At 68.7% G+C, this 56,073-nt stretch carries 54 protein-coding genes (1 of these 54 only partly in view); 32 read left to right on the top strand and 22 right to left on the bottom strand.

What is annotated here, in order from left to right; all coding sequences use genetic code 11:
- On the bottom strand, positions 1–292 hold the 5' end (the start) of the coding sequence (locus ACFWUU_RS37795) for an N-acetylglucosamine-6-phosphate deacetylase (RefSeq protein WP_380183106.1). It extends 854 nt beyond the left edge of the window; only the first 292 of its 1,146 coding nucleotides appear in the window; its start codon is at positions 290–292; its stop codon lies beyond the left edge, outside the window.
- Positions 293–365: 73 nt separating this feature from the next.
- Between ACFWUU_RS37795 and ACFWUU_RS37790 the strand changes: the two genes are divergently transcribed.
- Positions 366–752 carry a PASTA domain-containing protein gene (locus ACFWUU_RS37790; RefSeq protein WP_380183104.1) on the top strand — a complete coding sequence of 129 codons (387 nt, stop codon included), beginning with the start codon at positions 366–368 and terminating at the stop codon, positions 750–752.
- 34 nt (positions 753–786) lie between these two features.
- Here the strand turns inward: ACFWUU_RS37790 and ACFWUU_RS37785 are convergent, their stop codons facing one another.
- Positions 787–1,422, bottom strand: coding sequence for an HAD family hydrolase (locus ACFWUU_RS37785; protein WP_380183102.1), 636 nt, complete (start codon positions 1,420–1,422; stop codon positions 787–789).
- Between the two features lie 43 nt (positions 1,423–1,465).
- Here ACFWUU_RS37785 and ACFWUU_RS37780 point away from each other — a divergent pair, with 43 nt between their 5' ends.
- The 3 genes from ACFWUU_RS37780 to ACFWUU_RS37770 are packed head-to-tail and all read left to right on the top strand — an operon-like array spanning position 1,466 to position 4,176.
- Positions 1,466–2,119, top strand: a complete 654-nt coding sequence (locus ACFWUU_RS37780; RefSeq protein ID WP_380183100.1) for a class I SAM-dependent methyltransferase — start codon at positions 1,466–1,468, stop codon at positions 2,117–2,119.
- A complete protein-coding gene (locus tag ACFWUU_RS37775; RefSeq protein WP_380183097.1) occupies positions 2,116–3,138 on the top strand; it encodes a DUF4037 domain-containing protein in 1,023 nt (340 codons plus the stop codon). Before ACFWUU_RS37780 ends, ACFWUU_RS37775 begins: the two co-directional genes overlap by 4 nt.
- 3 nt (positions 3,139–3,141) lie before the next feature.
- The gene (locus tag ACFWUU_RS37770; RefSeq protein WP_380183093.1) at positions 3,142–4,176 is read left to right on the top strand and encodes an enolase C-terminal domain-like protein; all 1,035 of its coding nucleotides are present in this window, start codon (positions 3,142–3,144) and stop codon (positions 4,174–4,176) included.
- Here ACFWUU_RS37770 and ACFWUU_RS37765 read toward each other — a convergent pair whose 3' ends face one another.
- The gene (locus tag ACFWUU_RS37765) at positions 4,177–4,872 is read right to left on the bottom strand and encodes an SDR family oxidoreductase (RefSeq protein WP_380183091.1); all 696 of its coding nucleotides are present in this window, start codon (positions 4,870–4,872) and stop codon (positions 4,177–4,179) included.
- Positions 4,873–4,998: 126 nt separating this feature from the next.
- Between ACFWUU_RS37765 and ACFWUU_RS37760 the strand changes: the two genes are divergently transcribed.
- From ACFWUU_RS37760 to ACFWUU_RS37740, 5 genes are all read left to right on the top strand, one after another.
- On the top strand, positions 4,999–5,997 hold the full coding sequence (locus ACFWUU_RS37760; RefSeq protein ID WP_137257612.1) for an alpha/beta fold hydrolase: 999 nt from the start codon (positions 4,999–5,001) through the stop codon (positions 5,995–5,997).
- A gap of 100 nt (positions 5,998–6,097) precedes the next feature.
- Positions 6,098–6,511, top strand: a complete 414-nt coding sequence (locus ACFWUU_RS37755; protein WP_380183089.1) for a glyoxalase superfamily protein — start codon at positions 6,098–6,100, stop codon at positions 6,509–6,511.
- Positions 6,508–7,473: an RNA polymerase subunit sigma-70 gene (locus tag ACFWUU_RS37750; RefSeq protein ID WP_380183087.1), complete on the top strand. Its 966-nt coding sequence runs from the start codon at positions 6,508–6,510 to the stop codon at positions 7,471–7,473. The genes ACFWUU_RS37755 and ACFWUU_RS37750 overlap by 4 nt, the downstream gene beginning before the upstream one ends.
- 10 nt (positions 7,474–7,483) lie before the next feature.
- Positions 7,484–8,239, top strand: coding sequence for a beta-phosphoglucomutase family hydrolase (locus ACFWUU_RS37745; RefSeq protein WP_137257609.1), 756 nt, complete (start codon positions 7,484–7,486; stop codon positions 8,237–8,239).
- A complete protein-coding gene (locus ACFWUU_RS37740; protein WP_380183085.1) occupies positions 8,236–10,605 on the top strand; it encodes a glycoside hydrolase family 65 protein in 2,370 nt (789 codons plus the stop codon). The genes ACFWUU_RS37745 and ACFWUU_RS37740 overlap by 4 nt, the downstream gene beginning before the upstream one ends.
- Before the next feature lie 50 nt (positions 10,606–10,655).
- Here ACFWUU_RS37740 and ACFWUU_RS37735 read toward each other — a convergent pair whose 3' ends face one another.
- Together ACFWUU_RS37735 and ACFWUU_RS37730 are read right to left on the bottom strand one after the other, a co-directional pair.
- On the bottom strand, positions 10,656–10,925 hold the full coding sequence (locus tag ACFWUU_RS37735) for a GlsB/YeaQ/YmgE family stress response membrane protein (RefSeq protein WP_130449837.1): 270 nt from the start codon (positions 10,923–10,925) through the stop codon (positions 10,656–10,658).
- A gap of 106 nt (positions 10,926–11,031) precedes the next feature.
- Positions 11,032–11,859 (bottom strand): hypothetical protein, encoded by an 828-nt coding sequence (locus ACFWUU_RS37730; protein ID WP_380183083.1) that lies wholly within the window; start codon positions 11,857–11,859, stop codon positions 11,032–11,034.
- Between the two features lie 114 nt (positions 11,860–11,973).
- Between ACFWUU_RS37730 and ACFWUU_RS37725 the strand changes: the two genes are divergently transcribed.
- Positions 11,974–13,077, top strand: coding sequence for a DNA glycosylase AlkZ-like family protein (locus tag ACFWUU_RS37725; protein ID WP_380183081.1), 1,104 nt, complete (start codon positions 11,974–11,976; stop codon positions 13,075–13,077).
- Between the two features lie 31 nt (positions 13,078–13,108).
- Positions 13,109–14,491 carry a ricin-type beta-trefoil lectin domain protein gene (locus ACFWUU_RS37720; RefSeq protein ID WP_380183079.1) on the top strand — a complete coding sequence of 461 codons (1,383 nt, stop codon included), beginning with the start codon at positions 13,109–13,111 and terminating at the stop codon, positions 14,489–14,491.
- Here the strand turns inward: ACFWUU_RS37720 and ACFWUU_RS37715 are convergent.
- Positions 14,390–15,319, bottom strand: coding sequence for a DMT family transporter (locus ACFWUU_RS37715; protein ID WP_380183077.1), 930 nt, complete (start codon positions 15,317–15,319; stop codon positions 14,390–14,392). The two genes, ACFWUU_RS37720 and ACFWUU_RS37715, sit on opposite strands and share 102 nt — an antisense overlap.
- Before the next feature lie 81 nt (positions 15,320–15,400).
- On the opposite strand from ACFWUU_RS37715, the gene ACFWUU_RS37710 reads away from it, so the two are divergent.
- Both ACFWUU_RS37710 and ACFWUU_RS37705 read left to right on the top strand, forming a co-directional pair.
- Positions 15,401–16,297, top strand: a complete 897-nt coding sequence (locus ACFWUU_RS37710) for a LysR substrate-binding domain-containing protein (protein WP_380183075.1) — start codon at positions 15,401–15,403, stop codon at positions 16,295–16,297.
- An 88-nt stretch (positions 16,298–16,385) separates the two neighbouring features.
- A complete protein-coding gene (locus ACFWUU_RS37705; RefSeq protein ID WP_380183073.1) occupies positions 16,386–16,922 on the top strand; it encodes a hypothetical protein in 537 nt (178 codons plus the stop codon).
- Here the strand turns inward: ACFWUU_RS37705 and ACFWUU_RS37700 are convergent.
- The 4 genes from ACFWUU_RS37700 to ACFWUU_RS37685 form a co-directional block, all read right to left on the bottom strand.
- A complete protein-coding gene (locus ACFWUU_RS37700) occupies positions 16,919–17,683 on the bottom strand; it encodes an SDR family oxidoreductase (protein ID WP_380183071.1) in 765 nt (254 codons plus the stop codon). The genes ACFWUU_RS37705 and ACFWUU_RS37700 overlap by 4 nt on opposite strands.
- Before the next feature lie 47 nt (positions 17,684–17,730).
- Positions 17,731–17,922: a DUF1918 domain-containing protein gene (locus tag ACFWUU_RS37695; protein WP_380183069.1), complete on the bottom strand. Its 192-nt coding sequence runs from the start codon at positions 17,920–17,922 to the stop codon at positions 17,731–17,733.
- A gap of 52 nt (positions 17,923–17,974) precedes the next feature.
- Positions 17,975–18,799: a sensor histidine kinase gene (locus ACFWUU_RS37690; RefSeq protein ID WP_380183539.1), complete on the bottom strand. Its 825-nt coding sequence runs from the start codon at positions 18,797–18,799 to the stop codon at positions 17,975–17,977.
- A 615-nt stretch (positions 18,800–19,414) separates the two neighbouring features.
- Entirely contained in the window at positions 19,415–20,092 is a 678-nt protein-coding gene (locus ACFWUU_RS37685; protein ID WP_137257598.1) for a response regulator transcription factor, read from the bottom strand.
- 123 nt (positions 20,093–20,215) lie between these two features.
- Here ACFWUU_RS37685 and yicI point away from each other — a divergent pair, with 123 nt between their 5' ends.
- Positions 20,216–22,438, top strand: a complete 2,223-nt coding sequence (gene yicI, locus ACFWUU_RS37680) for an alpha-xylosidase (RefSeq protein ID WP_380183067.1) — start codon at positions 20,216–20,218, stop codon at positions 22,436–22,438.
- Entirely contained in the window at positions 22,435–24,336 is a 1,902-nt protein-coding gene (locus tag ACFWUU_RS37675; protein WP_380183065.1) for a beta-galactosidase, read from the top strand. The genes yicI and ACFWUU_RS37675 overlap by 4 nt, the downstream gene beginning before the upstream one ends.
- On the opposite strand, the gene ACFWUU_RS37670 is transcribed toward ACFWUU_RS37675, so the two are convergent.
- The 3 genes from ACFWUU_RS37670 to ACFWUU_RS37660 are packed head-to-tail and all read right to left on the bottom strand — an operon-like array spanning position 24,272 to position 28,209.
- Positions 24,272–25,306 carry a LacI family DNA-binding transcriptional regulator gene (locus tag ACFWUU_RS37670; protein WP_380183064.1) on the bottom strand — a complete coding sequence of 345 codons (1,035 nt, stop codon included), beginning with the start codon at positions 25,304–25,306 and terminating at the stop codon, positions 24,272–24,274. The two genes, ACFWUU_RS37675 and ACFWUU_RS37670, sit on opposite strands and share 65 nt — an antisense overlap.
- A 9-nt stretch (positions 25,307–25,315) precedes the next feature.
- Positions 25,316–27,319, bottom strand: coding sequence for a glycoside hydrolase family 36 protein (locus ACFWUU_RS37665; RefSeq protein ID WP_380183063.1), 2,004 nt, complete (start codon positions 27,317–27,319; stop codon positions 25,316–25,318).
- Entirely contained in the window at positions 27,316–28,209 is an 894-nt protein-coding gene (locus ACFWUU_RS37660; protein WP_380183062.1) for a DMT family transporter, read from the bottom strand. Before ACFWUU_RS37660 ends, ACFWUU_RS37665 begins: the two co-directional genes overlap by 4 nt.
- 40 nt (positions 28,210–28,249) lie before the next feature.
- Here ACFWUU_RS37660 and ACFWUU_RS37655 point away from each other — a divergent pair, with 40 nt between their 5' ends.
- From ACFWUU_RS37655 to ACFWUU_RS37645, 3 genes are all read left to right on the top strand, one after another.
- A complete protein-coding gene (locus ACFWUU_RS37655) occupies positions 28,250–28,744 on the top strand; it encodes a MarR family winged helix-turn-helix transcriptional regulator (RefSeq protein WP_380183060.1) in 495 nt (164 codons plus the stop codon).
- A 216-nt stretch (positions 28,745–28,960) separates the two neighbouring features.
- Positions 28,961–30,871 (top strand): glycosyltransferase family 4 protein, encoded by a 1,911-nt coding sequence (locus ACFWUU_RS37650; RefSeq protein ID WP_380183058.1) that lies wholly within the window; start codon positions 28,961–28,963, stop codon positions 30,869–30,871.
- Positions 30,872–30,964: 93 nt separating this feature from the next.
- Positions 30,965–32,428, top strand: a complete 1,464-nt coding sequence (locus tag ACFWUU_RS37645; RefSeq protein WP_137257910.1) for a glycosyltransferase family 87 protein — start codon at positions 30,965–30,967, stop codon at positions 32,426–32,428.
- Here ACFWUU_RS37645 and ACFWUU_RS37640 read toward each other — a convergent pair.
- The gene (locus ACFWUU_RS37640; RefSeq protein ID WP_380183056.1) at positions 32,425–33,354 is read right to left on the bottom strand and encodes a threonine/serine dehydratase; all 930 of its coding nucleotides are present in this window, start codon (positions 33,352–33,354) and stop codon (positions 32,425–32,427) included. The two genes, ACFWUU_RS37645 and ACFWUU_RS37640, sit on opposite strands and share 4 nt — an antisense overlap.
- An 84-nt stretch (positions 33,355–33,438) precedes the next feature.
- On the opposite strand from ACFWUU_RS37640, the gene ACFWUU_RS37635 reads away from it, so the two are divergent.
- A complete protein-coding gene (locus tag ACFWUU_RS37635) occupies positions 33,439–33,699 on the top strand; it encodes a WhiB family transcriptional regulator (RefSeq protein WP_137257589.1) in 261 nt (86 codons plus the stop codon).
- Here ACFWUU_RS37635 and ACFWUU_RS37630 read toward each other — a convergent pair.
- Genes ACFWUU_RS37630 through ACFWUU_RS37615 form a run of 4 tightly spaced genes read right to left on the bottom strand, consistent with a single transcriptional unit; the run spans position 33,696 to position 37,765 of the window.
- Positions 33,696–34,544, bottom strand: coding sequence for a RimK family alpha-L-glutamate ligase (locus ACFWUU_RS37630; RefSeq protein ID WP_380183054.1), 849 nt, complete (start codon positions 34,542–34,544; stop codon positions 33,696–33,698). The two genes, ACFWUU_RS37635 and ACFWUU_RS37630, sit on opposite strands and share 4 nt — an antisense overlap.
- Complete coding sequence (locus ACFWUU_RS37625) at positions 34,501–35,847, bottom strand: glycosyltransferase 87 family protein (protein WP_380183052.1); 1,347 nt, start codon at positions 35,845–35,847, stop codon at positions 34,501–34,503. The genes ACFWUU_RS37630 and ACFWUU_RS37625 overlap by 44 nt, the downstream gene beginning before the upstream one ends.
- Positions 35,847–37,118 carry a DUF2064 domain-containing protein gene (locus tag ACFWUU_RS37620; RefSeq protein ID WP_380183050.1) on the bottom strand — a complete coding sequence of 424 codons (1,272 nt, stop codon included), beginning with the start codon at positions 37,116–37,118 and terminating at the stop codon, positions 35,847–35,849. Before ACFWUU_RS37620 ends, ACFWUU_RS37625 begins: the two co-directional genes overlap by 1 nt.
- Complete coding sequence (locus ACFWUU_RS37615) at positions 37,115–37,765, bottom strand: glycosyltransferase family 2 protein (RefSeq protein ID WP_380183048.1); 651 nt, start codon at positions 37,763–37,765, stop codon at positions 37,115–37,117. The genes ACFWUU_RS37620 and ACFWUU_RS37615 overlap by 4 nt, the downstream gene beginning before the upstream one ends.
- Positions 37,766–37,887: 122 nt before the next feature.
- Between ACFWUU_RS37615 and ACFWUU_RS37610 the strand changes: the two genes are divergently transcribed.
- Together ACFWUU_RS37610 and ACFWUU_RS37605 are read left to right on the top strand one after the other, a co-directional pair.
- Positions 37,888–38,586 carry a response regulator transcription factor gene (locus ACFWUU_RS37610; protein ID WP_380183046.1) on the top strand — a complete coding sequence of 233 codons (699 nt, stop codon included), beginning with the start codon at positions 37,888–37,890 and terminating at the stop codon, positions 38,584–38,586.
- Positions 38,583–39,740 (top strand): sensor histidine kinase, encoded by a 1,158-nt coding sequence (locus tag ACFWUU_RS37605; RefSeq protein WP_380183044.1) that lies wholly within the window; start codon positions 38,583–38,585, stop codon positions 39,738–39,740. The genes ACFWUU_RS37610 and ACFWUU_RS37605 overlap by 4 nt, the downstream gene beginning before the upstream one ends.
- On the opposite strand, the gene ACFWUU_RS37600 is transcribed toward ACFWUU_RS37605, so the two are convergent.
- Together ACFWUU_RS37600 and ACFWUU_RS37595 are read right to left on the bottom strand one after the other, a co-directional pair.
- A complete protein-coding gene (locus ACFWUU_RS37600; protein WP_380183042.1) occupies positions 39,714–40,745 on the bottom strand; it encodes an NAD-dependent epimerase/dehydratase family protein in 1,032 nt (343 codons plus the stop codon). The two genes, ACFWUU_RS37605 and ACFWUU_RS37600, sit on opposite strands and share 27 nt — an antisense overlap.
- Positions 40,742–41,518 carry an S-methyl-5'-thioadenosine phosphorylase gene (locus ACFWUU_RS37595; protein WP_380183039.1) on the bottom strand — a complete coding sequence of 259 codons (777 nt, stop codon included), beginning with the start codon at positions 41,516–41,518 and terminating at the stop codon, positions 40,742–40,744. The genes ACFWUU_RS37600 and ACFWUU_RS37595 overlap by 4 nt, the downstream gene beginning before the upstream one ends.
- A 77-nt stretch (positions 41,519–41,595) precedes the next feature.
- Between ACFWUU_RS37595 and ACFWUU_RS37590 the strand changes: the two genes are divergently transcribed.
- Together ACFWUU_RS37590 and ACFWUU_RS37585 are read left to right on the top strand one after the other, a co-directional pair.
- Positions 41,596–42,090, top strand: coding sequence for a hypothetical protein (locus ACFWUU_RS37590; protein ID WP_380183037.1), 495 nt, complete (start codon positions 41,596–41,598; stop codon positions 42,088–42,090).
- Entirely contained in the window at positions 42,087–43,037 is a 951-nt protein-coding gene (locus tag ACFWUU_RS37585; RefSeq protein WP_380183035.1) for an RNA polymerase subunit sigma-70, read from the top strand. The genes ACFWUU_RS37590 and ACFWUU_RS37585 overlap by 4 nt, the downstream gene beginning before the upstream one ends.
- On the opposite strand, the gene ACFWUU_RS37580 is transcribed toward ACFWUU_RS37585, so the two are convergent.
- Complete coding sequence (locus ACFWUU_RS37580; RefSeq protein ID WP_137257579.1) at positions 43,038–43,229, bottom strand: hypothetical protein; 192 nt, start codon at positions 43,227–43,229, stop codon at positions 43,038–43,040.
- Between the two features lie 76 nt (positions 43,230–43,305).
- Complete coding sequence (locus ACFWUU_RS37575; RefSeq protein WP_380183033.1) at positions 43,306–44,961, bottom strand: bifunctional 3'-5' exonuclease/DNA polymerase; 1,656 nt, start codon at positions 44,959–44,961, stop codon at positions 43,306–43,308.
- A gap of 66 nt (positions 44,962–45,027) precedes the next feature.
- Between ACFWUU_RS37575 and ACFWUU_RS37570 the strand changes: the two genes are divergently transcribed.
- From ACFWUU_RS37570 to ACFWUU_RS37530, 9 genes are all read left to right on the top strand, one after another.
- A complete protein-coding gene (locus ACFWUU_RS37570) occupies positions 45,028–46,383 on the top strand; it encodes a PLP-dependent aminotransferase family protein (protein ID WP_137257577.1) in 1,356 nt (451 codons plus the stop codon).
- A gap of 72 nt (positions 46,384–46,455) precedes the next feature.
- Positions 46,456–47,349 (top strand): pyridoxal 5'-phosphate synthase lyase subunit PdxS, encoded by an 894-nt coding sequence (gene pdxS / locus ACFWUU_RS37565; RefSeq protein WP_137257576.1) that lies wholly within the window; start codon positions 46,456–46,458, stop codon positions 47,347–47,349.
- A 54-nt stretch (positions 47,350–47,403) separates the two neighbouring features.
- Positions 47,404–50,085: an ATP-dependent RNA helicase gene (locus ACFWUU_RS37560; RefSeq protein ID WP_380183031.1), complete on the top strand. Its 2,682-nt coding sequence runs from the start codon at positions 47,404–47,406 to the stop codon at positions 50,083–50,085.
- 414 nt (positions 50,086–50,499) lie between these two features.
- Positions 50,500–51,912 carry an N-acetylglucosamine/diacetylchitobiose ABC transporter substrate-binding protein gene (gene ngcE, locus ACFWUU_RS37555; protein ID WP_137257574.1) on the top strand — a complete coding sequence of 471 codons (1,413 nt, stop codon included), beginning with the start codon at positions 50,500–50,502 and terminating at the stop codon, positions 51,910–51,912.
- 2 nt (positions 51,913–51,914) lie between these two features.
- Positions 51,915–52,904, top strand: a complete 990-nt coding sequence (locus tag ACFWUU_RS37550; RefSeq protein ID WP_137257573.1) for a carbohydrate ABC transporter permease — start codon at positions 51,915–51,917, stop codon at positions 52,902–52,904.
- The gene (locus ACFWUU_RS37545; protein ID WP_137257572.1) at positions 52,901–53,794 is read left to right on the top strand and encodes a carbohydrate ABC transporter permease; all 894 of its coding nucleotides are present in this window, start codon (positions 52,901–52,903) and stop codon (positions 53,792–53,794) included. The genes ACFWUU_RS37550 and ACFWUU_RS37545 overlap by 4 nt, the downstream gene beginning before the upstream one ends.
- A 9-nt stretch (positions 53,795–53,803) precedes the next feature.
- Entirely contained in the window at positions 53,804–54,370 is a 567-nt protein-coding gene (locus tag ACFWUU_RS37540) for a DUF6891 domain-containing protein (RefSeq protein ID WP_380183029.1), read from the top strand.
- A complete protein-coding gene (gene pdxT, locus ACFWUU_RS37535; RefSeq protein WP_380183027.1) occupies positions 54,367–54,972 on the top strand; it encodes a pyridoxal 5'-phosphate synthase glutaminase subunit PdxT in 606 nt (201 codons plus the stop codon). The genes ACFWUU_RS37540 and pdxT overlap by 4 nt, the downstream gene beginning before the upstream one ends.
- A gap of 33 nt (positions 54,973–55,005) precedes the next feature.
- Positions 55,006–55,767, top strand: coding sequence for a YebC/PmpR family DNA-binding transcriptional regulator (locus ACFWUU_RS37530; RefSeq protein WP_137257570.1), 762 nt, complete (start codon positions 55,006–55,008; stop codon positions 55,765–55,767).
- The last annotated feature ends 306 nt before the right edge of the window (positions 55,768–56,073 follow it).

The following is a 56,073-nucleotide window of genomic DNA, read 5'->3' as shown; positions in this document are numbered from 1 at the left end:
GGGTGACGAGGGCGGTTGTGGTCGCGTCGTCGGCGGAGATGATCGTCGGGTAGACCGTCGTGACCCCCTGCTGCCACAGGATGCGCACGAGGTCGGACAGTTCGCTCGCCGGACGTGCAGGATCGTTGACATCCAACCCGGCATACCCGTTGAGCTGGATGTCGATCAGGCCCGGGAGCAGCAGGAGGTCGGGCGCACTCGGGTCGTCGGTGATCTCCTCGATGCCGGCGGCGGAGTACCGCACCCGCACACCGCGGCCGTCCGCCGTACGACCTTCCAGAACCTGAGTCATAGGTGAAACAACTACAGCTTGTTAGGTCGTTTGGCGAATGGGGTATTGGTACTCGGTGGCCCCGGGATGGTTCGTGATAGCTCTCGGCTCGCTGGTGTTGCTGACCGCGTGCGGAGGCGCCGGCGCGGCCGGAGCCCAGCCCACGGTGACCGCCACGACCACGGTGACCGCCACCCAGACGTCGACCGTCCCGCCAACCAGCGCGCCGCCACCTTCAGCTGCCCGCCCGTCCGCACAGGCGGGCGTCGTGCCGAACGTCGTCGGCCTCAACCATCAGCTGGCCCAGGACACAATGCAGGCCGCCGGCTTCTACTTCCTCACCGAAGAAGACGCGACCGGCCAGGGTCGCCTCCTGATCAACGACCGCAACTGGGTCGTCGTCTCCCAGCAACCCGCCGGCGGCACCCACGCGACCCCCGACACCAAGATCACCCTGCGCTCGAAGAAGATCGGCGAGTAAGACCCACGCCCGAAGGCAATCTGCTCGAGCTCGTTCAGCGGACCTGACGGAGCGCTTCCGCGATTGACGCGGTGACCGGTACGCCGGTGGCTTCCAGCGACTCGCGGGTCATGGCGCCGGTCGAGACGAGGACGCAGTGGGTGCCGGCGGCTCGGGCTGCGTCTGCGTCGTCGACGACGTCGCCGATCAGTACGACGTCCGCCGGGTCGAGCTGCTGTACTTCGAGGTGGCGGACGAGGCTGTCGGCCTTCGACCCACCGCCGACCTCACCGGGCAGCCCGTCGACGCGGGTGAAGTATGACGTCAGACCGTACTTCTCGATCGTGGGTGTCAGCCGCGCGTGGAACCACATCGACAGCAACGACTGGGTGCCGGTCCACTCCCGCAGTACGTCGATGGTGCCGGCGGCGAGCTCGCAGGTGTGCAGGAGCGCGTCGTACCGCTCGTGGTAGAGCTTGTCGACCCGCGCCCACTCCTCCTCGTCGAGCGTGCGCTGCAGGATCTGCTCGTACGACACCCGCATCGGTCGCGCGTACGCTGCCTGCCAGTCGCTCCAGGTCAGCTCCGGCCGGCCGAACCCGACACAAACCTCGTTGACCGCAGCCAGCACTGCGTGATTGTCATTGAGTAGCGTCCCGTTCCAGTCCCACACCACATGCGAAGCCTTCACCGGGGTAACTGTAGACGGGCCCTCAGACCGGAAAGGTGACGTAGTGGGTCAGATCACGGAGCTCCCACAGGTCGTACCGGCGGACCCCGGGAAGCCTGTCCGACCCGAAGCAGCGGCCAGTCAGCGGACCTCGCGGGAGCTCGCCGAGCACCCGAGCACGTGGTCGCAGGACCAGGCCGACGAGGTCGTACGGCGGTACACCGAGCTGGCTCCGCTCTGGGACGGTGACCGCGGTGGCTACCGCTCCGTCCCGCTGACCGACGCCCTGCAGCGTGGTGGGCCGTGGCCGGTCGGCTTGTGCTTGGAGGTCGGCTGCGGGACTGGACTCCTCTCCGCACTCATCCAGGAGGTGTGGCCGAAGGTGGTCAGCCTCGATCTGACCTGGGCGATGCTCAGCCGATCACCTGCTCCGTGGCGCGTTCTGGGCGATGCGTCGCAGCTGCCCGCCGGCGACGCATCAGTACAGGCGGTCGTGCTGGCCGACGTACCGCTGTTTGCTGACGAGGTTGTGCGGACGCTGACGCCGGATGGTGTGGTCGTGTGGTCCAACGCGCTCGGTGAGGACGCTCCGCACCACGTGCCGATCGAGACTGTGCTGGGCGCGCTGGAGAAGGCCTCGGGAGCGGACTGGTCTGCAGTGATGTCTCATGCGGGCTGGGGTTTGTGGGCGGTACTGCGTCGAGGGGAGTCGGAATGAGCGAGTTCCGGAGCGCGGCTGAGATCGGGGCCGGGTTTCACGCTGACGTGATCGCACCTCTGGTCGGGGACGTCGGGTATGCGGCCGGACTGCTCGGCTGGGGATCGGATGTGCTCGGCTACGACACCGAGCGCTCGACGGACCACGGGTGGGGTCCGCGGGTCGTCGTGCTGGTGGGTGCAGACGAGGTCGAGCGGGTGCGGAAGGCCGTCGACGACGGGCTGCCGGACGAGTACGCCGGGCACACGGTCCGCTTCGGCTGGGACACGCAGGAGCCGGTGCACCACGTCACGGTCGCGACGCTGGGGGACTGGTTGCGCGGGCACCTGGGGTTCGACGCGTCGGAGGGCATCGGGCTCACCGACTGGTTGACGACGCCGCAGCAGCAGTTGCTAGGTGTCGTGGCTGGTCAGGTGTACGCCGACGACGGGCGACTGGCCGCCGTACGTGATGCGCTCGCCTGGTACCCGGACCAGATCTGGCGGTGGATGCTCGCCTGCCAGTGGTCGCGGATCGCGCAGGAGGAGGCGTTCGTCCAGCGCACGTACGAGGTCGGAGACGAGCTCGGTTCGCGGGTGGTCACTGCTCGCCTGGTGCGCGACGTGATGCGCTTGGCGCTGCTGCAGTCGCGGACCTATGCGCCGTACACGAAGTGGCTGGGTACGGCGTTCGCGCGTCTCGACCACGCCGACGGTCTGGACCAGGCGCTCGCCGACGCGGTGGCAGCCGCTCGGTTCGAGGACCGCGAGCAGGCGCTCGTCACGGCGTACGAGCTGGTGGCGCGCCGCCATAACGCGCTCGGCATCACCGAGGAGATCGACCCGGCGCCGCGGCCGTACTTCACGCGGCCCGCCCAGGTGATCGATGCCGGTCGGTTCGTGCAGGCGTGTCTGGCGACCGTGACCGACGAGGCAGTGAGGCGCTGCGGGTTGATCGGGTCGATCGACCAGTTCGCGGACAACACCGACGTCCTCAGCAATCCGGAGGCGTTCCGGAAGTTCGTCGCTGTCTATCGTTGAACGATGACCCTCGCCAGGCACGTCATCCGCTCCGTCACGACCGCCGACCATCACTACGACTATCTCCGCACGATCGGCCGCAACTCGTTCCTCGGCAGCCACGGGAACGGCGGCAAGCAAACGGTGTACGTCGTGGAGACCGACCGCGGCGCCACCGGCTGGGGCCTGCCGCTGTCCGACGCGGACCCGCGCGCGCTCATCGGTCGCAACCTGGCCGAGCTGATCGACCCGGACCGCGGCGTGATCGACCCGGCGGCGGAGTTCCTCGACTACCCGCTTCACGACCTCGCGGCACGGATCCTCGACGTACCCGTCTATGCGATGCTCGGCGGCCACGGCTCGACGCGGGTGCGCTGTTACACCGGCGGCATCTACTTCGACGACCTCGATCACGGCCTGGAGGCGATCCGGACCAACCTCGCCCAGGACCACGCGTTCGGCTTCCGCGACTTCAAGCTGAAGATCGGCCGCGGCCACCGCTGGATGGATCCGCTGGCCGGAATGGCGCGCGACATCGAGGTCACCCGGCTGACCCGCGAGCTGTATCCGGACGCCGGGATCCTTGTCGACGGCAACGACGGCTTCACCCTCAACGGTCTGCTCGAGTACCTCGACGGCGTCGCCGACTGCGACCTGTACTGGATCGAGGAGCCGTTCCCGGAACGCCGGCCCGACCTGGAAGCACTCCGCGAACACCTGCAGACCATGACGAAGCGGCCCAAGGTCGCCGACGGCGAATACGACCCGAACGTTGACCACGTCCTCCGCCTCGCCCGCGAAGGCCTCGTCGACGTGGCTCTGATGGACGTCATCGGCCACGGCCTCACCGCCTGGCGTCGCACCATGCCGCAACTCGCCTCCGAGGCCTCACCGCATGCCTGGGGCGTCCCGCTCAAGACCCTGTACGCCGCCCACCTCGCAGCCGGCCTCGGCAACGTCCCGATCGTCGAAGGCGTGCCCGGCCCCGGCGCCTACACGCTCGAGGACGGGTACGTCGTGCTGTCCGAGGACTCGGGCTTCGGCCTCGCGGCGCCGTAGTCAGGTCAGCGGTTCGCCGCCGTCGACCCGGAGCGTCGTACCGGTCACGAAGGTGCTGCTCATCGCGAACAGGACGGTCTGCGCGACGTCGTCCACGGTGCCGATCCGCCGGGCCGGGTTGCGTGAGCTGATGTCGCGGAAGTAGTCGTCCTTGCCCGCGCCCAGTCCGTCCCACGCACCGGTGTCGATCACGCCGGGGGAGACCGCGTTCACCCGGATCGGCGCGAGCTCCAACGCGAGCGAGCGGGCGAGTACGTCGGCCGCGCCGTTGGTGATCGCGACCGCGAGCGTGCCGACGGCGATCTTCGCGGCCGCGACGCCGGAGAAGATCGTCAACGAGCCGCCCGTGTTGATCCGCGGCGCGAGGTGCTTGGCCAGCATCAGCGGACCGATGACCTTCGTGTCGAACGACGCCCGGACCGCGTCCCGGTCCAGGTCCGCGACCTTCCCGCGGGCCCGGGCCGACGCGGTCGAGACGATGTGGTCGACGGTCCCGAGCCGTTCGCCGAGCGCCGCGATCGAGGCCTCGTCGGTCAGGTCGACGTACTCGGTGGTGATGCCGGGCTCACCGTCGTACGCCGCCTTCAGCTTGTCCTGGCTGCGGCCCGCGGCGACGACCTGTGCGCCCGCGTCCCGGGCGGCCAGGGTCACCGCCCGGGCGATGCCGCCGCCGCGGCCGACGACCAGAACTGTCATGCCTTGAAGTGTCATAACGCTTACCGAACACGAGAGCCGGCCGGGTTCGCATCCGCCACTGGCTGGCCTCCGCGGTTTTGGACACCGTTTTCCGACGGCAGTCGGTTGGGCGTAAATTTGTCGCTCATGGCCATGTTCGACCTTTCCCTCGACAAGCTCCGCGAGTACCGGCCCGAGGTGGCCGCACCCGCCGACCTGGTCGATTTCTGGCGCCGTTCCATCGAGAAGGCGCGTACCGACGACCTGTCCGCCTCGTTCACCCTGATCGACAACAAGCTCGCGGTGATCGACACCTACGACGTCACCTACGCCGGCTTCGGCGGTACGCCGGTCAAGGGCTGGCTGCACGTCCCGGCCGGAGCCACCGGCCCGCTGCCGACCGTCGTGCAGTACCACGGGTACTCCGGCGGCCGCGGCTTCCCGCACGCGACCACGCTGTGGGCGCAGGCCGGCTACGCCCACTTCGTGATGGACACCCGCGGCCAGGGCTACGGCGCCGGCGGACTGGACAGCACGCCGGACGACACGCCGTACGCCGGTCTCAATCACACGCCGGGCTTCATGACCGCGGGGATCACCGACCCGGAGACCTACTACTACCGTCGCGTGTTCATCGACGCGGTCCGTGCGCTCGATGCGGTGAAGACGTCGCCGCTGGTCGACCCGGACAAGCTCATCGTCACCGGCGGCAGCCAGGGCGGCGGCATTTCGATCGCCGCGGCCGGACTCGCACCGATCGCCGGCATCGAGCTGCTCGGCTGCGCGCCCGACGTACCGTTCCTGTGTCACTTCGAGCGGGCGCTGCAGATCACCGACAAGGACCCGTACGGCGAGATCACCCGGTACCTGAAGGGGTTCCGGCAGGACGTCGACGCGACACTGCGGACGCTGAGCTACTTCGACGGCGTCAACCTCGGCCGGCTCGCGACGGCACCCGCGCTGTTCTCGGTCGCGCTGATGGACGCCACCTGCCCGCCGTCGACGGTCTTTGCCGCGTACAACCACTACGGCAGCGAGCAGAAGGACATCGAGGTCTACCAGTACAACAACCACGAGGGCGGCCAGACGTACCAGCAGCTGGCGCAGCTCGAGTGGTTCGCGCGGGTCTTCGAGGCGCGCGGCTGAAAAAGCTCATCGATCGACCGATGAGTTTTCGGGGCGGCCGTCGTTACACGGTCATCGATGTCGGTCAGACTGGACCGACCGTGACCGCGGGAGGCCGCAGATGGACTGGAAACTCGAGCTCGTGATCGTGCCGGTGACGGACGTGGATCGGGCCAAGAAGTTCTACACCGACCAGCTCGGTTTCGCCGTGGACGTCGACCACAAGGTCGGCGACTCGTTCCGGGTCGTGCAGCTGACCCCGCCCGGGTCGGCGTGCTCGATCACGATCGGGATCGGGGTGACCTCGGCGAAGCCGGGCAGCTACCAGGGCACGCACCTGGTGGTGACCGACATCGAGGCCGCGCGGGCCGAGCTGGTCGACCGTGGCGTGGAGGTCAGCAAGCCGTTCCATTTCGGCGACCAGGGCAAGCAGGACGGCGTGCACCCCGATCGCTCCGACTACAACACCTTCCTGTCCTTCGACGACCCGGACGGCAACAACTGGACCGTCCAGGAGGTCGGGCACCAGTCATGACGACGCTGGAAGAGGCGGCGTTCGCGGGCGATGAGGCCGCGTTCGCCGACCTCGCGGGGAGGCATCGGCGCGAGCTCCACGTGCACTGCTACCGGATGCTCGCGTCGTACGACGATGCCGAGGACGCCGTTCAGGAGACACTGCTCCGGGCCTGGCGCAGCCTCGATCAGTACGACGGGCGCACGTACTTCCGCGCCTGGCTGTACCGGATCGCGACCAACGTCTGCCTGGACGTCGCCCGTCGGCACACTCGGCGCAGTACGTCGCCCGGCGACATGGGCTGGCTGCAGCCGTATCCGGACCGGTTGCTCGACGAGATCGCACCACCGGCCGACCAGCCCGATGCGGTCGCGGTGGACCGGGAGACGATCGAGCTGACGTTCCTGATCGCGCTCCAAGCGTTGCCCGCTCGTCAGCGGGCTGCACTGATCGCGCGTGACGTCCTCGGCTGGTCGGCGTCGGAGACGGCCGGCCTGTTGGAGACCAGCGTGGCCGCGGCCAACAGTGCGCTCCAGCGCGCCCGCGTGACGATGCAGCAGCGGCTGCCCGCACGACGGTCCGACTGGAGTGCACCACGCCCGACAGCCGAGGAGCGCGAGGTGCTCGATCGGTTCATCGATGCCCACCAGCGGTGTGATGCGGAGGCGGCGATCGCGATCGCGGCCGAGGACCTGCGGATCTCGATGCCACCTGACCAGCTGACGTTCGACGGCCTGGCCGCGTGCCTGCCGTTGTTCGAGCGGGGCATGGGGCCGAACCGCGAGGGCGAGTGGCGGCTGGTGCCGACCTCGGCGAACCGGTTGCCCGCGGCAGCGTCGTACCTGATGCGTCCCGGGGACACGGTGTGGCGGGCGTTCAAGCTCGACGTGCTGTGGGTGCGCGACCACCAGATCGTCGAGATCACCACCTTCGGCTACTCCCGTTTCCCTGCCTTTGGCCTTCCGGACCGGTTGACCCCCTAATGTGGGTTCCATGCTGGGACTACCTGCGGGGATCCGGGCCTGTCTGTTCGACCTGGATGGTGTGTTGACCGACACCGCTGCCGTCCACGCCGCCGCGTGGAAAGAGATGTTCGACAAGTTCCTCCGCGAGTATTCGGCGCAGCACGGGATACCGTTCGTGCCGTTCGACGCGCGGGCGGAGTACGACGCGTATGTCGACGGCAAGCCGCGAGCGAACGGAGTCCGGGACTTCCTCGCCGCGCGCGGGATCACGCTGCCCGACGGTGCGGCCGACGATCCGCCGGACGCGATGACGGTGAACGGCCTCGGCAACCGGAAGAACGAGGCCGTCCAGCGCCGGATCCGGACCGAGGGCGTGCACGTCTTCGAAGGCTCGCGCCAGTACCTCCAGGCCGCCGAGCAGGCCGGACTCCGCCGCGCGGTGGTGTCGTCGAGCGCGAACACCCGTGAGGTGCTCGACGTCACCGGACTCGCGCAGTACGTCGAGCAGATCGTCGACGGCGTGACGATCCGGACCGAGGGCCTGAAGGGCAAGCCGGCGCCGGACACGTTCCTCGCCGCGGCCAAGGGCTTCGGCGTCGATCCGTCCGAGGCGGCCGTGTTCGAGGACGCGCTGGCCGGTGTGGCGGCCGGCCGCTCGGGTCGCTTCGGTCAGGTGATCGGAGTGGACCGCGTCGGCCAGGCGGCCGAGCTGAAGTCGCACGGCGCCGACGTGGTGGTCCGCGACCTGGCAGACCTGCTCGCCGATCACGGGGAGGGCAAATGATCGACCGAGGCCATCACCCGATCGAGCCCTGGCGGTTGCGGGAGACCCGACTCGCGCTGGACAAGCTGGCCCAGTCGGAGTCGCTGTTCGCCCAGTCGAACGGCCACATCGGCCTGCGCGGCAACCTGGACGAAGGCGAGCCGTACGCGATCCCCGGCACCTACCTGAACTCGTTCTACGAGCAGCGCCCGCTCCCGTACGCCGAGGCCGGCTACGGCTACCCGGAGTCCGGGCAGACGCTCGTCGACGTGACCAACGGCAAGCTGATCCGGCTGATGGTCGACGACTCGCCGTTCGACATCCGCTACGGCTACCTGACCAAGCACGAGCGCTCGCTCGACTTCCGGACCGGCATCCTCGAGCGCGACGTCGACTGGACCTCGCCGGGCGGCAAGCGGATCAAGGTCCGCAGCCGCCGGCTGGTGTCGCTGACCCAGCGGGCGGTCGCCGCGATCGAGTACGTCGTCGAGCCGGTCGACCAGCCGGCCCGGTTCGTGATCCAGTCCGAGCTGGTCGCCAACGAGGCGCAGCCGAAGCTGTCCGACGACCCGCGGGTCGCCGCAGTGCTCGACAACCCGTTGAAGCCTGTCAGCCACGACGGCGGCGAGCACGGCGTCGTCCTGATCCACCGGACCACGCGGAGCCAGCAGTTGATGGCTGCGGCGATGTCGCACGAGGTGGACACCACCGTCCGGTACGCGATGGACCAGGACGTGCGTGAGGACTGGGCGCGCACCACGGTGATCGCGCACCTGCAGCCGGGCGAGAGTCTGCGCGTGGTGAAGTACCTGGCGTACGGCTGGTCCAGTCTGCGTTCGGAGACAGCGATCCGGGACCAGGTCGCGGCAGCCATCGCCAGCGCGCAGTTCTCCGGCTGGGACGGGCTGACCAAGCAGCAGGTCGATTTCCTCGACGACTTCTGGGACGGCGCCGACGTCGAGGTGCAAGGGCATCCGGAGCTGCAGCAGGCCGTCCGGTTCGCGCTGTTCCACGTACTGCAGGCCGGAGCGCGCGCCGAGCGACGAGCGATCCCGTCGAAGGGTCTGACCGGTGCCGGGTACGACGGGCACACGTTCTGGGACACCGAGGGCTTCGTCCTGCCGGTGCTGACCTACACCATGCCTGACGCGGCCGCCGACGCGCTGCGCTGGCGACATTCGATCCTCGAGCTCGCCAAGGAGCGGGCCGAGGTTCTGGGCTTCAAAGGCGCGGCGTTCCCCTGGCGGACGATCCGCGGCCAGGAGTGCTCCGGCTACTGGCCGGCGGGTACGGCGGCGTTCCACCTGAACGCCGATATCGCCGAGGCAGTCATGCGGTACCACACCGCCACCGCCGACGACGGCTTCCTCGAAGAGGTCGGGCTCGAGCTGCTGGCGGAGACGGCCCGGCTGTGGATCTCGCTGGGACACCACGATCGCGACGGCAAGTGGCACCTGCCCGGCGTGACCGGCCCGGACGAGTACAGCGCCGTTGCCGACGACAACGTTTTCACCAACCTGATGGCGGCGCGGAATCTGCGGTTCGCGGCGGAGGTCTCGGTCAAGCTGCCGGCCAGGGCCCGCGAGCTGGGCATCGACGCCGAGGAAGAGGCCGCCTGGCGGGACGCGGCCGCTGCTGTGTACGTGCCGTACGACAAGGATCTCGGCGTACACCCGCAGTCCGAAGGCTTCACCGGGTACGCCGTGTGGGACTTCGATGCGTACAAGGACAAGTACCCGCTGCTGCTGCACGCGCCGTACTTCCAGCTCTATCGCACGCAGGTGGTCAAGCAGGCCGACCTGATCCTCGCGACCTTCTGGTGCGGTGACGCGTTCACCGATGAGGAGAAGGCGCGGAACTTCGACTACTACGAGCGGCTGACGGTGCGGGACTCGTCGTTGTCCGCGTGCGTGCAGGCGGTGATGGCGGCGGAGGTCGGGCATCTGGACCTTGCGTACGACTATGCGTACGAGGCTGCGCTGATCGACATGCGGAATCTGCATCACAACACCGGCGACGGCCTGCACATGGCGTCGCTGGGTGGTGCTTGGAGTGCGCTGGTCTGCGGCTTCGGCGGGTTGCGGGACCGCGACGGCCGGCTGTCGTTCGATCCGGCGCTGCCGATCGGGCTGGGCGGGCTGAGCTTCTCGATCCGGTGGCGCGGGGTCCGGCTGAAGGTCGAGATCGATCCGGTGGCGGTGAAGTACACCGTGCACAACGGGCCGGATGCCGAGATCACCTTCCGGCACGCCGGTGAGGAGATCACGGTCCGGGCCGACCAGCCGGTCATCCGGACGCTGGAGAAGCGCCGCCCGCTGCTGCCCCGGCCGCCGCAACCGCCGGGCCGCGAGCCGCGGCCGGCGATGGCGATCAACGAAGGCAGCTAGCTCGACCGCGCCGGCCTAGCTCGACTCGGCCGGCGGGGTCGACTTGGGTTTTAGCGGCTGATGGACGAGTTCTTGCGGCGGGCGGACAGGGACTCGGCCGTGCCGACCAGCAGCACCGACGAGATCACCGCGATGATGAAGCCGAACACGTTCAGCTCGAAGATGCTGCCGGTGCCGAGGATCGCGGCGATCGTGCCGCCGATCACCGAGCCGGCCAGGCCGAGCAGCAACGTGGCGAGCAGGCCGAGCTTCTGCTTGCCGGGCGTGAAGAGCCGGGCCAACGCTCCGATGACGAGTCCGGCGACGATGAAGCCGATCATGGCTGAAGACCTCCGAGGGGTCGAACGGTAGGACTCCAGTCTCCGGCCGCGGCGGGTCCGGCGGCAGTGGAGTTCTCCCTGACCCGACCCGGATCCGACCCTGGCTTCAGGTCCGTGCCGAGGTGACGACCAGGTCGCTGTTGATCTTCAGCCGGGGAGTCGCCTGGAGTTCGCTGAGCACTGCGGTCGCGAGTTGATCGGCAGCGTCCTGGTCGCTGTGCAACAGGGCCTGGTAGCTGTTCCGGCAGGGTGAACCGGGGCCGAGGATCTCGACGTACTGCTCGATGTCCGACAGCGTCGGCTTGCCCTTGACGACGTCCACGGTGCTCTTGGCGCACCTGATCAGCGTCGGCTGCGTCCTGGCGACGCTGTTCTTGGCGAGCAACTGGTCCGCGAGCGCCTTCGTCAGGAAGTACTCCGCGGTGGTCCCCTTGTCCTGCAGGTACCGCGCGGTGGCGAACTCCTTGAGACTGTCGCTGAGCACGCAGACCGCCCACTGCGGCGGCACCGTGATGACCTGGGACTTCGGCATGAACACGGGGATGTCCAGGACCCCGGCCAGGCCGCCGCTGTTGTTGACGGCGATCAGTGCGGCCCGCGACGCCAGGTCGGTCGGGTTCTCCTTCGGCGCGGCGATCAGCCGGCTGGTGAAGCCGGCGTCCGGCATGATGATGACCGTCAGCCCGCCGATGTTCTTGAGCAGCAACGACGTACGGGTCGGGTCGGTGGTGGCGGCCAGCGCGACGCCGTCCACCTGCGCCTCCGCCGGGAGCTCCTCGGTCGAATGCGAGCAGTCGGACGCGGGCTTGACCGGACCCGTGGTCCGGGGGAGGACGATCGAGGGGGTCTCGGTCACCGGGCTCGACCCACTCGAACCTTCTGCGCTCGTACAGCCGGCCAGCGCCGGCACCGCCAGCAGAACTGCACAGGACATGAGTGCCCAACCACGTAGCGCCACGATCAACCCCCTGAACCCCGAGCCCCAGGTCCCCACCTCGCTCGGCCTTCGTCCCAGAATACTGTCCGAAGCGTCGCTTAGTCTCTCTTTGTGACCGTTCATCAGTTGTCGAAGCGAGATGCCAGGCGGCTGGCGGTGCGCGCGCAGCTGCTGACGAGTGAGCGGCCGGACGATCTTTTCGACCTCGTGCGCGGGCTGAACGTGATCCAGCTCGACCAGACGGCGTACGTCGCGCCGAACGCGGACCTGGTCGCGTGGAGTCGGCTGGGCTCGTCGTACGACGCTGCCGAGCTCGCGGATGCGCTGGCCACGCAGGAGCTGCTCGAGCTGCGCGGGTTCGTGCGGCTGCCGGAGACCCTGGCGCTGTTCCGGGCCCAGATGGACGCGTGGCCGTCGGACGGCGAACCGCTCGACTGGCAGCAGTACCGCGGTGACTGGGTGAAGTCGAACGAGGGCTGCCGGCTCGACATCCTCGAGCGGCTGCGCCAGGACGGCCCGCTGGCAATGCGCGAGCTGCCGGACACCTGCGTGCGGCCGTGGAGGTCGAGCGGCTGGACCAACAACCGCAATGTCTCGCAAATGCTCGAGTTCATGATGCAGCGCGGCGAGGTGGCGATCGCGAGCCGGGACGGACGCGACCGGCTGTGGGACCTGGCGTCCCGTATCTACCCCGACGACCCGGTCGTGCCGCTGGAGAAGGCCGCCCGGATCCGCGACGAGCAGCGGTTGCGGTCGATGGGGATCCTGCGAGCCAAGGGTCCTGCCTGCCCGGGGGAGCCGCTCGACGCCGGCGAGGCGGGGGAGCGGGTCGTCGTCGAGGGCGTGCGCGGCGAATGGCGGATCGACCCGGAGCTCCTTGGTCAGCCGTTCACCGGGCGGACGGCGATCCTCTCGCCGCTGGACCGGCTGGTGTACGACCGGAAGCGGCTCGGCGAGATCTTCGACTTCGACTACCAGCTGGAGATGTACAAGCCGGTCGCGAAACGCAGATGGGGGTACTTCGCACTGCCGATCCTGCACAACGACCGCCTGGTCGGGAAGGTCGACGCGATGTCGGACCGCAAGGCCGGGATCTTCCGGGTCGACGCGATCCACGAGGACGAGCCGTTCTCGAAGACGCTGACCGCCGCCGTCCACCGCGAGATCCGCGATCTGGCGAAATGGCTCCGGCTGGAACTCGTGCTGAAGTCTTGACGAGAGCCGATGTTCACGTAAACATCGCCGGGTGAGATCTACCGCCCGCAGTCTCGCCACCGTCCTCCTCGCCCTCGTCACCCTGGCCTCCGGGATCGCCGTGCCGGCCGCGGCCGGTCCGCCGCGGACGAACGACTTCCGCGGCGTGAACTGGGCCGATCCGCGCGACAACTACGCCTACGACGAGGTGGTCCCGTCCGGCCTGAGTACGGCGGACGACTACCGGACGACGTACCGCAAGGCCACCGGGATCGTCGGCGAGTTCCGCAAGGAGCTCAAGGCGAACACGATCCGGCTGCCGATCAACCCGTCGAGCGTGGGTACGCCGTGGTGGAACTCGTACCGCGCCGCGATCGACGCGTCGGTCTCGAGCGGGTACAAGGTCATCCTCAGCTACTGGGAGGCCGACAACGCCAAGGACGGCCGGGTCGACGACCCGGCGAAGTACGCCGCGATGTGGGACACCGTCGTCAAGGCCTACAGCAAGAACCCGCACGTGTACTTCGAGCCGATGAACGAACCGTTCGGGTACTCGCTGACCGAGTGGGTGTCGCTGACGTCGGCGTGGATCGCCCGGCATCGCGACGTACCGCGGGGGCGGATCGTGATCTCGGGCACCGGCTACAACGACAACGTGACCGGGGTCGGCGCGGCGCCCGAGCTGAAGGGCACGCTGCTGTCGCTGCACTTCTACGGCTTCTGGGCGTCCGACACCACGGAGGCCGCCTGGCTGGCGAACCTCCGACCGCGGATCGGTTCGTACGGCTGGCGCACGATCATCGACGAGGCCGGCTCGCCGATGACGATCGGGCTGAACTACGGCAACCACGAGGGCAACGTCTACACGGCGTACCTCGGGGCGCTGACGCAGGTCGCCCATGAGCAGCAGATGGGTATCGTCTACTGGCCGGGCCTGCGTACCGGTGACTCGTACTCGATGACCACGCAGGTCGGCCCGAGAGACCTGCAGGTCAACAGCGAGAGTGGCCGCGACCAGCTGTGGTGGGGCTGGGGTCTGCTCAAGAAGGAGCCGACGAACACCCTGCCGCCTGCCCCGCCGGGTGAGCCTCTCCGTGGCGTCGCGAGCGGCCGGTGCGTCGACGTACCGGGCTTCTCGACCAGCCCTGGTACGGCGCTCGATCTGTGGGACTGCAACAACGGCGGCAACCAGTCGTGGAACCAGACCGCCACCGGCCAGCTCACTGCGTACGCCGACAAGTGCCTGACCGCCGGTGCCTCCGCAGCCACCATCGAGACCTGCACCGGCGCCGCCGACCAGACCTGGCAACTCAACGCCGACCAAACAGTCACGTCACCGGCCGGCTGTCTGACCGCGTCCGGCACGGACAACGGCGCCGCCGTCGTCGTTGCCTCCTGCAACGGATCCGACAGCCAGAAGTGGACCCGCTCCTAGCCTGGCCTTCCGTTCGATCGACTGACCCCAGGTGGTCCCGGCCAGGAGAAGGACGGCTCCGAGTGCGGCGGTGATCGTCAGGTGCTCGGAGCCGAGGCCGATGCCGATGGCAACGGCCCAGATGGGCTCGGTGCCGAGCAGAAGGCTGGCGCGGCTGGCCGAGGTGCGCTGGACCGCCCACGTCTGCACCAGGAACGCGAAAACACTGCAGAACAAGGCCAGATAGGCAAGCTGGAGCCAGCCCACGGCGGGGATCGCGGGAAGGTGCTGTACGGCGGGTGCCGCGAAGAGCGCCGTGCCGACAAGGGTCTGGACTGTCGTCAGTTGCAACGGCCGCACGCCAATGGCAAGACGACCGACCAGCGCGACATGACCGGCTCGGACGACCGCGGCCGCGAGCATGAGCAGGTCGCCGATGCCGGGGGCGTGGAGTCCGTGGCTCGACATCAGCAAGCCGACTGCGCCGACACAAAGAGCGGCCGCGAGGTAGAACCGCGGCGGGAGCCGGCGACGATCCAGCATCGGGGTCAGGACGAGCGTGAGGCTGATGATCAGCCCGGCGTTGGCGGCGCTCGTGTGCGTGACGCCGTACGTCTCGAGGATCAGTACGGCGGCCTGCGTGAGGCCGAGGACGCCGCCGATGCGGAGTTCCTTGCGGCTGATCCGCCGTACGAAGATGAGCAAGGCGACCGCGGAGATGGCATAGCGAACGAAGAGGACGGTCAGCACCGGCGTGGATGCGGTCGCGGTCTTGGCGGCGAGGTAGCTCGAACCCCAGACGATGGCGACCAGCAACAGGAGGAGATCGGTACGGCGGGAAGCGGGCACGACTCCAACGGTGACCGGTCACGATGTTGAAGCCAAGTACCACCTTCTTAAGCAACCCTGTAGCACGCCTACAGTATTGGAATGGACGAACGACAGCTCCGAGTGCTGCGCGAAGTCGGCGAGCTGGGGAGCGTGACGGCCGCCGCCGACGCATTGCTGGTGACTCCCTCGGCGATCTCGCAGCAGCTCAGGCTGTTGCAACGATCGATCCCGGTCCCGTTGACCGAGCGCGACGGCCGGCGGGTAGTTCTCACCGCGGCCGGTCGTGCATTGGCCGGGGCGGCAGCGGACGTGGGGTCGGCGTTGGCGCGGGCCCGGCAGGTGGTGGACGACTTTGCCGAGCAGCCGGACGCGGTTGTATCGGTTGCCGCTTTCCACAGCGCGGCTGCAGCATTCTTTCCGGCGCTGTTGCTGGCGGGTGACGGGCCGCGGGTCAGCCTGCATGACGAGGATGTGCCGCAGGACGAGTTCCCACCGCTGACCCGCGAGTACGACGTCGTACTGGCGCATCGGCTGGATCATGCCGCCCCTTGGCCGCGCACGGTCGCGGTGACGCCGCTGCTGCACGAGCCGCTGGACGTCGCCGTACCGGTGGATCATCCGTTGGCGTCGAAGCGGTCGCTGTCACCGCGCGATGTAGCGGGCGAACCGTGGATCACCGTGCACGACGGGTTTCCGTTGATGGCGACGATCGAGGCGATCGGGGCAGCGGCCAACCAGCGGCTCGACCTGGTCCATCGTGTCAACGAATTCACCGTCGTCGCCGAGTTGGTTGCCGCCGGCGCCGGGTTGGCGCTGATCCCGCGCTGGACCGCACGGCCGCATCCGGGAATCGCGTTGCGTCCGATGCGGGGCGTGCACACGCGGCGGCACATCGACGCGCTGCATCGGCCGGAGCGGACAGCTCGGCGGGCGGTGCGGACGACACTCGCCAACCTCGAGACCGCGGCGGCGACGATTCGCAGGGCGAGCGCTTGATAACCTCCTGACAGTTCGCTGTCACCCCGCCCGGGGCAGTGGTTCCGGGTCGTGAGAGGGAGACATGTCGAGAGCTATACGCGGCGTTATGGCTGCGGTCGGAGTGCTGGGAGTGGTCGGCGTGATCGCCGGACCGATGGCGGCGGCACAGAACAGGCCACCCGGCGTACCGCGGGGCGAGATCGCCATCCCGGTGGCGCCGGAGTCGAACGTTGCATCAAGCAACGGACCGTTGCGGGAGCTGGCAACGGGCGGACCGTTCCACACAGCCCATGCGGTCGTCGTGATGGTGTCGCATGGCGCGCGGACCACCGTTCGGCTGAAGGTGACCGGCGTCGAGCACTCGGCGGGTCGCAGCTTCGGCGCACACCTGCACATGGGGCCTTGCGTGGCAGGTGACGGCGCGGCTGCGGGTCCGCACTACAACGCCGACGTGGTCAACGGCCGCAAACCCGTGCGAGTCGACGCCGAGCACGAGGTGTGGCTCGACTTCACCGTCAGCCCGAGTGGCGCGGGTACGGCGTCAACCGTCGTACCGTTCGCGCCGAAGCCCGGCAACCGCTCGATCGTCATCCATGGCACCTCGGGCGCCCGGCTCGCCTGCCTCCCGCTCAGCTGGGACTAGGCCGAGCCGCCGTTGCTCTTCAGCAGTTGGCCGTTGACCCATTGGCCGTTGGTCGAGCAGAGGAAGTCGACGAGGTGTGCGGTGTCCTGAGGAGTGCCCAGTCGGCCGAGCGGGGTCTGTTCGAGGCAGGCATCGCGGACCTCGTCGGTCATCCAGCCGGTGTCGATCGGGCCGGGGTTGACGACGTTCGCGGTCACGCCGAGCTCGGACAGTTCCTGTGCCGCCGCGAGCGTGATGCGGTCGAGCGCGCCCTTGCTGGCGCCGTACGGAAGGTTGTGGACGGTGTGGTCGCTGGTCAACGCAACGATGCGGCCGGTGCCGTACGCCCCGGTGAAGCGCTGGGCGAACTCGCGGATCAGTAGCCAGGTCGCGCGGGCGTTGACGGCGAAGTGCCGGTCGAAGCTCTCGACGGTCGTGTCGAGGATGCCGGAATCGACTGACTCGCAATGGCACATCACCAACGCGGTGACGTTGCCCAGCTGCTCTTCGGCGGCGGCAAAGATCCGCTCCGGCGCTGCGGGATCGACGAGGTCAGCCTCGATCGGCACCACGGTCGCGCCGAGCTCACTCAGCTCCTTGACGATCTCGTCGGTGGCCCCGGTCTGGACGCCCCACTGCATGCGGTCGTCGTACGCCGTCCAGTAGCTGAACGCGATATCCCAGCCCGAGGCGGCCAGCTGACGGGCGATGCCGGCGCCGATACCGACAGTACGGCCGACTCCGGTAACAAGGACGACGGGCCGGGCTCCTGGCTCACTCATGCCGGCGATCCTGCTCGAACCTCCGCCCGGCCGGCAACTCGATTCTTCTAGCTGTTGTGCACGATGTGTGCGTCTGGACCCGGGAAGAACAGTGACTCGGTGTCGGTGTCGCTCCAGTGCACGAGGTACGGCGGTGCGCCGTCCGGATCGTGTACCTCGACGATCTTCCCCTCGCGCCGGTGTGCCATCAGATGGCTGGTCTCGACCACAACCTGGTCGCCTGCTGCCGCTTTCACCACACCCACCTCCTTCACCCTCAGCTTCGTCCTGCCGAGCGCCCGGCACCACCCCTCACCCGATGTTCGGCAGCGTGACGATGGCCGTCGTACCTCCGGTGCTCGATGAAGTCAGCGTGATCGTGCCGTTGTGTGCCCGGGTGATCTCGCGAGCGATGGACAGTCCCAGTCCGGAGCCGCCACTCGCGCGGGAGCGGCTGGTGTCGAGCCGGACGAAGCGTTCGAAGACCCGCAGGCGATCCGCCTCGGGGATCCCGTCGCCGTCGTCCTCGACCGTGATGATCGCCGACCCGTCCTTCTCGGCCGTCGTCAGGTGGACGCTGGTGTGGGCGGCACGGGCAGCGTTGTCGACGAGGTTCCGCAGTACCTGACTCAAGCGGGCCGGATCGCCGACCACGCGGACAGGGTGGACGTCCCCGGTCACCTTCAGTTCGGGCATCGAGCTTCGCAACCGCTGGATCTCGGCCGCGACCAGATCGTCCAGGTCCACGTCGGTCTGCCGCATCCGGATCCCGGTGTCGTCCGCTTTGGCGAGCAGCAGCAGGTCCTCGACGAGCTGCCGCATCCGGTCGGTCTCGGTCCCCATCACCGCACGCAGTTCGCGCCACGCCTCGCCGGTGGTGTCCGCCTCGATGACCTCCAGCGCCGCGGTCAGCGTGGCCAACGGCGACCGCAGTTCGTGACTGGCATCCGCCACGAACGCCCGCTGCGTCGCCTGTCCGGTCTCGAGTCGGTCGAGCATCTCGTTCATCGTCACCGCGAGCCGGGCGATCTCGTCCCGGGTCGGCGGCACCGGGACCCGCTCGGTCAGGTCCCGGGTGCCGATGCCCTGCACCCGGGACCGGATCCGTTCCACCGGCCGCAGCGCCTGCCCGACCATCAGCCACCCGGCCACGCCGACCACGATCAACAACGCGGGAATCCCGATCACGAGGTACTTCGCAACCGTGGTGACCGTCTGCCGTTGCGTCTCCACCGACGACGCGACCACGACCGTGTACGTCTGCCCGTCGTACGACGCACCCTGAGCGACGATCAAGTAGTTGTGGTCGTCGTCGATCAGCGGCATCTCGCCGACCTCGGCCCGCATCAGCGCCCCCGACGGCGGGCGGAGATCAGTCATCGGGGTGTTGCCGACCCGGCTCGACGAGGCGGCGATGACCCGCCCGGCCGGATCCAGGACCTGGACCAGCTGGGTCGCGCGGGTCGTTTCGACGAGATCGCGCGCGAGGCCCGCCGTACCCTCCGTGCTGACCTGGCCGGCCACGTCGGCGACCCGGCCCTCAGCGGCGTCGGAGACCTCGGTGATCAGGGCCCGCTGCAGGAGCAGCAGCAACGCCGCGGCCCCCAGCATCATCGCGAGCGCGACCACGATCACGGCCGCAGCCGTCGAGCGGCTCCGCACGCTCGCCTGCCGTAGCCCACCCGCGGTCCGGTACCACCCGTCGACCCGTCGTCGCACGACCGTGCTCACCCGGCAATCTTCGCAGGGAGGTCAGCCGCCCTCAGGATTGAGCCGGTATCCCATGCCCCGGATGGTCTCGATCGCGTGCCGGGCGAACGGGGTGTCGATCTTCTTCCGCAGGTACCGCACGTAGACCTCGACCACGTTCGGGTCGCCGTCGAACGCCGGGTCCCAGACCGCGGCCAGGATCTCGGTCTTGCTGACGGTGTCGCCGCGGTGCCGCATCAGGAACTCGAGCAGGCCGTACTCGCGGGGCGTGAGGGTGATCTCCCGCCCGTCCCGCTCGACCCGTCGCCGCGCCACGTCCAGCGTGAGGTCGCCGGCCATCAGCACCACCGGCCGCTCCGGCCCGCCGCGCCGGATCAGGGCCCGCAACCGGGCGACCAGGACCAGGAAGCTGAACGGTTTGGTCAGGTAGTCGTCCGCACCGAGGTCGAACGCGTCGGTCTGGTCGTACTCGCCGTCCTTCGCGGTCAGCATCAGCACCGGCGTCCAGATCCCGCGCGCCCGCAGCAGCTCGAGTACGCGGTACCCGTTGAGCTTCGGCAGCATGATGTCCAGCACGATCACGTCGTAGCTGTGCTCGGTCGCCGCCCACACCGCGTTCTCGCCGTCGTGCACCATCTCCACGACGAACCCGGAGTCGGTCAGTCCGCGGTGGACCGTGTCCGCCAGCCGCAGCTCATCCTCGACCATCAGCACTCGCATTCACCCAGTGTCGCCGGTGTGCGCTGAGAATCCGCTGAGAGCCGGACAAACTTGACGCGATGAAGACGGGCCACCTAGCGTTGTCGAAGCGCTTCGACGACCCTCCGGGAGAGGCTGGCCACGATGAAGTTCAGCGACGGGTACTGGCAGCTCCGGGACGGATTGACCCGGCTGCGGCCGGCCGAGGTCGAGAGCGTGCAGGCCGCGGAGCGGGAGCTGACCGTGTTCGCGCCGGCCAAGCGGATCGAGCGGCGTGGTGACACGCTCAACCAGCCGATGTTCACGGTGACGTTCTCGTCGCCGTCGCGCGGGGTGATCGGGGTCCGGATCGCACATCACCTCGGTGGCTTGCCCGCGCGGCCGACGTACCGGCTGAACGTCGATGACGATCACCCGGTGAAGGTCGAGGTCGATGCTGCCGAGGCGCGGCTGACGTCGGGTGAGTTGAGCGTGGTGGTCGCGCTCGAGGGGCCGTGGGACGTGCGGTTCGAGCAGGACGGTCGGCCGCTGACGAACTCAGGCGCGCGGAGCGTCGGCCTGGTAACCGATGCCGAGGGCAAGCATTACGTCCATGAGCAGTTGGCGCTCGGTGTCGGCGAGACGATCTATGGCCTGGGCGAACGCTTCGGCGCGTTCGTGAAGAACGGTCAGGTCGTCGACAGCTGGAACGCCGACGGCGGAACTTCGAGCGAGCAGGCGTACAAGAACGTGCCGTTCTACCTGAGCAGCAAGGGGTACGGCGTACTCGTCGACAGCCCGGCCCGGGTGTCGTTCGAGGTCGGCTCCGAGGTCACGTCGCGCAACCAGTTCAGCGTCGAGGGCCAGGAGCTGGGGTACTACGTCTTCGCCGGTCCGACCCCGAAGGACGTCCTGCGTCGGTACACCGCACTGACCGGCCGGCCCGCGCGCGTGCCGGCGTGGTCGATGGGGCTGTGGCTGTCGACGTCCTTCACCACGGACTACACCGAGGAGACGACGAGCGGCTTCGTCGACGGGATGGCCGAACGTGACCTGCCGCTGAGCGTCTTCCATTTCGACTGCTTCTGGATGCGGCAGTTCCACTGGTGCGACTTCCTGTGGGACCCGGTCGCGTTCCCGGATCCGGCCGGCATGGTCCGGCGGCTGAAGGATCGTGGTCTGCGCGTCAGCCTGTGGATCAACCCGTACATCGCGCAGCGCTCGGTGTTGTTCGAGGAGGGCCGCCGGCTCGGCTATCTGGTCAAGCGACCGGACGGCTCGGTCTGGCAGTGGGACATGTGGCAGGCCGGTATGGCGATCGTCGACTTCACCAACCCGGACGCGACCGCGTGGTTCCGCTCGAAGCTGCAAGCCCTGGTAGATATGGGCGTCGACTGCTTCAAGACCGACTTCGGTGAGCGCATCCCCACCGACGTCGTCTGGTACGACGGTTCCGATCCGGAGCGGATGCACAACTACTACGCGCAGCTCTACAACGCGGCCGTGTTCGGCCTGCTGGAGGAGAACCGGCGCGAGGGTGACGCCGTACTGTTCGCGCGGTCCGCGACGGCCGGCGGTCAGCAGTTCCCGGTGCACTGGGGTGGCGACTGCGAGTCGACGTTCGAGGCGATGGCGGAGTCGTTGCGGGGTGGGCTGTCGCTGGCCGCGTCGGGTTTCGGGTACTGGAGTCACGACATCGGCGGATTCGAGGGCTTGCCCGATCCGGCGATCTTCAAGCGCTGGGTGGCTTTCGGGCTGCTGTCTTCGCATTCGCGGTTGCACGGCTCGTCGTCGTACCGGGTGCCGTGGGCGTTCGACGAGGAGGCGGTCGACGTACTGCGGAAGTTCACCAAGCTGAAGCTGTCGTTGATGCCGTATCTGATGACGGCTGCGGCCGAGGCGCATCAGGACGGGGTACCGATGATGCGGCCGATGGTGGTGGAGTTCCCCGACGATCCGGCGGTCGCCTATCTGGATCGTCAGTACATGCTCGGTCCCGATCTGCTGGTTGCGCCGGTGATGAGCTTCGACGGCGAGGTCTCGTTCTACCTGCCGCGTGGACTATGGACGTCCTTGCTGACCGAAGAGGTGTTGTCGGGTCCGGGATGGGTGCAGCAGACGCATGGCTTCGACAGCTTGCCGTTGTTCGTGCGCGAGGGCGCCGTGGTCCCGATCGGCGCGGTCGACGATCGGCCCGAGTACGACTGGGCCGACGGGGTCGAGTTGCGCTGGTTCGCGCCGAGCGAGGGCCGGACGACCGTGGTCGAGTTGCCCGACGCGGACGGGGGAGTGGCTGCGGTGATCGAGCTGACCTTGCGCGATGGTGAGGTCGAGTCGCGCGTGGTCCAGGGTGTGTGCGAGCGCTACACCGTCAGGACGATCTCGTGACTCTTTGGTACGGCGGCGACTACAACCCCGAGCAGTGGGATCCGGTCGTCTGGCAGGAAGACCTCGAGCTGATGCAGCGGGCCGGCGTGAATCTGGTGACTGTCGGGGTGTTCTCGTGGTCGTCGCTCGAACCGGCGCCGGGCGAGTACGACTTCGGCTGGCTCGACCAGGTGTTGGATCTGCTGCATTCGGGCGGCATCCGGGTCGACCTGGCCACTCCGACGGCATCGCCGCCGCCCTGGTTCAGCCGGCTGCATCCCGAGGCGTTGCCGGTCACCGCGGACGGCGTACGGCTCACGCATGGCAGCCGCGACACGTACTGCGCTTGCGCACCGGCCTACCGCGAGGCCGCGCAGGGGATCGCTCGCGCGCTGGCGGAGCGGTACCACGATCACCCGGCGTTGGCGATGTGGCACGTGCACAACGAGTACGGCACCACGTGTTACTGCTCGTTGGCCGCCGAACGGTTCCGCGAGTGGTTGCAGGAGCGGTACGGCACGCTCGATCGGCTGAACCAGGCCTGGACGACCGCGTTCTGGAGCCAGGGGTACGCCGATTGGGTGGACATCGAGCCGCCGCGCAAGACGCAGTACCTCGTGAATCCCACGCAATACCTGGACTTCCGGCGCTTCTGGTCGGACGAATTGCTGGCGGCTTACCGGGAGCAGAAGGCCGAACTGCGGAAGTTGTCGGCGTTGCCGATCACAACGAACTTCGTGTTCGGCGGTTGGGTCCCGGTGAACCATGCGCAGTGGGCGACGGAGGTCGATGTCGTTGCCATCGACCACTATCCGGATCGGGCCGACATCGGCGCCGAGGAGCAGACCGCGTTCGGTGCGGACCTGGCGCGGGGCTGGGCCGGCGGGAAGCCGTGGCTGCTGATGGAGCAGTCGGCCGGAGCCCTGAACCTGGGCCGCCGGCAGCACACGAAGGAGCCGGGGCGGATGGCACGGCACAGCCTGTCCCATGTCGCGCGTGGCTCGCAGGGTGCTCTGTTCTTCCAGTGGCGGGCGTCGCGGGGTGGCGCGGAGATGTTCCACTCGGCGATGGTGCCGCACGCTGGTCCGGACAGCCGGATGTTCCGCGAGATCGAGGCGCTCGGATCCGAGCTGCCGAAGCTGGCTGACGTTGCCGAGAGCAACGTTGAGGCCGAGGTCGCGATCCTGTGGGACGTCGAGTGCTGGTGGGCGATGCAAGGCACCCACCTTCCCTCGTCATCGCTGGACTACCTGGAGGCGGTCCGGTCAGCGCATCGGCACTTCTGGCGCGCGGGCCGAACGGTCGACTTCGTAGCTCCGGACGCCGACCTCTCGTCCTATCGCCAAGTAGTTGCCCCATCGCTCTACCTGAGCTCGGACGAGGCAGCCGCGAATCTCGCCGGATATGTGGAGAACGGCGGTCAGCTGGTGGTCGGATACTTCAGCGGGATCGTCGACCCCGACCTGAGGGTTCGGTATCCCGGCGCGTTCACGGAGCTGCTCGGCGTACAAGTCGAGGAGTTCCATCCGCTGCCGGACTACGGCGAGATCGTGCTGGAGTCCGGCGGCCGCGGACGTCTGTGGAGCGAGGACGTCCAGGCGGTGTCGGCCGAGGTCGTCGATCGGTACGTCGGGGGAGTGCTCGACGGCAGGCCCGCGATCACCCGCCGCCAGGTCGGAGCGGGTACGGCGTTCTACGTATCGACCGAGCTGGACGACGCGACCGCGGCACGGCTGTTCGGCCTGCAGCCGTCACCGCTGGAGACGGTACGAAGGCAGTCCGGCGACACCACGTGGACGTTCCTGTTCAACCACGGTGACGCGGAGGTCGCCGTACCGGATGAGGGCGAGCTGGTTATCGGTCAGCTGCCGGTTCAGCCGGGCGGTTATGCAGTGGTGCGGAGCTCCCGCGGGCGGTGAGCGTCGGCGGGAGGAGAGTCAGGTCGGGCGCTTCGCCGCCCTCGAGTTTGGTGATCAGCGACTCGACCGCCTGAGCGCCGATCTGCTCGGCCGGGATGGTCACCGACGTCAGCTGCGGGACCTGGCGTTCGGCGACGTCGTCCGCGCAGATCGCCACCAGCGACATGTCCTCGGGCACGCGGCGGCCGAGCCGGCGCAGTACGTCGAGGAGCGGTCCGATGATCGGCTCGTTCTGTACGACGAGGCCGGTGATGTCCGGGTGGTCCTCGAGCAGCTGCTCGACCGTCTGCAGGACCGCGTCGAACGTGTGCTCACAGGGCGTCTCGACTCCTAGAACGCCCCGTCGTTCGGCCGCCTCGGTGAAACCGGTCAGCGTCCGCTGGGCGAACCCCGTTTGGCGCTCGTACACGGCCGACGGCGTACCGAGCAGAGCGAGCGATCGATGGCCGAGGTCGGCGAGCTCATCGACGCATTGAGCGCCCGCGGCAACGAAGTCGAGGTCGATGCAGGTCAGCCCGTCGGCGTCGTCCGGGTAGCCGATCAGCACCGACGGCATCGGCAGCTCGCGCAGTACCGGCACCCGCTCGTCCTGCAGTTCGACATCCATCACGATCAGCGCATCGACCAGCGAGCTCTGCGCGACGCGCTCCAGCCCGTCGGGTCCTTCGTCAGCGGTCACCAGCAGTACGTCGTGATCGAACCGGCGGGCCGTGGTCACGACCGCCGCCGCGAACTGCATCATCACCGGGACGTGCATGCCGGTGCGGAGCGGGATGACCAGGGCGAGCACGTTCGACCGGTGACTGGCCAGCGCGCGGGCGCTCGCATTCGGCCGGTACCCGAGCTCTTGGACGCTGCGCTGCACCCGCTCGCGGGTGTCGGTCGAGATCGTCCGCTTCCCGCTGAGCACATAGGACACAGTGCTGACCGCGACCCCGGCGTGCCGGGCGACGTCCGCGATCGTGACCATCCCCCAGTTCTACCCTAGATCGAAGCGCTTCGACAGAATGACCCGCGCCGACGGCTCGGCGACGTCGGTCCTGACGGTGAGCTTGTCGCCCTCCCAGGTGTAGGACCAGCCGTCGGCCTCGGCCGGAAAGACAGGGCGGATGTCCCCGTGCGGCCCCGCGATCGTCACCTCGGCAGGCCCGGCCGACCGATGCCACAACGCCAGGTAGGTCGACTCCGGACCGGTCAGACCGAGTACCACCCACTCGTCGTCCCACTCGGGGAGACCGAGCGGCCAGATCGGCACGAGCGAGTCGAGTTCACGCAGTAGGTCGCGGTGCGCGGCCAGCGCCGAGCGAACCAGTTCCAGTTCGGCGGCGGTCATCTGGTTGAGGTGACCGGACAGATAAAGCCGGCCGAGTACGCCGTTCACCAGCGCGAGCGTGAACTCCTCGCGCGTGGTCCCGCTGATCGGGTACGCCCAGTGCCCGGCTTGCTCAGGCAGTACGGCGGCCGGCGCCGCGGCGCTGATTGTTGCGTAGAGCAACGGGTGCTGCTGGTCCGAGGTGGATTGCAGATGCAGACGGGACAGCATCGCGTAGTCCATCCGCATCGCCCCGGACGCGCAGTTCTCGATCAGCAGTTCCGGATGCCGCGCCTGCAGTGCGTCGAGCCAGTCGAGCAAGGCCCGCTGGTGTTCGAGCAGTCCGTGGCCGAGCGAGGTACCGCCCTTGTCGGTGCCCGGACCGGTCATCGTGTTGTTGTCGAACTTGAAGAACCCGATGCCGAAGTCGGCGACGAGTCGGTCGACGGTGTCGTCGAGGTGCTGGCGCGCCAGCGGGTTCCGTAGGTCGAGCAGGTAGCGGCCGTGCTCGGCGACCCGGATGCCTTGGCGGGTGAGGAAGGCGTCGTCGGGCAGTTCGCGGGCGATCGGTGCGTCGACGCCGATCACCTCGGGTTCGAGCCAGAGGCCGGGGACCATTCCGCTCTGGTGAATCCGATCGATCACCTCGCCGAATCCGCCGGGGAAGCGGGTGGTCGAGGGCTGCCAGGCGCCGACGGTGCTCCACCAGTCGCCCTCGGCGTACCAGCCGGCGTCGATGCAGAAGTAGTCCGCGCCGACCTCGGCGGCGGCGTCGATGAGCGGGAGTAGCTTCTCGGTCGTTGGGTCGCCCATCAACGTGTTCATGTAGTCGTTGAAGATCACCGGCATCCGGTCGTCGACCGGCCGGCGCTTCCGCACCGCTCGCCGCTGGCGGGTGAGCGCCGCGAAGACGCTGTCCCGATCAGTTCCTGTGACCAGCGAGACCGGCACCGTCGCAAATGACTCGTCCGCGGTCAGCCGCACGGTCCACTGGTGCTCCTGGGACGTCGGCCCGCTGAGCAGGAGATAGCCGCCGCGACGGTTCTCGCCGAGCTCGTAGTGCCAGGGTCCGTTGTGTTCGATCTGCCATCCGATGGCGTACGACGTACCGACGAGGACCCCGACCGGCAGTCGCTCACCGGTCGACCACGGGCCGGTGCTGGTGACGGCGTGACGGCTCTTCGACACCGGGTAGTGCGGATCGCGGACGATCTGCGGTACGCCGCCCGCGCGCAGCGACTGCACCGACCAGCGGTTCTCGGCCATCCAGTCGTTGACGGCGGAGTACAGGTCGGCGTCGACGGAATCCAGGCCGACGACCAGAGACGAGAGGAAGTCCAGCACGAGTTCGCCGGGCCGGGTGAGCGATGCCTCGGACCAGGCCCGTACGCCGGCTCCGGCCTCGAAGACGCTCGTCACCCGGAGACCGGTGTCGGCGTCCTCCTGGACGATCCGCAGTGTGGAGCCGGCGTCCTCGTGGGTGATGTAGCGCAAGCGCCGGCCGAGGATCGTGTCGACATGGCGGTTGGTGCCGGGGGAGCGGCCGTACCCCAGCGCGGAGACCTCGACCAGCGGTTGGCTCCCGGGTTCCGTACCGGTGGTCAGCCGCACCGGGCCGTCGTCGAGCGCGAAGGTCAGGGTCAGCTCAGGCGTCCGCCACACGAGGTTCATCGATAAACCTTAGAAGCCTCCGCCCTTCCGGCCTCAACTCGCGATCCGCGACGTGGACGGCTCAGCGTGATGCCGAAGAGCACCAGAGCAAGACCGAGAACCTGCTGGAGCGTGAGCACCTCGCCGGACACCAGGACACCGAGCAGTACGCCGGTCACCGGGTTGAGCAGCCCGATCAGTCCGACGGTCGCCGCGCTGAGATGGCGCAGGCCGGTGAACCACGCTGTGAACGCGAGCGCGGTCGCGACCAGGCCGACGTACGCGAAACCGCCGATGGCCTGCACGTCGAGGTGAGGCGGGGCGCCTTCGAAGATGACCGCGAACGGGATCAGCACCAGGCCGCCGGCGATCAGTTGCCAGGACGTGGTCGCGATCGGACGATCTGCGCGTCCCCACTTCTTGGCGAGGATGTAGCCGAAGGACGACATGGTCAGGGCGGCCACCGAGGCGGCGACGCCGCGCAGATTCACGGCGGTCGTGCCGGTGCCGAGTAGGAGACAGACGCCGGCGATTCCGGCCGCGGCGCCGGTGAGGACCGGGATCGTCGGGCGTTCGGCGAGCAGAGCCCAGGCGAAGAGCGCCATCGTGAGCGGCGAGGCGGACATGATCGTCGACGCGAGGCTGACCGGGAGTAGCTGGGACGCGAGGTAGATCAGGGCGAAGAACGCGCCCATGTTGCAGACGCCGAGCAGCAGTGATCGCCACCACCAGACGCCGCGGGGGAGGCGCCGGGCCACGCAGAGCAGGAGGAGACCTGCGGGCAGTGCACGGAACACCGCGCCGTACAAGGGATGTCCGGTCGGGAGGTACTCGTGCGTGACGAAGTAGTTGGTGCCCCACGCGATCGGCGCGATCGCGGTGACCAGGGTCCAGCGGAAGGTATCTTCCATGGAAGATACTATATCTTCCCAGGAAGATATAGTGGAAGGCGTGACCGATCACGTGGCCAGGATCCAGGCGGAGTGGCAGGCGGAACGGCCGGACGTCGACACCAGCCCCCAGGGGGTGATCGGTCGGCTGCACCGGATCGCGAATCAGCTCACCGGCGAACTGACGCTGCTGTACGCGAAGTACGGCTTGTCGGAGGGGGAGTTCGACGTACTCGCGGCGCTCCGGCGCGCGGGTTCGCCGTACGAGCGGGCGCCGGGGGAGATCGCGCTGCACACGATGGTGACGACCGGCGCGGTGACCAAGCGCGTCGACCGGCTCGAGGCGGCCGGTCTGGTCCGACGCCGGCGCAGCGACGACGACGGGCGCGGTCGCGTGGTCCGCCTGACCCCGGCCGGGCGCCGGTTGATCGACAAGGCCTTCGCCGCACATATGGCGAACGAGAAGCGGTTGCTCGAGCCGCTCACCGCGACCCAGCGGGCTCAACTGGAGAGCCTTCTCACAGCCTGGCTGGCGCATTTGGAGCCGCCGGATTGAATTGAACGCTTGACAGTGGCGCGGCAAAGTGTGGACCGTTACCTTGCTGACGGCGCAACTTCCTTGAAAGTTTCGGCATCATGGAGGTAGCCCGGGACAAGGCGAAAGTCCCCGCGGTGCTAACGACCCGGCCTCCCCGTCGTTGAACCGTGCAATCACCGCTGTGAGCTCCAGCACCTCCCCGCCTGCCGCTCACGAAGGCTCAGGAGAGTGTGCGTGCACGTCCCTCGCATTGTGATGATCGTCGCGAACGACATCACCAACGACACCAGGGTCCTCAAGGAGGCCGTCGCCCTGGGCAAGGCCGGCTACCAGGTCACGTTGCTCGGCGTGTCCGCGTCCGGCCGGCTGGCCATCGACACGATCGAGTCCGGCGTCGTGATGATCCGGGTGCCCGGCCACTTCGTCCTCCGGGACGAGCGCAACCGCAGGCATCGGCTCCGCCGCGGTCGCCGGTTGTTCGACATCCGGCCCGAGGGAGTCGAGGCGGCCCGGGTCGCCTCCCGGCTGGCGGACCTCAAGGCGGAGCGCGGACGAGCCGCCGCGAGGCGTCGGGCGGGGCAGATCGGCCGTGCTGCCCAGCTGACTGGCGTCGTGAGCCGTTCGTTCAGGCACCGACGGCTGCGGCTGTCCCAGGCAGCGGTGTCGGTTCGCACCTGGTTCGGCGAGACCGAGGCCCGGCTGGCCACGAACTTCTGGCAGTGGTGGGACACCTGGCTGCCCAGGCGGAGCGGGCTGGTCAAGTGGCGCTCGGTCATTCCCGAGGCCGACGACTACGAGGCGATCCTCGCCGACCTGATCGACCAGTTGCGCCCGGACGCCCTGCACGCCCATGACATGCACGTGATCGGGGTCGGATCACGCGCCGCGGGCCGGGCGGACCTGCGGGGCCGCAGCCTGAAGGTGGTGTACGACGCCCACGAGTACGTCCCCGGCCTCTCGCAGTACGGCGGACGCACGCCGCGGATGATCGCGGCCTGGGCGCAGCACGAGGCCGAGTACATCCGGACCGTCGACCGCGTGGTCACGGTCAGCCCGGCCATCGCCCGCACCCTGCACACCCGGCACAAGCTGGATCGCGAGCCGACCGTCGTGATCAACAGCCCGGAGCTGTGTGAGCGCGACAACGGGATCACCGACATCCGCGCCGCGATCGGGCTGGCCGACGACGTACCGCTGCTCGTCTACAGCGGCGGGGTCACGCGGGCCCGCGGCGTCGAGACCGCGATGGAGGCCCTGCCGCTTCTCCCCGGCGTCCACCTGGCCGTCGTCTGCGTGCCGCACGCGCGGACGCGTCCCGTCGACGAGCTGCGGGCACTCGGCAAGTCGCTCCAGATCGAGGACCGCGTCCACTACCTCGACCCGGTCGCGCCGAACGACGTGATCCACTTCCTCGGGACCGCGGACATCGGGCTGATCCCGATCCTGAGGTACCCGAGCCACGAGATGGCCCTGCCGAACAAGGTCTTCGAGTACACCTTCGCCGGACTGCCGGTGGTGACCAGCGACATGCCGACGCTCGAGGAGTTCGTCGGCAAGACCGGTATCGGCGAGGTCTTCCAGGCCGAGAACCCGGACTCCCTGGCCGAGGCCGTGAAGACCGTCCTCAAGGACCCGGAGCAGTACCGCGAGCGCGCCGCCGACCCGGGGCTGCGAGCCGAGATGTCCTGGGAGACGCAAGCCGGTCACCTCCGCGACCTGTACGCCGAGCTGGTCGGTGCACCGCCCGCGCCGGAGGACGTCGTACCCCGGCTGGTCCTGGGGCCGAACGGTTCCAAGGCGGCGAAGGCGTGGCTGCAGGACATCGACGGCGCGGAGATCCTGCGGCGTCCGCTGACCTTGCCGGACCTGGACCGCGTGACGCATGTCCTGATGGAGGACTGGCAGTCCGTGCTGGGCAGCGAAGACTTGATCGCCGACCTGCCGCTGCTGACCGCGGCCCGGATCAAGCACGCCGTCGTCGTCTACGGCCGGGTCGACCGTCAGGAAGTCCGGCGCCGGATGCGGGCGTACACCGGCACTGTGTTCGTCACCGACCCGGTGATCGCGGACGCCGTCGAGGGCACCATCTGGCTGCCGCCGGCCGACGAGGGCGCGAAGGTGCTCCGCGACTTCCTGACCGAGTAACTGCCGCCGCGGACGGCGCGCGGGGACCCTGCGCGACCCGCTGGGGACGGGTGGGTAACCTCTGGTGGTCGCAAGGTGAGCCGATAGGAGATGATGCCCACCGTGACCGGACCACAACGCGAGCTCGCGCAGGCGGCGTCGGAGACTGATCCGGCTGTCGCCGGCCTGACCGTTGGGCTCGGCGGGCCGTCCGGACGGTTCGCCCGGCTCGGTTCCTCGTGGTGGACGCCGCTGCGGATCGCGCTCGCGGTGTGCACGATCACCTTCGGGCTCGGCGTGCTGCAGAAGGCGCCCTGCATGGAGGCCGGCTGGGACCGGCAGAGCTGGCGCCCGTTCAAGGCGCTGTGCTACTCCGACATCGGCTTCCTGTACCAGGAGCGCGGTTTCGCGGAGGGCAACCGGCCGTTCCTCGACACCGGCAACTATCCGGTGCTCGAGTACCCGGTGCTGACCGGCGGGTTCATGGAGGTCGCGGCCCGGATCACCTGGCTGTTCACCGGCGACCCGAAGAAGGACATCACCGCCGAGCAGAAGCGCGACACGGCCGGCGTGTTCTTCGTGGTCAACCTGGTGATGCTGTTCATCTGCGCGCTGCTGCTCGTCGGCTTCACGGTCGCGACGGCCCGCGGGGCCGAAACCCGTCCGGGCGCGGCCCGCGGACAGCCGCTGGACGCCCTGTACGTCGCTGCGGCGCCTGTGCTCGCCCTGACATCGACGATCAACTGGGACTTGTTCGCGGTCGCGCTGACAGCGGGCGCGATGTTCGCCTGGTCGCGCGGTAAACCGGTCTGGTTCGGCATCTTGCTCGGGCTCGGGACGGCGGCGAAGTTCTATCCGTTCCTGCTGCTCGGGCCGCTGCTGATCGTCTGCATCCGCGGCCGGAAGCTGTGGCCGTGGTTCCAGGCGGTGATCGCGGCCGGGGTCGCCTGGGGTCTGGTGAACGCGCCGATCTACCTGCTCGCGAAGAACGAGTGGCTGTCGTTCTGGCAGTTCAACGATCAGCGCGAGAGCGACTACGGCTCGATCTGGTACGTCCTCAAGCTCGCCAACCACGAGGTCGCGGACGTCAACCAGCTGAACATCGTGATCTTCGCCGGGCTGTGTCTGTCGATCGCGATCCTCGGGTTGATGGCGCCACGACCGCCGCGGTTCGCGCAGCTGGCGTTCCTCGTCGTGGCGGCGTTCCTGCTGATCAACAAGGTCTACTCACCGCAGTACGTGCTGTGGCTGTTGCCGCTGGTCGCGCTGGCCCGGCCGCGGTTGCGTGACTGGTTGATCTGGCAGGCCTGCGAGTGCTTCTACTGGATGCTGGTGTGGATGCATCTCGCCCAGTTCCTGGCGCCTGGGGATCCGCAGGTGCCGGACCGGATCTACTGGTTCTCCGTGATCCTGCGGATGGCCGGCACGCTGTGGCTGATGCTGGTGGTCGCGCGCGACATCCTGCTGCCGGAGAAGGATCCGGTACGGCGAGGTGACCTGGTCGACGATCCGAGTGACGGCGTACCGTCACGGGCTCAGACGCGGCTGGCAACTGCGTCTGCTTCGGCATCCGCTTAGAGCATCAGCTTCGACACGTCGAGGTTGCCGCCACTGATGACGGTGGCGGTGACGTCGTCGAGCTGGATGCTGCCCTCGAGCAGCGCGGCGAAGGGTGCGGCCGCTGCGGGTTCGAGGGCGAGCTTGGTGCGGGACATGACCAGGCGGGTTGCCTCGAGCAGGGCCTCCTCGCTCACGCGGACGACCTGATCGACGTACTGCTGGATGAGCGGGAAGTTGCGGGTGCCGCAGACCGGTGCGGCGAGGCCGTCGGCGATCGAGCGGGCGGTCGGGAGCTTCTGCGGTTCGCCGGCCTCGAGGCTGCGGCTGACCACGTCGGCCTGCTCGGGCTCGATCCCGATCACCCGGATCTCCGGCTTGACCAGCTTGAGCGCCGTCGCCACGCCCGAGATCAACCCGCCGCCACCGACCGGTACCAGGACGGTGCCGAGGTCGGGCCGGTCCTGCAGCAGTTCCAGCCCGAGGCTCCCGTGTCCGGTGATCACGTCCTCGTCGTCGAACGGGTGGACGCCGGTCAGCTTCCGCTCGTCCTTGATCCGCTCGTACTGCGCCATCAGGTCGCCCTCGACGAGCTCGACGGTCGCGCCGTATCCGCGGGCCGCGTCGACCTTCGCCTGTACGGCGGTCTTCGCCATCACGACCGTCGCCGGAACGCCGGCGTCCCGCGCGGCCCAGGCGAGCGCGCCGGCCGCGTTCCCCGCCGAGACGGTGATCACGCCGCGCTCCCGCTCCGCACCGCTCAGCCGGAGCAGCTTGGTCAGCAGGCCGCGGACCTTGAAGCTGCCGGTCTTCTGGAACAGCTCGGCCTTGAGCACCAGGTCGGCACCGAAGCGCTCGTTCAGCGCGGACGAGGTCAGCATCGGCGTGCGGTGGATCCGTCCCTCGAGCTCCCGGGCGGCCTGGCGGATGTCGTCGAGTGTCGGCATACCTCAGACCTTAAAAGTCTAGTAAGCCGATCATATTTCGAGACATAGGCTGGAGCTGGTCCCGGGCGCTCTACCGTCGGGGTCATGAGGCCGACGCTGACCGTGATCGTGGATCCCGCCGACCGCTGGATGAGCCGGGCCGCGTGTATCGGGCAGGCGCCGGCGTACGACGAGAGCGCGTCCCGCTGGGAGCAGCGCAAGGCCCGTGAGCTGTGCCTGAAGTCGTGCCCGGTGCTGGAGGAGTGCCGCGAGTGGGCCCGGCGGACGAAGTACACCGGGACGGCCGCGGGCGAGACCCTGCTGTACGGGCGCCGCCGCGGCCATCCGGAGTCGGCTGCGAGCTAGATGCGGCCGACGACCGTCGCGGCCAGCTTGTGCGCGGCTTCCGGGTGCTGGGTGAAGAACAGCTCCGGCTCGATCAGTTCGAGTTCCATCAGGAGGAAGCGGCCGTTGACGACGACACCGTCGACGCGGGCGTACGCCGGTGTCCGCCCGGCGGCCTGCAATGCGGCCCGAGCGCCCTCGAGTACGTCGGCAGTCGGCTCGGTCGGCGTCACGGTACCGCCGAAGTCGTCCTGGACGCGGTAGTCGCCCGCGGCCGGGCGCTTGACCACCGCATGGGTGAACTCGCCGTCGACGAAGATCAGCGACCACTCGCCGTCGGCGACGATCTCGGGCTGGAACGGCTGCACGAGGTACACGAGCTCGGGCAGCTCGGTCAGGATCTGGTCGAACTCGGCGGAGCCGGCGACGCCGCGGACGGTGTGCAGGGCGGTCGCGCTGACGGTCGGCTTGACGACGATCTCCTGCCCGTCGAGCCCGCCCACCACCTCGCGGAGGCACGCGCCGGCTGCGACCTGGGACGGCACGATCGCGACGCCGCGCTCGCGGAGCTCGAGCAGGTAGCGCTTGTCGCCGTTCCAGCGGACCAGACCGGAGTCGTTCAGCAGCGGTACGCCGGCCTTGTCGAGCTGTGCGAGCCACTCGGTGAACTCGTCGTACCGCCGGTGGTAGTCCCAGACGGAGCGGAGCAGGACCGCGTCGTACGCCGACCAGTCGACGGACGGGTCGGTCCAGACCTCGGCCACCGGGTCGAGGCCGGCGGTGCGGAGGGCTTCGACGAGCGGGAGGTCGTTCGGGTGCAACTCAGCGTGTTCGGCCGAGGTCGCGAGGGCGATGCGTTTGGTCACGCTCGCCAGTGTTGGCAGGCGACCGGGCGTCAGTCAAACGTGATTCCGCAACGAATCGGCGACGGATCGTGATCGCGCTGACAACGATGACAGCGGCGGCGAGGTAGCTCAGGCCCTGGCGGGTGTCGTGGCCGAAGCTCGCGTACGCGAGGTACGACGCGATCGGTACGGCGATCCATTCGGGGCGGTGGGCGAGGGCGGCCAGCGCGATCAGCGGGAGGCCGTACCACGGGTACGTCGGCGTGGCGATGAGCAGCGCGGCGCCGTACAGCCAGCAGCAGGTGAGGGCCGGCGGGTCGCGTTTGGTTCGGTAGAAGGCGAGTACGGCGAGGGTCAGCGCGAGGAGCGCGGCGACGAGTTGGCGGGCCTCAGGAGGCAGCAGGAGCGCGAGAATCGCCGATCTGGAGCTGCCGTCGTCGAACCCTTCCTGGTTGAGGTAACCGGGCAGGAAGCCGAGTACCAAGGTGCCGACGGCAAGGATGTGCGGGACGTACGAGGCGATGAAGGTGCTGACGGCAACGATCGGACGTCGGGTGCGGAATGCCGGGAGCAGCAGGAGGGGGAGGAGTTTGACGCTGCCGGCCGCGCCGAGGAGGACCGCGGCCAGCTTCGGGCGTCTGGCGGTGGTGATGACGGCGGCCGTGATGAGGAGGGCGGCGAGTACGTCGACGTGGGCGGCGTTGGCTGCTTCGAGGGCCACGATCGGTGACCAACCCCACAAGGCCGCCCAGCGTGGGTTTTGCACGGCGAGTAGCCAGGTGAGTGCGATTGCGAGCAATGCGGCGGCTATCTGCAGGCCGAGGGTGCCGGCTGACCAGGGTGTGACCAGCGCGACGACGGTGAAGTAGGCCTGTGCCACTGGGGGATAGATCGTGGGGACAAGCGGCCGATTGATGCGTGTACGTGGGTCGTCGGTGGGATCCTGCGGAGTCTGTTGTGTCACCCCGGACTTCTCGGTCGGCGACAGGCCCGGGAAGAGGATGGGGTCCCGCAGTTGCGCCAGAGTGTCGTCCAAAGGCACCCGCGCGTACGGCGAGTGTCCGGCCAACTGCACGCGCCCGTCCCACACGTAGCGGTAGGCATCCGTGCTGGTGATCGGCGCGTGAGTCAGCCCTGGCAGCTGGCACAGTCCGGCGACGATCACCACTGCGGCAACCGTCAACCCACGCCCGAACCGCCAGACAACCAAGGCAACCGCGAGGGTGCCGATTGTCAGCACCACGTTCGGCCACCAGCCGGCCTGTGCCGAATAGATGACGGCTACAGAACCTGCGATGGCGACTACTCCTGCGAGCGTGCGCATCAGGCGGCGTCGCGGGGGACTGGGTTCCGGCGCAGGGTGAGGAAGGCGCGGCGGCCGGCTCGCCAGTCTTCGGTCGGGTGGAGGTTCGCGGTCTGGGCGTGCTTGATCAGCGCACGGGTGCCGACTCTTGCCCAGGGCAACGGAGTGGAGCGGCGGCCGGTGGAGCTGCGGAGGACGATCGGGGCGGTGTCGTCGACGTCGTCGTTCGGGTCGACCTCGACCAGAACGAGCCCGTCGGGTCGGACGAGTTCCGCGCAGCGGCGGAGCAGGTCGACGGGATCGCCACCGATTCCGATGTTCCCGTCCATCAGCAGCACACTGCCCCAACGCCCCTCGCCCGGCAGCCGATCCTGCACCGGACGATGCAGCGCGGCCGCACCTCGCGACGTCGTGAGAGAGACCGCGCGCGGTGAGACATCCACGCCGAGTGCGGGGATCCCACGTTCGGCCAGCGCGGTCACGATCCGCCCGGGTCCGCAGCCGATGTCGAGCACCGGCCCTTCGCAGCGGCTCAGCGCGAGCCGGTCGACCTCGTCGGCGGGTGCCGTCCAGCGATCGAGCTCGGACAGCGTCGGCACGGTCCGTCCATCGATGCCAGTAGCAACGACTCTCGCAGTACCGCCGAGGGCTTGCTCGAACAGCAGGCCGGGATGCGCCGCGTGCTGCAGCCGTCGATACAGCCTCGACACCCGCAACGCAGGGAACTCGGCAGCGAGGTACGCCGCGTCGCGGGGCGTGTCCATGTCGCGCAACGTCGGCAGCATCCGCACCCGGAGGCCGAGATCCTGCAACCGCTGCAGCTGATCGCGTCCGGTGTGATCGGTCGACATCGGTACGCCGAGCAGCGCGCGGCGGTCCGGCGTTCGTAGCCCGAGGCACCAATACCCGCCGTCCTCGGTCAGCCCTAGTACCGCGTCGTACCCGGACCAGTGGAACCCGAGCAGCTCGGGCCGCAACTGCGGCGTATCCATCCCCACCAGCAGCATCGGCGAACCGTCGTACGCATCTTCGAAGGCCGCCGCGATCCGCTCGTCCAGCCCGTCGCCACGCTGCCCGACAACCGTGAACCCGGCCGGCAACCACGGCCCCGGATCACCCTCCAGCGCCAGAACCCGCCGCGACGCACGGGCCGCCCGTACTGCGCCCAGCGTGTCGACCAGCGATGCCCGAGCCAACGCCGCCGCCTCCTGTGCGGTGAACTCGCTCTGCAGCCGCGTCTTGACCCGCCCCGGCACCGGCTCCTTCGCGATGACGATCAACGTCCCCTTCACCGCGCAAGGACCTTCGACATGTCGAGTACGGCGCGGGCGGCGCCAAGCGGCGTACCCGTCACCTTCGAACGGCCCGAACGCGGCAGGTAGTCCACGTCCACCTCGGCGATCCGCCAGCCCGCATCGGCCGCCCGCACCACCGTCTCCAACGGATACCCGGACCGTCGATCCGTCAGCCCCAGCCCGAGCAGCGCCGTACGACGGCCCGCCCGCATCGGACCGAGATCGTGCAGAGCGACGCCCGTACGGCGCCTGATCCGCCGGGACAGCTCGACGTTGGCGAGGCGGAGATGCCACGCCCAGGTGCCCCGTGTCACCGGGCGCCGGCGACCGACGACGAGGTCGGCGCGATCGGCAAGGACGGGCGCGGTCACCCGGTTCAACTGCTGCGGATCGAGCGAGGCGTCGGCGTCCATCACGGCGACCACATCGGCCTCGGCCGCTTCCAGGCCGGCGTGACACGCAGCGCCGTACCCCTTGATCTCGCAGTGCACGACCGTGGCGCCGAGCCGGGCGGCGACCTCGGGGGAACCGTCGGTGGAGCCGTTGTCGACGACGATGGCGTGGATGCCGCCTGGGAGCCGTTCGAGGATCCAGGGCAGGGCAGCCGCCTCGTTCAGACACGGCAGGACGAGATCGACGGACATGCTTCGACGGTAAGGACGAACGCGTCGGCGCGGTGGCAGAACGCGGCTACGGATCGCTTACGTCGTACTGCGTTCCGGCGCTGGTGCCGCCTCGCGCCGACCGGACGATCTACGCTCTGAGCGTGGCTACTCGTGTTCTCGTCGTCGATGACGACCCGACCGTGTCCAACGTCGTCTCCGCGTACCTGACCAAGGCCGGGTACGACGCTCGCGTGGTGGCGGACGGGGTGTCGGCGGTCGAGGTCTGGCAGCAGTGGAAACCGTCCGTCGTCGTACTGGACGTGATGCTGCCCGGGCTGTCCGGCCTCGAGGTACTGCGCCGGATGCGTGCGGCCGACGACGGTGCCGCGGTGATCATGCTGTCGGCGCGCGGCGAGGAGGAGGACCGGCTGGTCGGACTCGAGGTCGGCGCGGACGACTACGTCGTCAAGCCGTTCAGTCCGCGTGAGCTGACGCTGCGGGTCCAGGCGATGGTGCGGCGCGAGGAGCGGCTGGCCGGGCTCGACCTGACGCCGACCAAGCTGAGCGCCGGGCCGGTGATGGTCGACACCGCGGCGCGACGCGCGTACCTGAACGGCGAGGAGTTGTCGCTGACGCACCGCGAGTTCGACCTGCTCGCGTACCTCGTGTCGCATGCGGGCAAGGCGTACACGAAGGCCGAGCTGCTGCGGCGGGTGTGGGGCTGGGACTTCGGTGACTCGTCGACGGTCACCGTGCACGTACGGCGGTTGCGGGAGAAGATCGAAGCCGATCCGTCGGATCCGAAGCTCGTCCTGACCGTGCCGCGGACCGGGTATCTGTTTGCGGGCGACGCAGCATGAACAAGGACATGTTCACGATCTTCGCGCTCACCACGCTGTGGACGTTGGTGGTGGCGGCGGTCGGTGCGGCGGTTCTGTGGCAGTTCCGGCGGCGCTCGTTGCGGGTCACGCTGATCGTCGCAGGGCTCGCGCCGATGGCGGCCGCGCTGGCCGCAGTACTGCAGAGCGTGCGGGCGATGTTCATCTCCGAGCACGACTCGTGGGTGGTGCTGTGGACGCTCGCGTTCGCGGCGCTGCTCGGGCTGGCTATGACGGTGATTCTCGGGCATTGGATCACCACGGGATCGCGTAACGTCGGGCGGCGGTTGCGGCAGCTCGGTACGTCGTACGACGCGCCGGAAGCTCTGACCGGGGCGGTGCCCGCCGAGTTGGCCGACCTGACGAACGAGCTGGAGATGACGCGGAAGAAGCTGGCCGCGTCGCATGAGCGTGAGCGGGCGTTGGAGGCGAGCCGGCGGGAGCTGGTCGCGTTCATGTCGCATGATCTGCGGACGCCGCTGGCCGGGCTGCGGGCTGTGTCGGAGGGGCTCGAGGACGGCGTGATCGACGACGTACCGGGTGCGTTGCGGCAGATGCGGTCGACGGTCGATCGGATGACCGGGCTCGTGGACGACCTGTTCGAGCTGTCGCGGTTGTCGGCGGCGCCGTTGCCGACGCGTCGGTCCGCGGTCAGTCTGCGTGAGCTGGCCGAGGACGTTGCGGGGGAGAACAACGAACACGCGCGGGCTTCGGGCGTTTGCCTCAAGTTGTCGACGCCTGTGGACGACGATCGGCTCGCCGTACAAGGGGATCCGGACGAGCTGACCCGCGCGGTGACGAACCTGGTCGGTAATGCGATCCGGCACACGGCGTCCGGCGGCACGGTGACGCTTGCGGTCGATCGCGAGACGGACGGGCGGGTGCGTCTGGCCGTCACCGACGCGTGCGGCGGCATCCCGGACGACGACCTGGAGCGCGTCTTCGACATCGGCTGGCGCGGCGACGAGCAGCGCACGCCGTCGCCGGCCGCGGCCGACCATTCGAGTGGCGGCGGCCTGGGGCTGGCGATCGCCCGCGGCGTGGTCGAGTCCCACGACGGCAGCATTGGCGTCACCAACGTCGACGGCGGCTGCGCCTTCCAGATCGACCTACCGCCCGTTGCCACTCACAACTAGATCGCGCAGTCCGGTGGCGAGGTCGTAGACGGGTTTCCAGCCGAGGTCGTGCTTCAGGCGGTCCGAGGACGCGGTGATGTGGCGGACGTCGCCGAGACGGTACTGACCGGTGATAACCGGGCTCGGGCCGCTGTGAGCCAGCTCGGTGGCCAGGTCGCCGATCGTGTGCACTGTGCCGCTGCCGATGTTGTAGGCGGTGAAGGCCGGCTGATGAGGGAGCGCGGCGGCTGACATGGTGACAGCGGTTGCGATGTCGCGCACGTGCACGAAGTCGCGGCGCTGGCGGCCGTCCTCGAAGACGCGGGGTGCTTCGCCTCGTTCGAGCGCGGAGCGGAAGATCGCGGCGACACCGGCGTACGGCGTGTTGCGGGGCATGCCGGGGCCGTAGACGTTGTGGAAGCGGAGCGCGGTGACGCGGCCGTCGGTCTCGCGAGCCCAGGTGGCGGCTAGGTGTTCGCCGCTGAGCTTGCTGGTGGCGTAGGCGTTCCGCGGATCGAGTACGGCGTCCTCGGTGACGAGACCGGGGTGGAGCGGCGCGCCGCAGTACGGGCAAGGCGGCTCGAAGCGGCCGGCTTCCAGATCCTCGGTACGGCGGGGGCCGGGCGCGACCTGACCGTGTTCGTCGCAGTCGTAGCGGCCTTCGCCGTACACGACCATCGAGCTGGCGTAGACGAGGTGGCGCACCTTGGCGTGGGCGAGGGCCTTGAGGACGATCGCCGTACCGAGGCTGTTGGTGGAGACGTAGTCGTCGATGTCGTCGAGGTGGACGCCGAGGCCGACCTTTGCGGCGAGATGGATGACCGTGTCGATGCCCTCGAGAGCGTGGGAGACGCAGTCGGCGTCGCGGATGTCACCGACGATCAGGCCGGGGCGGGGCGTGGGTTTGTGGGCGTGGACGTCCGGGCGGAACGAGTCCAGGACCGTGACCTCGTGGCCCTCGGCAACTAGCTGATGGTGGACGTGTTGCCCGATGAAGCCGGCGCCGCCGGTGAGCAGAACTCTCATCGGGCCGCCGCCGTACCGTCGAGGGCGTGGTGGCAGCTGCAGTCCGCGTCGGGCTTGGGGAGCTGGCTGATGACGTCCTTCAGCAGGTCCTGCAGCCGCTCGATGCTGTGCTTGAACGCTTCGAAGACCTCGGCCTGCGTGACGCCGTCGCCGGTTTCGACACCCGCGTCGTGGTCGGTGACGACAGCGATCGACGTGTAGCAGAGGGCGAGCTCGCGCGCGATCGCGGCCTCGGGTGCGCCGGTCATGCCGACGACCGACCAGCCTTGGGCCGCGTGCCACTGCGACTCGGCCCGGGTCGAGAACCGCGGGCCGTTGATCACCACCATCGTGCCATTGGGTACGACGTTGCCGCTGGCAATCACCGTGGCGCGACCGACCGGGCAGTAGGGGTCGGCGGCTGCGGTGTGGACGACCTGGTGCTCGTCGTACACCGTGTGGCCCCGGCCCCAGGTGCGATCGACGTACTGGTCCGGGACGACGAAGGTACCGGGGGTGAGCTCGGGCTTCAACGAACCGACCGCGCAGGGGCCGAGGACCTGACGGACGCCGAGTTCGCGCAACGCCCAGAGGTTCGCGCGGTAGTTGACGCGATGCGGCGGGAACCGGTGGTCGGCGCCGTGCCGGGGGATGAACGCGACCTGGCGGCCGTTGAGATCCCCGACCACCGGCGGCTCGCTGGGTGCGCCGAACGGGGTGTCGAGCTCGATGGTTTCCGCGTCGGTGAGGAACGAGTAGAACCCGGAACCGCCGATCACGCCGATGTCAGCCATGGCCCCGACGCTAGTAGCGGCGAGCGAGGCGATCGGCGAATCCGGGCGGACCGTCAGCGCTCCGTAAGAATGGGTGCGTGGAGATCTCCTGGGTGCTGCTCGCGGTGGGCACGGTGCTGCTGCTGTTCGGCGCCTACGCGAGCTGGACGGCCGGCCGGCTCGACCGGCTGCACCATCGGGTCGATCTCGCTCGCGCGTCGCTGGAGACGGAGCTGGCGCGCCGGTCCGCGCTGGTCGCGGAGCTGGCCGGCAGCGACATCCTGGACCCGGCTTCCGCGTTGTTGTTGCTCGATGCGGCGCATCGGGCTCGCGCGGCGTCGCTCGACGTACTGGAGATCCGTGAGCAGGCAGAGTCCGCGCTGACCCGCGCGATCCATGCCACCGGCACCGATATCGAGCCGTGGGCGGGGGAGTTGACGCTGGCGATGCGCCGGGTGCAGTTGGCGCGACGGTTCCACAACGACGTCGTAGTGTCGACCCGGGACCTGCGGCACCGGCGGCTGGTGAGCTGGTTCCGGCTGGCCGGCCACGCGCCGATGCCGACCACGATCGAGCTCGAGGACGGGAAATGAACAGCTTCGAGGAGCACGTCGAGCGCTACCGGCACGAGCTGCGCGTGCACTGCTACCGGATGCTCGGTTCGTACGACGAGGCCGAGGACCTGGTGCAGGAGACGTTCCTGCGGGCGTGGCGCGGGCTGGACGATTTCGAGGGCCGGTCCTCGGTACGGGCGTGGCTGTACCGGATCGCGACCAACGCGTGCATCGACGTACGGCGGCCGCGCCGAGTGCTGCCGTACCAGCTCGAGCCTGCGTCGTTCCCGTCGACGGCCCTTCCGGCGCGCGAGGACGTGCCGTGGCTACAGCCGTTTCCCGACGTACTGCTGGATCGGGCGGAGGAGCCGGACGCGGTCGCGATCCGGCGGGAGACGATCGAGTTGGCGTTCCTGATCGCGATCCAGCACCTGCCGGCACGGCAACGCGCGGTGCTGATCTTCCGCGACGTGCTGGGCTGGTCGGCGCGCGAAACTGCTGCTGCCGTGGACCTTTCGGTGGCTGCCGTGAACTCAGCTCTTCAGCGAGCCCGTCCTGTACTCCGTGAGCACCTGCCGTCGCACCGCTCGGAGTGGTCGGCTGCCGACGTCTCCGCCGACGAACGCGAACTGCTGCGGCAATACATGACCGCGTGGGACAACGTCGACGCCGATGCGCTCGCTGCGCTGATGCACAAGGACGTCCGGATCACGATGCCGCCGTACCCGTTCTGGTTCGAAGGCCGCGAGGATGCGGTGCGTTCGCTGATCCCGAACCTCACCCCGGAGTACCGCGGTCATTGGCGTTTCCGGCCGACCACGATCAACCGCCAACCCACCCTCGCGGCCTATCTCTTACCCCCGCGTATGACGTCCTATCAGCTGTTCGCGCTCGACATTTTCCGCATCGAGGACCGTCGAATAGCCGAAATTACCGCCTTCGAAACCGCGAACCACAAACTCTACGGATTACCCGCGACGGTGTGATCAGGCGCCGTGCTCGTTGGGCTGCTTGCGGGTGCGGTTGGAGAAGTCGCCGACGACCTTGCCCCGGTGGTAGACCCGGTTGTCGTCGCCGAGGTGCCCGGCCTGGGTTGCCTTCTTGGCCTGCTTGCCGCTGGTCTTGCCGCCGTTGGCGACAGCGTCGCGGGCCTGTTCCTTCTTCTTGCTGAATGCCATGACGTTCTCCCTCTGTCAGTCGGACAACGAATTGCGCAGACGTTATCGACGGCGAGGGGTAATAGGTCGTTTGAAACTATTTTGCGTCCGCGTAGCTTTCGACGGTTGCCGTCGTAAATGCGAAATTGGTCGGCGTCGGACCGAACGTGAGCGTGCCGGCCAGATTGCTCGCCTGCTGGATCGCGTCCGCCACCTGCTCGGCCTCGTCGGCCGGGCAGTGCACGATGACCTCGTCGTGCTGGAAGAAAACCAGCTCGGCCTTCAACGGCGTCAGCGCCTGCCGGAGGGCGGCGAGAAGCAGGAGCGCCCAGTCGGCCGCACTGCCTTGTACGACGAAGTTCCGGGTGAAGCGACCGCGCGCTCTGGCATGGCGCGGGTCGGTCGCAGGGACGTCAGCGGGCGGGCCTTCGAGCAGGGCGGCGTCGAGCGGATGGCCGGTGGGCGGGCAGGTGCGGCCGAGGTACGTGCGGACCAGCCGGCCCTCTTCACCGGCGCGGGCCGCGTCATCGACGTACGCGACGGCTTGGGGGAATCGCTTGCGGAGCATGGCCAGGTTCTTCAGGCCATCTCCTGAGGTTTGGCCGTAGATCGCGCCGAGTACGGCGAGCTTCGCCTGCGCGCGGTCGCCCGAGAACGCCTGGTCCGACACGGCTTTGTAGAGATCACCGGCATCGCTGGAGACCTCCATCAGCGCACGGTCGCGGGAGATGGCGGCGAGGACGCGCGGCTCGAGTTGGGAGGCGTCGGCGACGACGAGACGCCAGCCGGGGTCGGCGACGACAGCGCGGCGGATGACCTTCGGGATCTGCAGACCGCCGCCACCGTTGGTGATCCAGCGGCCGGAGACGGTGCCGCCCGGGACGAAGCCGGGGCGGAAGCGGCCGTCGTGGACCCAGTCGTTCAACCAGGACCAGCCGTTGGCGGTGTAGATCCGATACAGCTTCTTGTATTCGACGAGCGGCGCGACCGCTGGATGGTCGATCGTCTCGAGCTCCCACCGCCGGGTCGACTTCAGCTGATGCCCGGCCTGCTTGAACGCCTTCAGTACGTCGGCCGGCAGCTCGGGCCGGACCCGATGACCGAAGGCTGCCGAGATCTCGTCCGCGAGCTCGGTCAGCCGGCGGGGTTCGCCCGTACCGCCGAAGCGTTCGCCGAGCAGCTCGCTCAGGACATCGCGATGGGCTTGCGCGCTCCACGGCAAGCCGGCCCGATCCATCTCGGCGGCGATCAGCATCGCGGACGATTCCGATGCCGTGAGCAACCGCATCCGATCCGGGTGCTCCGCGAGGTCGTGCCGGCGGAGCTGATCGGCGTACACCTTGAGTAAGGCTTGGAACGCGATCGGCTCGGCAGGAATGTCGAACAGCGACGACTGCTCACCCGGTATGACGGCGCGCATCGGCGGGTCTGGTGGGACGGGCGCACCGCTGAGGCGCGCCCAGGCGGCGGCCGCGGATCGTGGTTCGCCGAGGCGGCCCTCGTGGCCGAGCAGCAGGCCCTCGGTGTTCTCGAGGTCGTAGCAGCGCTCGACCCGGACTCCGGCGGCTAGCAGGCGCGGATAGATCTCGGCGGACGAACGCCACACCCACCGAGTGACGTGCGGCCGCGACGCAACCGCCGCGACGAGGTCGGGCTCGTGCTGGATCTCCCCAGCGGGCTGCCCGTCCGGATGCAGCGCGACCAGCGTGGCGCCGCCGCCGTCCTCCGGGCCGATCGCCCACCGTTCGTCCATAGGCAAATACAAGCACCCGGGACGGACAGTCCGAGCCCATCAGGCCAGTGGTGGGATAGTGGACTTATGTGGCGAGCGGGGGATCTGGAGACGGCGGACGGTACGAAGACGGAGCAGGTCGAAGGCCTGGTACTGCGGCGGATCGAGCGCGGCGACCTGTCGATCGGTTCGCGACTGCCCTCGGAGCGGGTCCTTGCCGAGCGGCTCGGGGTCAGCCGGGTGACCGTCGTACGCGCGTTGGAGAACCTGCGGCGGGACGGCGTACTGGAGACCAAGCGGGGTTCCGGGACCGTGGTGCGGCCGCTGGACCGGCTGCTCGATCCGGTCGCGCCGGCGTCGACGGTGACGGCGGGGGACCAGCCGGTGCTGGATCTGCGGTTCGCGACCACGGCCGCGCCGCATGACGTGGCTGAGGCGGCGGCCCAGATCATCCAGGACGGTCTGCCGCAGGCGATGGGTGGCGATGGCCCGCCGCCAGGTGGATCGGTTGAGCTCAGGGCAGCGCTCGCCGAGCGGTTGACCATCGAGGGCGTGCCGACCGAGCCGGAGCAGCTGACGCTCACGGTGGGCGCCGCGGCCGGTCTGAATGCCGCACTGGCCGGACTGGACCTGGGGCCAGGCGTAGCGATCACCGAGACCCCGACGTACCCAGCTGCCTTCGATCTGCTCCGCAAGCATCGGCTGGACGTAGCAGGCTGGCCGGCTGGCGTCTGGGACACCGATCAGCTCGCCCATCTGTGTCGGCGCCACCGCCCGAAGGTCATCTACCTGCAGGCCGACAACCACAACCCAACAGGGCTGAGCCTCCCGGCGGATCGTCGCCAGACCGTCGTGGAGATAGCACGCCGGTACGGCGCTGCCCTCATCAGTGACGAGACCATGCGACCGCTCTGGTTGGCGAATGGGCAACAGGCAGAGCCGCTGAGCCGTTATCCCAGGACTGTGAGTGTTGGGTCGCTGTCCAAGACCGTTTGGGGTGGATTGCGGGTCGGATGGGTCAGGACCGGCAGGCAGCTCCGCCGCCGGATCAACACGGCCGCACAGCTCAGCGTGGCGTCGCCGAGTGCGCTGGACGACCTGCTGGCCCGGGCGATCGTCCCGAAGCTCGACAAGGTGATCGGCCGCCGCCGTACCCGTCTCCGCGCCAACCTGGCCGCACTGGAGGCTGGACTGAAGACGCTGAACGGTGTGGCCTGGCCCACGCCGACCGGCGGTATGACGCTGTGGCTGGAGCTGACCGAGACCAGAGCACGCAGAGTGCTCGAGGCGGCACGCGAGCAGAACCTCCTGCTCGGCTCAGGCGACCTGTTCACACCCGAAGGCACGGACCGGCGCCACATCCGGATCCCGTTCACCGCGCCACCCGCGACGCTGCGGCTGGTGGTCGCCCGGCTGGGCGACGCGATGACTCAGTCCACTTGATCCGAGGTGGACTGAGGTTAGGTGCCCGGCACCTCCTAATCTGGAGAAGAGCCCCACGACCAGGAGGAAGCAGTGACCCAGGACAACCAGACCGGTACCGCAAAGGTCAAGCGCGGTATGGCGGAGATGCTCAAGGGCGGCGTGATCATGGACGTCGTCACCGCCGAGCAGGCCAAGATCGCCGAGGACGCCGGTGCGGTCGCGGTGATGGCGCTGGAGCGGGTCCCGGCCGACATCCGTGCGCAGGGCGGCGTCTCCCGGATGAGCGACCCGGACATGATCGACTCGATCATCAACGCGGTCTCGATCCCGGTGATGGCCAAGGCCCGGATCGGTCACTTCGTCGAGGCCCAGGTGCTGCAGAGCCTCGGGGTCGACTACATCGACGAGTCCGAGGTACTCACGCCAGCCGACTACGCGAACCACATCGACAAGTGGCAGTTCACCGTGCCGTTCGTCTGTGGTGCGACCAACCTGGGCGAGGCGCTGCGCCGGATCACCGAGGGCGCGGCGATGATCCGCTCCAAGGGCGAGGCCGGCACCGGTGACGTGTCCAACGCGACCACCCACATGCGCCAGATCCGCCAGGAGCTCCGCAAGCTGCAGAACCTCCCCGAGGACGAGCTGTACGTCGCCGCGAAGGAGCTGCAGGCGCCGTACGAGCTGGTCAAGGAGGTCGCCGAGCTCGGCAAGCTGCCCGTCGTACTGTTCACCGCCGGCGGTATCGCCACCCCGGCCGACGCCGCGATGATGATGCAGCTCGGCGCCGAGGGCGTGTTCGTCGGCTCCGGCATCTTCAAGTCCGGCAACCCGGCCCAGCGCGCCGAGGCGATCGTCAAGGCCACCACCTTCTACGACGACCCCGACGTCATCGCCAAGGTCTCCCGCGGCCTCGGCGAGGCCATGGTCGGCATCAACGTCGACGAGATCCCGCAGCCCCACCGCCTCGCCGAGCGCGGCTGGTAGGCGTTTCGGCTCACGCCGCTCCTGGCGGCGTGGGCCGTCGGCTAGCGTCAGGGCGTGCTGCCTGAAACGTCTATGCCGGGGGCGGACCTGCCTGTTCGGGCAGTCTTGCCTGGCACGGTCGACGCGGTGCGTTCCCGCGGTACTGCGGTGCTGGTCGCGCCGCCTGGATCTGGGAAGACCTCGCTCCTCCCGCTCGCTCTGGCCGACGCGCTCGGGGGCACGATCGTCGTCGCCGAGCCGCGACGGATGGCGACCCGCGCGGCTGCGACCCGGCTGGCGCAGCTGGTCGGGGAGCCGCTCGGGCAGCGGATCGGGTACGCGATGCGCGGTGAGCGGCTCGGCGGCGCACGGGGACTCCGCGTCGAGGTCGTGACGACGGGCCTTCTGGTACGGCGTCTGCAGCAGAACCCGGAGCTGCCGGGTGTCGCCGCGATCGTGATCGACGAGTGCCACGAGCGGCACCTCGATGCCGATCTGCTGCTCGCGTTCTGCCTCGACATCCGGGCGAATCTCCGGGACGACCTGGCGATCGTTGCGACCTCGGCCACGCCGGACACGGTCAGGCTGAGCCGCGCATTAGGCACAGCGCCTGTCATCACCGCGTCCGCGGCGCTGTTCGACGTGGCGACCGAGTGGGTCCCGCCACCGATCCCGGTGCCGCTGCTTCCCGGTGGCCGCGTCGACCCGCGCCTGCTCGATCACGTCGCGGCCGTCGTACGGCGTGCACTGGCCGAGAATGACGGCGACATCCTCGTGTTCGTCCCGGGGGAGGCCGAGATCAACGGCGTAGCTCGTCGATTGGCCGGTGAGAACGTCCTGCCGTTGTTCGGTCGCCAGTCCAGGGCTCAACAGGAACGCGCGTTGACGCCGGCTGCCACTCGCCGGATCGTCGTCACCACATCGGTCGCGGAGAGTTCGCTGACCGTGCCCGGGGTCAGGGTTGTGGTCGACTCGGGTCTGGCTCGGGAGCCGCGGACCGATCAGTCCCGTGGCCTCGGTGCGCTGGTCACCTGCCGGGTCTCGAAATCGTCGGCCGACCAGCGAGCGGGTCGCGCTGGGCGGGAGGCTCCCGGCCGGGTCTATCGGTGCTGGTCTGCCACTGACCACACGCATCTCGACGATCATCCGGCGCCGGAGATCGCGATCGCCGATCTGGCTGCCTTCGCTCTCGACCTCGCGGCGTGGGGTGCCCCGGGTGGTGACGGTCTGACCTTGCTCGAGGCGCCGCCGGTGGTGGCAATGACAGCGGCCACCGAGCTGCTGCGTCGGCTCGATGCCATTGACGACGGCGGACGGATCACCGAGCGGGGACGGCGGATGGCGGCGATCGGGGCGCATCCCCGGTTGGCTCGTGCGTTGCTCGACGGGGCGCCGCGGGTCGGCGCTGACCGTGCCCGCGAGGTCGTCGCGATGCTCTCGGACGACTCCGGCCGCGACTTCGGCGACGACCTGCCGGCTCGGTGGCGAGCCCTCCGCCGCGGCCAGGACCGCGGCGCCACGGCCCGCTGGCGAGAAGAAGCGAAGCGCCTCGGCCGAGGCGATGGAGCTCGACGGGGACCCGACGGACGCGACGAGCCCACGACGGCCGTCGACCCGTCGGCCGTCGACCCGTCGGGCGGCGACGGGGTGCGGACGGCGACTGGTGGCGGAGTGGGGACGGCGGGTGGCGACGGGGTGCGGGCGGCGGCTGGTGGCGGAGTGCGGGCGGCGGCTGGTGGCGGAGTGCGGGCGGCGGCTGGTGGCGGGAGGCGCGTACTTCCGGACGATCTTGCGGTGGGGGTTGTGGTGGGCCTGGCGTACCCGGACCGGATCGCGCGGATCCGGGCGGCCGACTCAGCGACGTACCAGATGTCTGGTGGTACGGGTGCCGCGCTCGATCCGCAGTCGCCGCTGCGGACCACGCCCTGGCTGGCGATCGCGGTTGCCGACCGGGCTCCCGGTCGCGCCGACGCCCGGATCCGTTCCGCGGCGCCGATCGACGAGCAGACCGCGCGAGACATCGCCGGCGACCTCGTCTCGACCACGGACCAGATCCGCTGGGACGACGGGCGAATCGTGACGCGGCGGGTGGAGACCTTCGGTGCGATCGTGCTCAACGACGTACCGCTGACGAAGCCCGACCCGCTGCTGGTCCAAGCGGCCGTCCGCGACGGCATCCGGCGCAGCGGTCTGTCCGTACTGCGCTGGTCAAACGCCGCGATCGCCCTGCGGGAACGGCTCGCGTTCTGCCATGCTCACCTCGGAGCCCCGTGGCCCGCTGTCGATGACGACGCACTCCTCGCCAATCTCGACGACTGGCTGGGGACCGAACTCGCCTCGGTGCGCGGCGCGCGCGATCTTGCCCACATCGACGTGGCTTCGGCACTCCGGCGGCTGCTGCCGTGGCCCGCGGCTGCCCGGTTCGGCGAACTCGCACCGGAACGGCTCCAGGTCCCGTCGGGCTCGGAGGTTCGACTCACGTACGACGGTGCCGAGCCGCCGGTCCTCGCCGTGAAGCTCCAGGAGGTGTTCGGCTGGACCGCCACTCCAGCTGTGGCAGACGGTCGGGTCCCGGTCGTCCTGCACCTGCTGTCGCCGGCCCGGCGCCCGGTCGCGATCACCAGCGATCTCGCCTCGTTCTGGAAACAGGGTTATCCCCAGGTCAGAGCCGATTTGCGAGCCCGCTATCCGCGCCATCCGTGGCCGGAGGATCCGCTCACCGCGATCCCGACCAAGCGGCCGAAACCTCGCCGCTGAACCGGGTAATCCGGGTTCGGTTGCCTGCGGCCCACATTGTCAGGACAAGTATCGAGGCAATTGCTTCGAGGTCACGAAATGGGATCGGATTCGGCGCGTCGGTCGCGACTCCGGTGCAGGACGGCGAGCGTGGGGGACGAGTGTCGCAGGCGTAAATCGGGTTGTTCGGCCGCCAGTCGCAGGGTCCGGGGCTCGCCGTGGCGAGGCTTGACGTCGAACGACTTTGGCAAAGACAATGCGTAATCGCCTCGGGCAGCAGCGCGTCGGAGTGCGCCTCGTTGCCAATATCGTGCGGCTGATACGTGGGCAACGAGCCGCGACGAGCGCTGGCCGGCTGCGAAGCGGGGGAGGCTCACCACAAGGGGCAGGTGTCATGAGCACCGTCGGGAAACTAGTGAGAAGAGGCAGGACCAAATGAGCGAGACCAGCAAGATCGGACGACGGAGTCTCCTGAAAGGGAGCCTGGCGGCGGCCGCGGTGCTTCCCCTCGGTGGCGTGCTGGCCAGCTGCGCAGGCAGCGGCAGCAGCAACGACAACTCCTCGCAGGGCGGGGCGAAGAGCGCGGACAACCCGTTCGGCATGGCGGACAAGTCGAGCGTCGACGCGGTGATCTTCAACGGCGGCTACGGCTACGACTACGTGACGTTCGCGGCCGACATCGCGCAGAAGAAGCAGGCGGGATCGACGTTCAAGGTCGCCCCGTCCACCCAGATCGCCCAGCAGTTGCAGCCGCGCTTCGTCGGCGGCAACCCGCCGGACCTGATCGACAACTCCGGCGCGAACCAGATCGGCTTCAACACGATCCTGGACCAACTGGCGACGCTCGACGATGTCTTCGAGGCCAACAACTACGAGGGCACGAAGATCGCCGACACCCTGTACCCGGGCGCCAAGAACCCCGGTACCTTCGACGGCAAGTTCGTCGCGATGAACTACGTGCTGACGTTGTACGGCATCTGGTACTCCGACAGCCTGTTCAAGGCGAACGGCTGGGAGCCGCCGAAGACGTACGACGGCCTGCTCGACCTCGGCGCCAAGGCCAAGGCCAAGGGCAAGTACCTGTTCGTCTGGGGCAAGGAAGCCGCCACCTACTACCACACGATGGCCGTCGACGGCGCCATCAAGGAGGGTGGCGACGAGGTCCGGCTGGCGCTGGAGAACCTCAAGGAGAACTGCTGGTCGATGCCGCAGTTCCAGGGCATCTTCAAGGCCATGGAGACCATGGTCAAGAACGGGTACTTCGTGCCCGGCGGCGCCGGTACGCAGTTCACCGCCGCGCAGGCGAAGTGGAGCAACGACCAGCAGGCCATCCTCTACCCCTCGGGCTCGTGGATCGAGAACGAGATGAAGAAGGCCACCAAGTCGGGCTTCGACATGAAGGGCGTCCCGGAGCCGACCCTGACCGAGAGCCCGAAGCTCCCGTACGAGTCGCTGCGCTCGGCGGCCGGTGAGCCGTTCATCGTCCCGGCCAAGGGCAAGAACGCCGCCGGCGGCAAGGAGTTGCTGCGGGCCATGCTGTCCAAGGACGCGGCGACCAACTTCGCCAAGACCCGGCTCGCGCCGACGATCGTCAAGGGCCTGGTGCCCGCCGACGGTTTCGGTTCGACCGCGCTGCAGTCGCAGACCGCGATGCTGGACGCCGCCGGCACGAACGTCTTCGACTACCAGGTGTTCGGCCTGTACGGCATGAACACCGACCAGCTGGTGGTCTGGAACTCGTTCCTGTCCGGCCAGCTGGACGCGGCGGGCCTGACCAAGGGCCTGCAGCAGATCACCGACAAGGTGCGGAACGACAGCTCCGTCAAGAAGATTCCGGTCACCAAGTGACCATGACGCAAGATGTCGTGACGGAGGGCGGGTCCAAGCGACCCGCCCCCCGGCGCCGCCGGCCGCTGACCTTCGACCGGGTCAGCTTCATGGTCGTGTTCCTCGGCCTGCCGCTGGCGGTGTTTGTGGTCTTCGTGGTCTCGCCGTTCGTGCAGGCGCTGTACTACTCGCTGACCGACTGGTCCGGTTTCAGCGCGGGGCAGAACTTCATCGGCTTCGACAACTACGTCAAGCTGTTCCACGACGACATCTTCCTGAAGGCCGTCCGCAACAACATCGAGCTCGCGATCGTCGTGCCGATCGTGACGATCGTGCTGGCGCTGACCCTGGCCACGCTGGTGACGATCGGCGGCTCGGGCACCGGGACCGTCCGCGGGCTGCGCAATTCCGGCTACTACCGGATCGTCTCGTTCTTCCCGTACGTGATCCCCGCGATCGTGATCGGCCTGATCTGGGCCCAGGTGTTCACGCCGGGCTCGGGCATCCTGGACGCCGTCCTGTCGAAGATCGGGCTGCACCAGTTCGAGAACTATGCCTGGCTCGGTGACGCGCGGACCGCGATGCCTGCCTCGATGTTCGTGATGATCTGGGGCTTCGTCGGCTTCTACATGGTGCTGTTCATCGCCGCCATCCGGGGGATCGACCCCGAGGTGTTCGAGGCGGCCCGCATCGACGGCGCCGGCCGGTTCCGTACGGCGCTGTCCATCACGGTGCCGCTGATCCGGGACAACGTGCAGACGGCCTACATCTACCTCGGTATCGCCGCTCTCGACGCCTTCGTCTACATGCAGGCGCTGAACCCCGGCGGCGGGCCGCAGAACTCGACCCTGGTCATGCCCCAGCAGCTGTTCACCACTGCCTTCACCAAGGGGCAGTTCGGTTACTCGACCGCGATGGGCGTGGTCCTGGCCGCGGTGACGATGCTGTTCGCGCTCCTGGTCTTCGTCGTGAACGCCCTGACCGGCGGACGTGAGCGGAAGGTACGACGATGACAACCACTACCGCCGACCGGGCCGACCTGGTCGCCGAGTCCCGCGTACCCGGCAAGGGGTCGCGCGAGGGCAAGGGCGTCGCCACGACCGCCCACATCGCGCTGATCCTGTGGTCGCTGCTGGTGATCCTCCCACTGCTGTGGACGCTGCTGTCCTCGTTCAAGTCGACGCAGGAGGTCCTGGGCAACCCGCTGACGCTGCCGCACAAGCTGCGGTTCGAGAACTACGCCAACGCCTGGACGACGGCCGGCATCGGTCGCTACTTCGCGAACACCGTGATCGTCGTGGGCTGCGCACTGGTGCTGGTGATGATCCTCGGCGCCATGTGTGCGTACGTGCTGGCCAGGTTCACGTTCCCCGGTAACCGGCTGATCTACTACTCGATGCTGGCCGGACTCACGTTCCCGGTCTTCCTGGCGATCGTGCCGCTGTTCTTCACGCTGAAGAACTTCGGCCTACTCAACACCCTGCCTGGGCTGATCGTCACCTACGTCGCGTTCGCGCTGCCGTTCACCGTCTTCTTCCTGCACTCCTTCTTCAAGGCGCTGCCGGGCGAGATCTACGAGGCGGCGCAGATCGACGGGGCCGGCGAGTGGCGCACGTTCTTCTCGGTGATGCTGCCGATGGCGCGGCCGGGGATGGCGTCGGTTGCCATCTTCAACTTCCTCGGGTTGTGGAACCAGTTCCTGCTCCCCGTCGCCCTGAACACCGACTCGAAGAACTACGTGCTCTCCCAGGGCATGGCGTCGTTCGCGTCGCAGGCCGGTTATGCGGTCGACTTCGGCGCGCTGTTCGCGGCCGTGGTGATCACTGTGGCGCCGGTTCTGGTCGTCTACATCATCTTCCAGCGTCAGCTGCAGGTTTCGGTCACCGCCGGAGGCGTGAAGTAGCCTGGGTAAGTGAGTAGCAACCTGCAGTCGGTGGACGAACGGACCGCCCGGGAACTGCGCGGCCTGGCCCGCGTGCTGGTGCGGTCCGGGTACGCCGACCACGCCGCCATCACCGCCGCACTGACGGAGGCGGTCCGCGAGGACGCACCGGCGATGGACGCGGACACGCTGGTGCCGCTGCTGATCGGTGAGGCGGTGATGGACGTCAACGCCGACGCCGAGACCTGGCCGGCGAGCACCGACACCGACCGGCTGGACGCAGTACTCGCCGAGCTCGAACAGCTGGGCGTGGTGGTGGTCCGGTACACATCGGACCACCATGAGGCCCGGCAGGTGCTCGAGGCCGCGGAGGGCCCGCAGGGACTGCTGTTCTTCACCGACACCGACGTCTGGCACGCGGTCGACTTCGGCATGCTCGAGCTCAAGCTCTGGCACCCGGACACCGCCAACGTCGCGCCCGGCGAGCCGCTGCTGGACGACGTACTCGAGCTGCTGCACCGCAACGACCTGCCGGCCGTCTTCGACGAGGGCCGGATCGAGGTCACGGTCAACTGGCAACGAAGGGTGACGCTATGACGGTCATCGGCGTGTTCGCGCTGCAAGGGAACGTGCGCGAACACCTGGCGATGCTGACACAGGTCGGTGTCGAGGCCCGTCCGGTCCGTCGTCCGTCCGAGCTGGAGCAGGTCGACGCCCTGGTGCTGCCGGGTGGCGAGTCGACCACCATGTACAAGCTGGCACGGACGTTCGAGCTGTTCGAGCCGCTGCAGAAGCGGATCGCGGACGGGATGCCGGTGTTCGGCACCTGCGCCGGGATGATCATGCTCGCGGACAAGATCACCGGCGGGACGGCCGATCAGGAGACCCTCGGCGGGCTGGACGTGACGGTACGCCGGAACGCGTTCGGGCGGCAGGTCGACTCGTTCGAGGCGGACCTGGAGTTCCCCGGGCTGGGAGCCGCGTTCGAGTCGCCGTACCACGCCGTATTCATCCGGGCACCGTGGGTGGAGCGGGTCGGGCCGGACGTGGAGGTACTCTCGACGGTGAGGTCGGGCCCTGCCGCAGGTAGGATCGTCGCGGTCCGCCACGACCGGCTGCTCGCCACGTCGTTCCACCCGGAGATGACCGGGGACGCGCGGCTGCACGGCTACTTCGCCGAGCTGGTCCGGACCCTCTGAGTCGTTGTTGTAGGTAGAAGGGTTGGGTTCGCCATGTCAGGCCACTCCAAGTGGGCCACCACGAAGCACAAGAAGGCCGTCATCGACGCGAAGCGCGGCAAGCTCTTCGCGAAGCTGATCAAGAACATCGAGGTGGCCGCCCGGATGGGCGGTGGCGACCCTGGCGGGAACCCGACCCTGTACGACGCCATCCAGAAGGCGAAGAAGTCCTCGGTCCCGAACGACAACATCGACCGCGCGGTCAAGCGCGGATCCGGTGCGGAAGCGGGCGGCGCGGAGTACCAGACGATCATGTACGAGGGCTACGGCCCGAACGGCGTGGCGATGCTGGTCGAGTGTCTGACCGACAACCGCAACCGGGCCGCTGCGGACGTCCGTACGGCGATGACGCGGAACGGCGGCTCGCTCGCCGACCCGAACTCGGTCGCGTACCTGTTCAACCGCAAGGGCGTCATCGTCGTCGCCAAGGAGCAGGACGGGAAGTCGCTGTCCGAGGACGATGTGATGGAGGCCGTGCTCGAGGCCGGCGCCGACGAGGTCAACGACCTCGGCGATTCCTGGGAGGTCGTCACCGAGGCCACCGACATGGTCGCGGCCCGGACGGCGCTGCAGGACGCCGGCATCGACTACGACTCCGCCGACGTCCAGTTCGTCCCGTCGATGACCGTCGAGCTCGACGCCGACGGCGCCGCCAAGATCTTCCGCCTGATCGACGCCCTCGAGGACAGCGACGACGTCCAGAACGTCTACGCCAACTTCGACGTCTCCGACGAGATCATGGCCGAGGTCGGCTGACCCCGAAAGCCAGCCGCCTCCAAAGGACACCGCTCCGCGGCGACTGCCCTGTCGCCGCCTTCGGCGGGTGCGCGGATCGTCTTCTGGCGCAACCGTCTCCGGCGGGGGCTCGCGGCCGTCAGCCGGAGGAGGTCGCCGCTGCGCGGCGGCTGTTCTGCCGGCCGCCTTCGGCGGCATGCGGAGTGTGGTGTCGCGCGACCGTCTCCGCCGCCTTCGACGTCTCCGACGAGATCATGGCCGAGGTCGGCTGACCCCGAATGTCACATCCCGAGGGCCTTTCCGTCGATCACCTGACTCGCCGGAGGG

This window comes from Kribbella sp. NPDC058693 (assembly GCF_042715335.1).
GTDB lineage: Bacteria > Actinomycetota > Actinomycetes > Propionibacteriales > Kribbellaceae > Kribbella > Kribbella jiaozuonensis.
This window is presented reverse-complemented; position numbering and strand designations above follow the sequence as displayed.

Coding starts and splice junctions, on each gene's coding strand:
- ACFWUU_RS37690 (WP_380183539.1), bottom strand. CDS start 18,799: ATGGTCGGGCAGGCGCTGCGGCCGGTGGAACGGATCCGGTCCCGGGTG.
- ACFWUU_RS37615 (WP_380183048.1), bottom strand. CDS start 37,765: ATGTCCGTCGATCTCGTCCTGCCGTGTCTGAACGAGGCGGCTGCCCTG.
- ACFWUU_RS37740 (WP_380183085.1), top strand. CDS start 8,236: ATGATCGACCGAGGCCATCACCCGATCGAGCCCTGGCGGTTGCGGGAG.
- ACFWUU_RS37770 (WP_380183093.1), top strand. CDS start 3,142: ATGACCCTCGCCAGGCACGTCATCCGCTCCGTCACGACCGCCGACCAT.
- ACFWUU_RS37705 (WP_380183073.1), top strand. CDS start 16,386: ATGGCTGCGGTCGGAGTGCTGGGAGTGGTCGGCGTGATCGCCGGACCG.
- ACFWUU_RS37735 (WP_130449837.1), bottom strand. CDS start 10,925: ATGATCGGCTTCATCGTCGCCGGACTCGTCATCGGAGCGTTGGCCCGG.
- ACFWUU_RS37750 (WP_380183087.1), top strand. CDS start 6,508: ATGACGACGCTGGAAGAGGCGGCGTTCGCGGGCGATGAGGCCGCGTTC.
- ACFWUU_RS37730 (WP_380183083.1), bottom strand. CDS start 11,859: ATGTCCTGTGCAGTTCTGCTGGCGGTGCCGGCGCTGGCCGGCTGTACG.
- ACFWUU_RS37710 (WP_380183075.1), top strand. CDS start 15,401: ATGGACGAACGACAGCTCCGAGTGCTGCGCGAAGTCGGCGAGCTGGGG.
- ACFWUU_RS37670 (WP_380183064.1), bottom strand. CDS start 25,306: ATGGTCACGATCGCGGACGTCGCCCGGCACGCCGGGGTCGCGGTCAGC.
- ACFWUU_RS37625 (WP_380183052.1), bottom strand. CDS start 35,847: ATGCGCACGCTCGCAGGAGTAGTCGCCATCGCAGGTTCTGTAGCCGTC.
- ACFWUU_RS37760 (WP_137257612.1), top strand. CDS start 4,999: ATGGCCATGTTCGACCTTTCCCTCGACAAGCTCCGCGAGTACCGGCCC.
- ACFWUU_RS37635 (WP_137257589.1), top strand. CDS start 33,439: ATGAGGCCGACGCTGACCGTGATCGTGGATCCCGCCGACCGCTGGATG.
- ACFWUU_RS37545 (WP_137257572.1), top strand. CDS start 52,901: ATGACAACCACTACCGCCGACCGGGCCGACCTGGTCGCCGAGTCCCGC.
- ACFWUU_RS37605 (WP_380183044.1), top strand. CDS start 38,583: ATGAACAAGGACATGTTCACGATCTTCGCGCTCACCACGCTGTGGACG.
- ngcE (WP_137257574.1), top strand. CDS start 50,500: ATGAGCGAGACCAGCAAGATCGGACGACGGAGTCTCCTGAAAGGGAGC.
- ACFWUU_RS37640 (WP_380183056.1), bottom strand. CDS start 33,354: ATGCCGACACTCGACGACATCCGCCAGGCCGCCCGGGAGCTCGAGGGA.
- yicI (WP_380183067.1), top strand. CDS start 20,216: ATGAAGTTCAGCGACGGGTACTGGCAGCTCCGGGACGGATTGACCCGG.
- ACFWUU_RS37660 (WP_380183062.1), bottom strand. CDS start 28,209: ATGGAAGATACCTTCCGCTGGACCCTGGTCACCGCGATCGCGCCGATC.
- ACFWUU_RS37595 (WP_380183039.1), bottom strand. CDS start 41,518: ATGGCTGACATCGGCGTGATCGGCGGTTCCGGGTTCTACTCGTTCCTC.
- ACFWUU_RS37755 (WP_380183089.1), top strand. CDS start 6,098: ATGGACTGGAAACTCGAGCTCGTGATCGTGCCGGTGACGGACGTGGAT.
- ACFWUU_RS37700 (WP_380183071.1), bottom strand. CDS start 17,683: ATGAGTGAGCCAGGAGCCCGGCCCGTCGTCCTTGTTACCGGAGTCGGC.
- ACFWUU_RS37600 (WP_380183042.1), bottom strand. CDS start 40,745: ATGAGAGTTCTGCTCACCGGCGGCGCCGGCTTCATCGGGCAACACGTC.
- ACFWUU_RS37775 (WP_380183097.1), top strand. CDS start 2,116: ATGAGCGAGTTCCGGAGCGCGGCTGAGATCGGGGCCGGGTTTCACGCT.
- ACFWUU_RS37745 (WP_137257609.1), top strand. CDS start 7,484: ATGCTGGGACTACCTGCGGGGATCCGGGCCTGTCTGTTCGACCTGGAT.
- ACFWUU_RS37580 (WP_137257579.1), bottom strand. CDS start 43,229: ATGGCATTCAGCAAGAAGAAGGAACAGGCCCGCGACGCTGTCGCCAAC.
- ACFWUU_RS37550 (WP_137257573.1), top strand. CDS start 51,915: ATGACGCAAGATGTCGTGACGGAGGGCGGGTCCAAGCGACCCGCCCCC.
- ACFWUU_RS37575 (WP_380183033.1), bottom strand. CDS start 44,961: ATGGACGAACGGTGGGCGATCGGCCCGGAGGACGGCGGCGGCGCCACG.
- ACFWUU_RS37685 (WP_137257598.1), bottom strand. CDS start 20,092: ATGCGAGTGCTGATGGTCGAGGATGAGCTGCGGCTGGCGGACACGGTC.
- ACFWUU_RS37585 (WP_380183035.1), top strand. CDS start 42,087: ATGAACAGCTTCGAGGAGCACGTCGAGCGCTACCGGCACGAGCTGCGC.
- ACFWUU_RS37530 (WP_137257570.1), top strand. CDS start 55,006: ATGTCAGGCCACTCCAAGTGGGCCACCACGAAGCACAAGAAGGCCGTC.
- pdxT (WP_380183027.1), top strand. CDS start 54,367: ATGACGGTCATCGGCGTGTTCGCGCTGCAAGGGAACGTGCGCGAACAC.
- ACFWUU_RS37665 (WP_380183063.1), bottom strand. CDS start 27,319: ATGAACCTCGTGTGGCGGACGCCTGAGCTGACCCTGACCTTCGCGCTC.
- ACFWUU_RS37765 (WP_380183091.1), bottom strand. CDS start 4,872: ATGACAGTTCTGGTCGTCGGCCGCGGCGGCGGCATCGCCCGGGCGGTG.
- ACFWUU_RS37645 (WP_137257910.1), top strand. CDS start 30,965: ATGCCCACCGTGACCGGACCACAACGCGAGCTCGCGCAGGCGGCGTCG.
- ACFWUU_RS37570 (WP_137257577.1), top strand. CDS start 45,028: ATGTGGCGAGCGGGGGATCTGGAGACGGCGGACGGTACGAAGACGGAG.